The following is a 57,253-nucleotide window of genomic DNA, read 5'->3' on the forward strand; positions in this document are numbered from 1 at the left end:
CAGGTCGCAGAACGCGGGGATGTACGCGCCACCTGCGGCGGAGGGACCGAAGAGGAGGCACACCTGCGGCACGAAGCCGGACATGTGCACCTCGTTGTAGAAGATGCGGCCCGCGCCTCGGCGGCCGGGGAACATCTCCACCTGGTCGGTGATGCGGGCGCCGGCGGAGTCCACCAGGTAGAACAGCGGGCAGCGCAGGCCGCGGGCCGTCTCCTGGATGCGGAGGATCTTCTCCACGGTGCGGGCGCCCCAGCTTCCGGCCTTCACGGTGGAGTCGTTGGCCATGATGGCCACGGTGCGACCGGCCACCTTGCCCACGCCAATGATGACACCATCCGAGGGCAGGTCCGGGTCCAGGTTGTTGGCGAGCTTCGCGTCCTCCACGAAGGAGCCCTCATCCACGAGCATCCGGATGCGCTCGCGCGCGAAGAGCTTGCCCGCCTCCTGGTTCTTGGCGTGGTACTTCGGCGCGCCACCCTTCTCCACCTGGGCGATCTTCTCCAGCAGTTTCGAGTCTTGGGACATGGCCCGTGGCACATAGCAGAAAGGGCTACGGCTGGCTGCCTTCTCGCTGAGGGGCCGGCATGGCGTGATGGGCATCCGACGCACCGCGCAGAACATGTCCACCGGGGGATGCCGCTTCAGGCTCCCCTGCCTACCTTGGTGCTTAACGGGGGCGTGCTCGCGAGTGATGCGCACCCGGCAACCATTGGGCCCAGGAGGAACGCATGTTCGCAGCGAAGAAAGGCAAGTGGATGGCGAAGGGGATTGCCCGGAGCGACCTGTATCGCAAGTGGCTGGCCCACAAGCTCGTCAACGACCTCCCCCGCGCGGCCAGGAACCGCTGGGATGACTTCGAGCCGGATGACGTGCTGCGGCATGTCGGGTTGACCACCTACAAGCCGGTGCGCTCGAGCCTGGGCGGGCTGGGTGTGTTCCTGCTCGGCGTGGCGGCGGGCAGCGTGGCCGCGCTCCTGCTCGCGCCCCAGAAGGGCACCGAGCTGCGCACCACGGTGAAGGACAAGGCCACGGCCTACATGAACAAGCAGAACGTCAACCTGGGTCAGGAGCGGACCGCCAACGCGTGACGGCCGCTCGGGGCCTTCGGCTCACGAGCGTGAAACGCTTCCGGGGACGGGGACCCACCACGTGGGCCTTCCGTCCCCGCCGTCGTTTCGGCCGGGCCTAGCGGCCCTTGTAGACGGGGGCGCGCTTCTCGGCGAAGGCGCGCAGGCCCTCCAGCCGGTCCTCCGTCTTGAGGATCTCCTCGTACTTGCGCAGCTCCAGCGCCAGCGCGTCGTCCAGCTCCAGGCCCGTGCCCTCGTCGATGGCGTGCTTGGCCGTGGCCACGGCGATGGGCGCGTTCTCCACCACCGACTCCGCCAGTCCGTAGGCCACTGCCAGCAGGTGCCCTTCCGGCGCCAGCCGGTTCACCAGGCCCACGCTGAAGGCCTCCGCCGCGTTGATGCGCCGGGCGGTGAGGATGAGATCCTTCGCGCGGCCCGGACCCACCAGGCGCGTCAGCCGCTGCGTCCCGCCGCCGCCGGGGATGATGCCCAGCTTCACCTCGGTGAGGCCCAGCTCCGCGGCGGGGGCCGCCACGCGCAAGTCACACGCGAGCGCCAGCTCGGTGCCACCGCCGAAGGCCGCGCCGTTGATGGCGGCGATGAAGACACAGTCGCTCTTCTCCAGCGCGCGGAAGGTGCGGCGCAGGCCGTCCAGGAAGGCGCGGACCTCGTCCTCCGCCATGGTGGCGCGCTCCTTGAGGTCGGCGCCGGCGCAGAAGGCCTTGTCGCCCGCGCCGGTGATGACGACGGCGCGCACTTCGCGGCTGGAGGACACGCGCGTCACCATCTCGCCCAGCTCCTGGAGCATGGCGCGGCTGATGGCGTTGCGGCGGCTCTCGCCGTCGATGGTCCAGATCTCGATGGGACCCCGTGCGTCGACCTTGAACTCCGGCATGTTCGCTCCCCTTTCCCAACCTGGCAGCCGGGCTGCCCTGGGCTGGGGAGACTGCGGCCATAAGCCGGGTCTGGCAAGGCGGAAACGGTTAGCATGCGGGTCATGGCCATGCCTCTGCGCTCCATCTCGCACCGACTCTCCCGGTGGGCCCCCTGGCTGCCCGCCCTGGCCTTCATGGCACTCATGCTCCCGCTGGAGGCCCTGGCCCGCGGCGGTGGCGGCGAGCACTACTCCCGCCCCTCGTCCGGCAGCGGTGGCCGCGGCGGCGATGGTGACGGCGTCGGCATCTATTTCGTCTACCAGCTCCTCAGCCTGGTGTTCCGGTACCCGAAGGTCATGATTCCGCTGCTGTGCATTGGCGGCGTCGTGTACTGGCTATACCGGCGCAACCTGCACCCGGACGCCACCACGCGGCGCGCCTTCGAGCAGCAGGAGGCCTACCAGCGCACGCAGGTGTCCCAGCGGGACGTGCAGGGCTGGGTGAACGCGCTGCGGTTGAAGGACCGCGCGTTCGAGCTCGAGCCGATGCTCGACAAGACGAAGTGGCTGTTCCTGGAGCTGCAGAAGGCGTGGTTCCTGCGGGACATGTCGCCGGTGCGGCCCTTCTTGTCGGACGCCACGTTCCAGCGCTTCGGCGTGCAGTTGGAGCTCATGCGCGCGCAGGGCGTGCGTGACGCCATCACCGACTTCGAGGTGCTGGAGCTCCAGTTGATTGGTCTGGAGCAGAGCGAGTGGTTCGACAGCATCCACGTGCGCGTGCACGCGCGCATGCGGGACACGGACGTGCCCGCGTCCTTCAGCGACGCGCAGGCCACGGAGGCCGCGCGCAAGGTGCCCAGCGAGGCCTTCACGGAGGTGTGGACCTTCGTGCGCAAGCCGGGGGCGCAGACGCGCATTGGCGCGGACCTGTTCCAGGGCAAGTGCCCCAACTGCGGCGCGCCCTTCAAGGGCGGCGCGGCCAACACCTGCGAGTTCTGCGGCGCGGTGGTGAACTCCGGCAACTACGACTGGACGCTCTCCGAAATCACGCAGGGCATCGAGCACGCGCCGTACCACAAGACGGTGGACGGACTGATGCAGGCGCGCGAGGCCGACCCGGCGCTCAACCTGGAGATGCTGGAGGACCGCGCGTCGCTGCTGTTCTGGAAGTGGATTGACGCGCAGAGCCGCGGGGACACGAAGCCGCTGGCCAAGGTGGCCCGCGCGGACACCGTGCAGCGGCTGGAGGCGGAGGTGGACGGGCTGCGCCGCCAGGGCCGCCGCCGCGTGTTCCTGGAGTGCGCCGTGGGCTCCGCGGACGTGCGGACGTTCCAGGTGGACCCGCAGGGGTACGACGTGGCGCACGTGGAGATTCGCTGGAGCGCGCGCATGGGCGTGGGTCCCCTCAACGAGCGGCCCCCTTCCCTGCCCACGGTGCCGCAGCGCTTCATCTTCACGCTCACGCGCAAGCACGGCGCGACGACGAACACCGCCAACGGCATGTCCACGGACCGGTGCCCGCAGTGCAACGCGCCGCTGACGAACAGCGCGGCCACGGACTGCGAGTACTGCGGCACGGCGCTGGCGAGTGGTGAACGGGACTGGGTGCTCTCGGCGGCGCGCTCGTATGAGGCGTGGAACGCGGCCGAGGACTCGCGGTTCCGGGCCGTGCCTCCGCGCCGGGCGGCGGCGCCTCGGGCGCAGCGGAATGAGCACGCGCAGGGCTCGGAGGACGCGGTCATGGACGTCCAGGAGCGGCAGCGGCTGCTCTACATGATGGCCGCCATCGCCGCGGCCGACGGCGAGGTGACGGCCGCGGAGCGCAAGCTGCTCAAGCTGTGCTCGGAGCGCTGGGGCGTGTCCTGGGACAACGTGGAGATGGCGCTCCGCTCAGGGCCGCAGCTCTTCGAACGGCTGGTGCCGCGCGGCAGCCCCGAGGCCGAGGTGTTCCTTCGCAACATCGTGGAGATGGCGCTGGTGGACGGGCGCATCGACCGGAAGGAGCGGCGGATGCTGGAGAGCGCCGCCGCGCACCTGGGGCTTCAGGACCGGTTGGAGTCCATGCTCGGAGGGCAGTAGGCGCCCGTGAGCCTCCCGCGAGGAGGTGCGGCTCGGGTGCCCAGTCCGGAGCTCCGAGCCGCATCACGGCGGGAGGCGCACCACCAGGGTGGCGCGCCTGGGACGCGATTCACTTTGGCCCGGGTTGTCCCGGCGCCTCACGCGCTCTGCGTCGCCTCGGTGGGCCCGGCGTCTTCATAGGTCTCGATGACGCCGTGGACCCGGCCCGTCACGGCGCGCAGCGTCCCCGCCGCGGCGTTCGTCTGCTCCAGCCGGCCCAGGGTCTGCTTCATCATCGCGGACAGCTCATCCACCGCGCTGGAGATCTGCGCCACGCCCGCGGCCTGCCGGCTCACCGCCGCGGAGATTTGCTGCACCCCCTCCGAGCTGGTCCGGAGCATCGAGGACAGCCCCCGCAGGCTTTCGCCGGAGGCCCGAACCACCTCCAGGTCCTGCGCCATCCGGTCCGCGCCCTTCAGGCTGAGCACCACCACCTGCTGCAATGATTGATGGGCGGAGTCCAGGGCAGTGCCCACCTGCCCGGCCGCGCGCACGGACTGCTGCGCCAGTCGGCGCATCTCCGACGCCACCACCGCGAAGCCGCGGCCCTGCTCCCCCGCGCGCGCCGCCTCGATGGCCGCGTTCACCGCCACCAGGTTCGACTGGTCCGCCAGGTCCTTCACCGTCAGGGTGATGCTCGACAACTGCCGCGCCTGACCGTCGAGCCCGCGCAGCAGGCCCGCGATCTCCATCACCTGCTCGCGGATGCCTTCCAGCCCCGTCATGCTCCGCCCCAGCATGGACTCCGCCGTGCTGCCCACGTCGCCCGCCTGGAGCGTCGAGGCCAGGATGGCATCCGCCTGCCGCGCCGCCACCGAGGACGCCTGCTGCATCTCGTTCGCCGCCACCTGCGTCTGCGCGAGCGCCGCGGACTGCCGCGACAACACCTCCCGCTGCGCGTCCGTGCTCGCCACGAGCGTCCGCGTCGCGTCCGTCAGCGCCCGCGCCGAATCCACCAGCGGCTCCACCACCCGCGTGCGCACCTCGCCCTGCGACAGCTCCAGCCACGCCTGCCGCGCGGCCAGCTCCTTCGCGTCCTTCACCGCGCCCCGGCCGCCGATGACGAGGAACACGTTCTCGAACACCACCCAACCGATGTGCTCCAGCGCCCGCCAGAGGCTGGCCGTCTCCGTGCCGAAGATGGAGAAGGGCCAGTACAGGTTGCGCAGCACGTGGTCCACGGCCACCACGCCCGAGTAGAGGAACAGCACTCGCAAGTCCCGGTACATGGCCAGCAGCGCCAAGGAGCCGAAGATGTGGAAGTGCGTTTCAATGCGCCCATCCGTCAGGTGGATGAGCAGCCCGGACACCAGCGCCTGCGCCACCGCGATGGTGAGCCGCGTGGACTCCCGCCCCGGACGCGTCCAGGCCAGCGCGATGGGGAGGCTCGCGATCAGGAACCCCAGCCCCGCCGCCGCCCAGACATGCGGATGCACCGTGCTGGAGGTGCCCGCCCACGTCCGTGGCGCCACCACCAGGGCCACGACGAGCCCCGCCACCCACTGGAGCACCATCAACCCGGAGAACATCCGGTCCGTGCGGCGCCCCAGGGATGCCTGATGGGCATCGAAGAGCGCCTGGGAGCGTCGCGCGAGGACGACCGGATCAAGCGAGACGTTCATGAGGCACATCCAGACAGGGCAACGAGCAGGGTCAAAACGACCCCAACCCTATCCGGACACCCTCGCCAAACGTTAGCCCGGGTGGAATTTTTCAGTGATACCCGGACTCTAGAGAATCCGGGTACTGCAAGACCCTGGGTCTATCCCGCTCCCGTTCACGTCTGGGCGCGCCGAGAGGCCTTCTTCTCACGCTCGCCCAAGGCGGCCTGGAGGTACTTGCCCGCCAGCTTCCGGCCAATCAGCTCCTGGGCGATCTCACCGGCCTCCACGAGCCGGTCCAGGTTGATGCCGGTGTCCACGCCCATGCCATGCAGCATGAAGACGGCGTCCTCCGTGGCCAGGTTTCCGGCCGCGCCGGGCGCGTAGGGACAGCCGCCCAGGCCACCAATGCTCGCGTCGAAGGTCGTGACGCCCGCGGACAGGCCCACCAGCGCGTTGGCCAGGGCCGTGCCCCGCGTGTCGTGCAGGTGCAGCGCCAGCTTCTCCACGGGGATGTGCTTCAGCAGCGCCTCCAGCAGCACCTCCGTCTGCCGGGGAGTGCCAATGCCAATCGTGTCCCCCAGGCTGAGCTGGTAGATGCCCGCGTCCACGAGCTGGCGGCAGATGTCCACCACCCGCTCCACGGGGACGTCGCCCTCGTAGGGGCAGCCCCACACGGTGGACAGGTAGCCACGCACCTGCATGCCCGCCTGGAGCGCGGCGCCGGTGACTTCCCGTGCGCCCGCCAGGGCCTCGGCGATGGACTTGTTGATGTTCTTCTTCGAGTGGGCCTCGGACGCCGAGATGAAGATGGCGGCCTCCTGCAGGCCCGCCTCCTTGGCGCGCTCCAGCCCCTTGAGGTTGGGCACCAGCGCGGAGAACACGACGCCTTCACGCCGGCCCACCAGCCGAAGCAGCTCCTCCGCGTCCGCCAACTGGGGAATCCACTTCGGTGACACGAACGACGTCACCTCGATGCGCTTCTCCCCCGCGGCGACCAGCGCGTTGATGAGCCGTGCCTTGTCCCGGGTGGGCAGCGTGCGCAGCTCGTTCTGCAAGCCGTCCCGGGGGCCGACCTCGTAGACGTCGACCCGCTTGGGCAACTGGCCGAGCCAGCCCAGCCGCATCCTGGAGTGTTCGTTCATCTCAGCCATGGCGGCGCTCCGCTCCCACGATGAGGTCGGTCGACTGCGGGCCCAGCGGCTCACCCTCCAAGCCGCCCTTCACCCACATCACCGAAAACCCCGTGCTTTCCAACAGCCGAACCCATTCCGCAAGGGGATAGTAACGAAGGGAGTATGACGCGCGCAGGCAACGCCCGTCGGGTGTCGTCAGCGTGCGCAGCCCCGTGTCCCGGCCCGTCCGGGGGTCGAAGTGGCTCGACTCCTCCAACACGCTTCCGTCCGGCAGCGACTGGCGGAAGGCCGCCTGGGGCGACGCCTCCATCCGCTCGTACGGCACCGTTTGGAACACCCACCGTCCTCCTGGCCGCAGCACGCGCGCGACCTCGCGGAGGATGTGCACGTGCTCGGCGTCCGTGAAGGCGGCCAGCGTCGAGTACCACGCGTAGGCCCCGGCCAAGGACGCCTCGCGGAACGGCAGGGCCCGCAAATCCCCCTGCACCGCCGGAAAGCCGGGGCGACGCGTGGACAACGACAGCGCATCCAACTCCAGGCCGATGACGCGCCCCGCCAACGGGCCCGAGGTGTTGAGCCGCGCCGCGTGACGGCCATGGCCACACCCCAGGTCCACCACTGGCGCGGGCCCGGGCACTTCCGCGAAGGCGCGGGCCAGGAAGTCCACCTCGCGCGCGGTGACGGCCTCCGACAGGAACGGCAGCGTGCTGCGCAGGTAGAGCTCCCCGAAGAAGCTCATCGTGCCCGCAGACCCGCGCGCAGCCGGCGCACGGCCTCATCCAACACCGCCTCCGTCTTGCAGAAGGCGAAGCGGGCCAGCCCCTGTCCCAGGTGCCGGTGCTCCGGGCCGTAGAAGACACTGGGCGGAATCGCCGCCACGCCGACCTCCGACACGAGGTGGCGGCAGAAGGCCACGTCATCGGCGAAGCCCCGGCGAGCGATGTCCGCGAGGATGAAGTAGCTGCCCTCCGGCGTGAATGCCGTCAGCCCGGCCTCGCGCAGCCCGGTGAGCAGCCGCTCCCGCTTCGCCAGATAGAACGCGGCCAGCCCGTCGAAGTACGCGTCCGGCAGCCGCAGCGCCGCCGCCATCGCGGCCTGCAACGGCGCGGCGGTGGCGAAGGTGACGAACTGGTGGGCGCGCTGGACGGCGTCTCGCAGCGGCGGCGGCGCGATGACCCAGCCCACCTTCCACCCGGTGAGGCTGAACGTCTTGCCGCCGCTGCTCACCGTCACCGTGCGCTCGGCCAGGCCGGGCAGCGTCGCGGGCCGCAGGTGCCGCGCGGGCGCGAAGACGATGTGCTCGTACACCTCGTCGGACAGCACCTTCACGTCGTGCTCGGCGCACAGCTCCGCCAGGAAGGACAGCTCGTCCCGGGTGAACACCTTGCCCGTGGGATTGTGGGGCGTGTTGAGGATGAGCAGCCGGGTGCGCGGGCCAAAGGCGGCGCGGACCTCGTCCCGGTCGAACCACCACTGCGCGTGTCCGGCATCGGGTGGTCGCAGCGGCACGTAACGCGCGGTGGCGCCCACGAAGGTGATGTTGGCGTCGTAGGAATCGTAGAAGGGCTCGAACGCCACCACCTCGTCGCCCGGGTCCACCAGCCCCAGCAGCGTGTCGAGGATGGCCTCGGTGGCGCCGCTGGTCACCGTCACCATGGTGTCCGGGTCCACCGTCTGGCCGTAGAAGCGCGCCGAGTGCTCGGCGATGGCCACGCGCAGCTCCCGGGCCCCGGCCCCCATCGCGTACTGGTTGCCCCCGTCACGGATGGCGCGCTGCGCGGCCTCCTTGATGGCGTCCGGCCCGTCGAAGTCCGGGAACCCCTGGCCCAGGTTCACCGCGCCGTGCTTCGCGGCCAGGGCGCTGAACTCGGAGAAGACGGTGGTGGCGAACCGGGTGACGCGCTGCGCGGCTACGGGCCTGGACATGGACGTCGGCTCCTCGTCCCGGGAAGGCCCGGGCGCTCAGGGCCTGACGATAGCGTCCACCGGGACGGAACGCGCGTCCTTCACCACCTCGCGCTGCCGGGAGGCCCGCGACACGCCCATGGCCAGCCCCGCCACCACCATCACCAGCGGCACCGAGCACAGCAGGTCCGTGGCGTAGTGGAAGCGGCCCACCAACGTGGCGGCGATCAGCCCCAGGCCCGGCAGCAACACCACCCAGAACGTCCGGCGCGAGTACCGCCACGCATAATAGAACACCAGCAGCGTGGCGCCGGTGTGTCCGGACGGGAAGCAGTCCCGGGCGAACATCGGCGTGCGCATCACGGAGTCCAGCAGCGGCGCCACCGTGCCCCGCAGCGGCCCGTCGAACGCGTCCACCAGGAAGTAGCGCGGCCCTATCGCGGGCACCAACGCATAGGCCGCGTAGTTGAGGCAGAAGAGCAGGCCCAGCGCGGTGAGGTACTCCTCATACTCCGCGCCTCCTGGCCGGCGGTAGAGCACCAGCCCCAGCACCAGCGCCCAGATGAAGTGGCCGTAGTAGCAGACCAGCAACACGTCGTTGAGCCAGGTGGGGACGATGCGCGCCAGCACCACCGCGGCCTGCAAGCCGAAGAGCCGCTGGTCGGCCGCCACCAACTGCGCGTCCTTGAGCAGGGGGTTGAGGGCGTCCACGAGCGGCGACAGCCAACCGTGCGTCATCACCGCCGTGGGCAGCAGCCACCAGTCCGCGACGATGTCCGGCCAGCGGTGTCCCGGATACGACGCGGCCACGGTCCGCAGGACGAGCGGCCCCATGCCCATCAGCGTGAACAGCAGCGCGGCGCGCAAGGCCCCGGGTGCCCAGTGGCCGGGCCCCACGAGCACCAGCGCCGCCAGCGCGCACGACACCGCGATGATGAGGTCCACGGGCGTGAGCTGAACGCGAACCGCCGGGGACCGGCTCGAGGAGACCCCGCTCAGGGCTCTGTGGACAAACCAGGAACTCACGCTGACCTATGCTCCCCCGGCGGCGCGACCTCCGCGCCGGAATCGCCGCGCTACAAGCTCTGTACGACCGCTCTCTTCCCCGCCACTGTCCCGCCGCGGCCCTTCCACCTCTCCAACAATGCCAGCAGCGCGGGGAAGAAGACCGTGGTCCCGAGAAAGGTGCACATGACCCCGAGTAGCGCAATCTGACCGATGCTGCGCAGACCTTGATGGTTGGCCACCAGCAGCGCGCCGTAACCGGCCGCGTTGGACAGCGTCGCCACCACGGCCGCCAGCCCCGTGTGACGCACCACCTTGCCGAGCGAGCCGGGCCCTTCCTCCTCGTACCGGTGGAACAGGTGCACCGAGTTGTCCACGGCGATGGCGAGCAGGTTCGGCAGCACCACGGCGTTGATGAAGTTGAGCTGGACGTCGAAGAGATACATGCCGCCGGCCAGGCACGTCATGCCGAGGAACAGCGGACCGGTGACGAGCAGCGCGCGCTTGACGCTGCCCAGACTCACCAGGATGGCCAGGAACACCACCAGCGCCGCGGACCAGAGGATGAGCGGCCCGTCCGCGCGCACCAGCGCGAAGATGCGGGCGGCGATGCGGTTGCTGTCCAACACCGCCACGGGGATGCCACGCGCCTCCGCGCCCGCCATCACCTCGTCGATCTGCGAGGCCCAGCGCCGCAGGTCCTCGGTGTCCGTGTTCTCCACCGAGGGGAACATGAGCAGGAAGGTGCCCTTCCCGTCCGCGGCCTCGAAGCGGCGGCGGACCTCCAGGGGGACGGCCCCCAGTCCATACGGCTTCGCGTCCACCATGCGGCGGAACTCCTGGAGCCGCGGGTCGGCGACCAGCTCCGCGGGCATTGCGTCCAGGCCCTGGAGCACCTCGCGCAGGCCGGCCAGCTCCACCTCGCGCCGCTCCATCTCCTGGGGCAGCATGTCATTGAGGGACGCGGCGTCGAGGATGGCCGACTTCTCGCCGTGACGCTGCTTCACCTCGGCGATGACGGCCTCCACCTGCGCCGCCTGGGCCACGTCGTCCACCAGGAAGATGGCCGGGGTCAGCGGCTGGCCAATCTGTTCGATGACATGGTCATTCAGCAGTGAAGCCCGCGACTCGCCCTGGAGTTTGCGCATGTCCGTCTCGAAGCCCAGCCGAGACGACACGGCGACGGAGAACACGGCGAAGCCCACCACCGACAAGGCGATCGCCACGATGGCGCCCGTGGGCCACCGGCGCCACTCGCGCTCCGGCTTCCGCGCGGGAGCATCCGGCGCCGGGGCGCTCGCGTCGTCCCTGCGCGCGGGACGCAGCCGCTCCGCGATGGCCAGCAGCGAGGGGCCCAACGCGTACGCGGCCAGCACCGCCAGCAGCACGCCGAGCCCCGCCAGCAGGCCGAACTGCTTGAATGCCTGGAACTGCGCCAGCAGCAGCACGAAGAAGGCCGCCGCGTTCGTCACCGCGGAGGTCATCGCGCCGCCGAAGGTGCCGCGCACCGCCGTGATGATGGCCTGACGCGACGGCCGCGTGCGCCGCTCCTCCCAGTAGCGCATGCACAGATGCACGCCGTACTCGATGCCCAGGCCAATCAGGATGGCGACGAGGAACCCCGTCACCACGTTGAGGTGGCCAATGGCGACCTCCGCGAACGCGAACGTCAGCACCACGCCCACCACGACGGGGATGCCCACCACCGCCAACGCCGAGATGCGCCGCGTGGCCAGCAGGATGAGGCCCACGGCGATCAACGCCGACAGCGAGCCCGCGCGCGCCAGGTCGTCGCGCATCACCGTGTCCTCTTCGATGCGGCCCTGGAAGTTGCCCGTGGCCTGGAGCTTCACGGACGGATAGCGCTCCGCGGCCAGCTTCCGCCCGGTGTCCATGGCCATGTCCACGAAGCCGCGCGCGAAGTCGAGATCCCCCGCCGTCCCCGCGGGCTTGATCAGCAGGTAGACCTCCGTCCCATCCGCGCTGCCCAGCGTCTCGCGCATGGGCGCGGCGGGCGCATACTTCTTCGCGATGGTTTCGAAGTCCGGTGGCGCTTGAGGCGACGCGCCCAGGTCGAAGTAGAACGGATTCGCGAGCTGTCGCTCGTAACGCACGCGCGCCGTGATGTCCTGGCGCAACGCCGCGAGTTTCTCGATGGGCAATAACAGCAACGCGTTTTGGCGGAAGAAGCTCACGTCATAGCGATGCTCGACGTAGCGCACCTCCGGCAGGGCCTCCAGGCGTGCCTGCAGCTCCCCGGCGTACGACTCCAGCCGCGCCCGCGTGTCGCCCGACGCGACCAGGACCAGGTAGCCGTCGCCGCCCGCCTTCTCTGACACACGTGTCAGATCCTGCACTTCGCGGGAGGCCTTCGGGAGCAGCTCCACGAACGATCCGCGGAACTCCAACCGCGACGCCACCGCCATGCCGCCGAGTGTCAACAGCACGAAGCACAGCAGCACCTGCCAGGGGCGAGAGACGGCTGTCTCGATGAAGCGTTCGAACCACCGTTGTCGTTCAGAACGGGCCAACGTCGACTCCTCGGGTGCTGGCCGGGGAGCAAATTTCCGGCCACTCAGTGGCTCCCATGAACACAGGGCAAAACGGAGGGCTTGCGGGTGCAGCGGCACGACAGCAGGTGTGCAGCCCGATGCACACCGTGTTCGCCAGTATCGACTGGAGAACAACACGTGTGCGACGGCGGGGTGCCACCAAAGTCGCGGGGCTGTCAAGCCACGCTCGGATGCGAGCTGAACACGCGGGATGATCAGCGCGGCGCTTGCCTTGACAGTGCCGCGCTCCCTCTTTATTCACGGCCCGCGTCCCCCGTGGGAGGCCGCAGGACGCAGACTTCCCCAAGTCGAAATGCAGGCCCTGGAACGGGGCGGTCGCGACGAGGAGAGCCGCAGGCTCCCGGGCCGGTCCATGCCTCCAAGACGCAGCGTGAGAGAGAGACCGATCACCCATGAGCGACGTCTTCGACAAGTGCCGTAACTGGAAGGACTACCGAATCGCGAAGGCCACGGGACTCTACCCGTACTTCCGCGCCATCGAAGCGTCGCACGGCGCCACCGAGGTGGAGATCGAAGGCAAGCGCGTCATCATGGTCGGGTCCAACAACTACCTGGGCCTGTCCTCCGACGCGCGCGTGAAGGAAGCCGCCATCAAGGCGACGGAGAAGTTCGGCACCACCAGCTCCGGCTCGCGCCTGCTCAACGGCACGCTGGCGCTGCACGAGGAGCTCGAGGCGCGGCTGGCGAAGTTCCTCAACCGCGAGTCCGCCATCGTCATCTCCACCGGGTTCCAGACGAACCTGGCGCTGGCCTCCATCCTGGGCCGCCACGACATCGTCTTCAGCGACCGGCAGAACCACGCGTCGCTGGTGGACGGCATCCGCCTGTCCTTCGCCACCGAGCGCAAGTTCCGCCACAACGACATGGACCACCTGGAGCAGCTCCTGTCCCAGGCGGATCCGGACGCGGGGAAGATCATCGTCACCGACGGCGTCTTCTCCATGGAAGGCGACCTCTGCAACCTGCCCCGCATCGTGGAGCTGGCCAAGCACTACAACGCGCGGGTGATGACGGATGACGCGCACGCCATGGGCGTGCTGGGCACGCTGGGCCGGGGCACGTCCGAGTACTTCGATTTGGAGAAGGAGACGGACCTCGTCATGGGGACCTTCTCCAAGAGCTTCGCGTCGCTGGGCGGCGTGCTGGCCGGCCCCTTCGAGGTCATCAACTACATCCGCCACAAGGCCCGCTCGGTCATCTTCTCCGCGTCCATGACGCCGGGCTCCATCGCCGCGGCCCTCAAGGCGCTGGAGATCATCGAGGCCGAGCCGGAGCGCCGCGCGCGGCTGCTCGACATCGCGGAGAAGATGCACAACGGCTTCCGCGCCATGGGCTTCGACACGGGCGTGTCGGTGACGCCGGTGGTGCCGGTGCACATCGGCGACCAGGTGAAGTGCTTCCGCTTCTGGCGCGCGCTGCACGAGGCGGGCGTCTTCGCCAACCCGGTGATTCCGCCGGCGGTGGAGCCGGGCCACGCGCTCATCCGCACCTCGTACATGGCCACGCACACGGACGCGCAGTTGGACCGGGTGCTGGACACCTTCGAGACCATTGGCCGCAAGCTGGGCGTCATCCCGGAGACGCGCCCCACCGTCTACGAGCCGGTGCAGATCGCCCGGCCCGGCACGCGCATCCTGTCCAACCGCGCCAGCGACACGTGGTCCGCGGGGTCCGCGGGCCTGCTGGCGGACAAGGGCGGCATCACCCTGGACCAACTGTCGCGCATGTCGTCGCGCGAGGTGGCCGGGCGCTTCTTCGACGCGGTGGAGCAGCTCACGTGGCGCGCGGCGAACCTCCAGCCGGATGACCTGCGCAAGCTGAGCTCGGCGCCCTGGAAGCTGTGGGAGAAGCGCGGGGAGATTCCGGGAATCCTGCTGGAGAAGGGCGCCCACTTCTTCATGCGCAACGGCGCCCACTCCGACCGGAACTGACCCGCCCATGGCCCTCCACGCCGAGCCGCCCCACCCGTCCCCCTCGTCGCCGACCATGCCCTCGGACGTGCAGGTGACCCCCGTTCGGAGCGAGGCGGAGCGGATGCAGTTCATCCGCCTCCCCTTCTCCCTCTACAAGAGCGACCCGCACTGGGTTCCGCCGCTGGAGATGGAGCGCAGGGACTTCCTCGACCCGAAGAAGAACCCCTTCTTCGAGTACGGCGAGGTGGAGCTCTTCCTGGCCCGGCGTGGCACCGAGCTCGTGGGCCGCATCGCCGCCATCCGCAACCCGCGGCACATGGAGATTCACGGCACCCAGGAGGGCTTCTTCGGCCTCTTCGAGTGCGTGAATGACGCGGGCATCGCGCGGGCGCTGGTGGACACCGCCGCGGCGTGGCTGCGCCAGCGGGGCCTGGACACCCTGCTGGGGCCGGCCAACTTCTCGTCCAACCAGGACTGGGGCCTGCTCATCGACGGGTTCGACTCACCGCCCGCGGTGATGATGCCGCACAACCCGCCCTACTACCTGGCGCTCCTGGAGGCGTGTGGCATGACGAAGGCCAAAGACTTGTACGCCTTCGAGCTGTCCTCTTCCGCGCAGCCGCCGGAGAAGGTGGTGCGCATCTCCGAGAAGATTCGCCAGCGAGACGGCGTCGTCGTGCGTCCGGTCGACATGAAGAACCTGGACGCCGAGGTAAAGCGCATCCGGGACATCTACAACTCGGCGTGGGAGAAGAACTGGGGCTTCGTCCCGTTCACCGACGCGGAGTTCGACCACCTGGCCAAGGAGCTGAAGACGGTGGTCCGGCCGGAGCTGGCGCTCATGGCCGAGGTCCGGGGCGAGCCGGTGGCCTTCTCACTCACGGTGCCGGACGCCAACCAGGCCATCCGCGCGGCCAACGGGCGGCTCACCACGTTCGGCCTGCCCATTGGCCTGGTGAAGCTGGCGCTGGCCTCGCGCCGCATCAACCGGCTGCGCCTCATCATCCTCGGCATCAAGGAGGGCTACCGGCGCCGCGGCCTGGACGCCATCCTGTACCTGGACACCCTGCGCACCGCGAAGCAGCTCGGCTACGTGGGCGGGGAGATCTCCTGGACGCTCGAGGACAACCACCTCGTCAACCGCGCCATCGAGTCCATGGGCGCCCAGCGCTCCAAGACGTACCGCGTCTTCCAGCGCGCGCTCTGAATCCCGTCCCACTCCGGAGTCTGCCTTGCGCATCCTGCTCACCGGTGGCACCGGCTTCATTGGCCAGCGGCTCGCGCGCCGCATCGTGGAGCGTGGCGACACGCTCACCCTCATGGTGCGCGCCAGCTCGCGCCGGGGACCCCTGGAGTCGCTCGGGGCCCGCTTCGTGGTGGCGGACCTGACCACCGGCCACGGCCTGGCGGACGCCGTGCGTGACGTGGACTGCGTGCTGCACCTGGCGGGCGTCACCAAGTCCCGCGAGCCCGCGGGCTACATGGAGGGCAACGCGCACGGCACCCGCCGCCTGGTGGAGGCCATGGCCGCCCTGCCCCACCCGCCCCGGCTGGTGTACTGCTCCTCGCTGGCCGCCGCCGGGCCGTCCACGCCCGAGCGCCCGCGCCGGGAAGAGGACCCGCCGGCCCCCGTCTCCCTCTACGGCCGCAGCAAGCTGGGCGGCGAGTTGGCCGTGCGCGAGTTCGCCGGGAAGGTGCCCTCCGTCATCGTCCGTCCGCCCATCGTCTACGGCCCCGGGGACGTGGAGTTCCTCCCCTCGCTGCTGCCCATGGCGAAGCTGGGCGTGGCGCTGAAGAGCGGCTTTGGCCCGAAGCGGTACTCCCTCATCCACGTGGACGACCTGTGCACCGCGCTGCTCGCGGCGGCCGAGCGCGGCGCCACCGTGTCCCAGGACGACGTGGCACGCGGCGTCTACACCGTGTCCGACGGCGTGGAGCATTCGTGGGAGGACGTCTGCGCGGCCATGGCGGGCGCGCTGGGCAAGCGCCGTCCCGCGGTGGTGCCGGTGCCGCAGACGGTGAGCTACGTGGTGGGGCTGGGCTCGGAGGCGGTGGCCCGGCTGCGCGGCACGGTGCCCATCCTCAACCGCGACAAGGTGCGGGAGATGACGTGCCCCGCGTGGACGTGCTCCACGGAGCGCGCCAGCCGGGAGCTCGGGTTCCTTCCCACCATTCCCCTGGCCCAGGGGTTCGCGGGCACGCTGGCGGCGCTCAAGAACACGTAGGCCGGAGCACCCGTGAGGGCGCCCCGGCCTGGGGTGCGTCCGCCGTGTCGAGACGCCGCGCTACGGCGCCGCCGTCTGACCCGTCTTCTGCGCGGACGCCGCGTTCTCCTTCTCCAACTGCGTCCGCTTGCTCTTCAGGGTGGAGAGCAGGCCGTCGAAGCCCTTGTCGGAGAGCAGCTTGCGGAACTGGCCCTTGTAGGTGTCGACCAGGGACACCTCGTCGGTGACGACGTCGTAGATGCGCCACGGGCTGGTGGCCGAGGTGCGGTACAGGCGGTACTCGACGGGGACGGAATCCTTCTTCACCGTGACGGTGGTGCCCACGGTGGCCTCGTTCCCGTCGACGCCCTCCTCGCCGTACTTCACGTTCGCCTGGGCCTGCCCCAGGGCCTTCTGGGCGTAGGACGCGCGCAGCAGGCCCGTCATCGTCTCGGTGAACTCCTTGCGTTGTGCGGGCTTGAGCTCGGACCAGGACTTGTCACCCAGCGCACGCTTCGCCAGCTCCTCGAAGTCGACGAACTTCTCGACGACGGTGGCCAGTGACTGCGCGGTGGCGCCCGGGGCGTTGGCCGCCTTCTGGACATCCGCGTTCCCGGATTTCACGACGGTGAGAGGACCCGGCGCGGCGGCGAGCAAGGTGGCGGCAAGCAGGGAAGCAATCATTCAGTCGGCTCCGATTGAAAGGACGGTCAGGAAGACAGCGGTCAGCGCCGGGTTATTCACCCGAGGCGATGGGCGCCCCGGTTACACGAGAAAGAGCGGCCATTCCCACCCGGACGTCATGCCAGCTCTTGCCTTTGCCCCCTGAAGCCTGGGCATAGGCCGTGAATGCGTCCACCAGGTCCCGCGTGTCACCGGTCCCCAGGTCGAACGCGGTGAAGGCAGCCGTCACCCACCGGCGCGCGCTGCGCTGGGCCTCGCCAAAGGAGCGGGCGCGGCTCCAGGCGGCTACCAGCTCGCTGTGCACCTTGGCGACCTCCAGCCGGATGCCCGCGCGAATCTGCTTCTCCTGCGCGCGCAGCTTGTCCAGCTCGGCCCGCGCCTGTGCCAGCAGCGCGTCCTTCACCGGGATGTCGAACGTGCCCCGCATCACCAGGCCCACCCCGGCGGTCCGGTCGTTGAACGGATCGAACGCGAAGGGCGTGCGCTGCCGCGTGGCGCTGGTGGTGAAGCGCACGTCATAGAAGCCGGCGATGCCCAGGTCCGGGAAGTAGCTGCGCTCGCGGATGAAGACCTCCTGCTCGCGGGCGGCGATGCCCGCGGCGATGGCGGTCAGCTCCGGACGGTAGGCCTCGGCGCGGGCCAGGGACTGATCCAGGCTGGGCACCGGCACGTCCTCGTCCAGCTCCAGCTCCTCCTCCACCACCGTCACGGCGTCGTCGGGGCCCGCGTTGGCCAGCAAGCCAATGGCGGCGAGCGCCAACTGCCGGCCCTGCAGGGCCTCCGCCCGCTGCGCTTCGACAATCTGCCGGAAGAAGCGGACCTTGTGCGAGTCCACCGCGGACACCTGCCCCGAGTCCTCCTTGAGCAGCCGCTCGATGCGCGCCCCGGCGTCCTCCAGCCGCTTCGACACTTCCTCAATCTGCTGCAACCCGTTCTGGGCGAGCTGAAAGCCGAAGTACGCCTGCGCGGCCTGGAAGCCGACTTCATTCCGGACGCGCTCCCGCAGCGCCGCGCCCAGCACCGGCCCCTGCGCGCCGGCCTTCTCCAGCGCCGTCAGCTTGCCGAACGTGTAGATGGGCAGCACCGCGTTGCCCGTGGAGAACGCCGTCACGCCGACGCGGCCGAAGTTCAGGTCGCCCTTGAGCGTGGCCGGCGTCGTGGGAGGACCGCCGAGCCCGTCGTTGCGCGCCTCGGGCGTCGGGCCGCCCGCGCCCACGGTGATTTCGAACTTGGGGAACCAGGCCCAGCGCGCCTGGTCATGGAGCGCGTGGAACCTGCGCAGCTCCGCGCTCGCCTCCTCCACCCGTGAGTCGGATTCGCGGGCGCGCGCCACCAGTTGCGCCAGGGTGAGCGGCGCCGGACGCGCGGGCTTCGCCTCCGAGTCGGGCGCGTCCGTCACCGTGTCCTTCGCCTGCTCCGCCTCGGCGGCGGGCTCCTGGACGGGCGCGGGGGAGATGCCCGGCCCCCCACCCTGCGACCCTGGTGTCTCCTCGATGGTGCTGGGGGCGATGGCGGGCGGTCCCGGAGGGAGGTTCGGCCCGCCGGTGCCCACGCGCGGCGGACGCGTGCCGCTGGGTGCCCCCTGGCCCGGCGCGGCCGTGGGGGGGGCGTCGGAGCTGGGGGTGGTCAAATCCGGGGTGGCCGGCGCAGGCGAGGTGCCCGGCGTGGAGGGCGACGACGTGCTTCCGGTTCCCGGCGCGGGGCTGCTCCCCGTTCCCACCGAGCCAGGGGTGAGCTGCGCGCCGGCGACGCCCGCCGCGAGCACCAGCGCCACTGTCACGCCATGATCCAGGTGTCTGCGCATCAACCCGCCTTGTGGCGCTCCCCATATATGAGAACCCCGGGGCGGCGCAGCATGTCCGTTCGTCGCCGGGACGTCACCGGTGATGTTCGTCCCATATCCATCGCCTGGCACCGGGGCGCGTCTGGCCCCCCACGCCGTGGATGCCGCCGTGGCGTAGAACCCGTGACACTCGCGCGCGAAAAGGAGTTGGTGGGACGTGGCGCATGCAGCAGATTGCGCCCTGTTCCCGAGACAGAGGATCCCCACACATGCCCCATACCGATCGCGTCAAGCAGATCCTGTCGTGGTACCCGTCCGACAACCCCGGCACGCTGACCAACCTGGCCCGCCTGCTGAACACCGGCACGCTGGCCGGCACGGGCAAGCTCGTCATCCTCCCGGTGGACCAGGGCTTCGAGCACGGTCCGGCCCGCTCCTTCGGGCCGAACCCGGCTGGGTATGATCCGGACTACCACATCCAGTTGGCCATCGAGTCGGGCTGCAACGCCTACGCGGCGCCCCTGGGCTTCCTGGAGGCGGTGGCTGGCAAGTACGCGGGTGAGATTCCCCTCATCCTCAAGCTCAACAACTCCGACTCGCTGGCCAAGGTGCCCAACCCCATGTCCGCCGTGACGAGCTCCGTGAAGGACGCCGTCCGCCTGGGCTGCACCGCCGTCGGCTACACCATCTACCCGGGCTCTGGCGCGCGCAACGAGCAGTACGAGGACCTCCGCGACATCATCGCCGAGGCCAAGTCGTACGGCCTGCCCACCGTCCTCTGGGCCTACCCCCGCGGCAACCTCTCCAAGGAGGGTGAGACGGGCATCGACGTGGTGGCGTACGCGGCGCAGATCAGCGCGCAGCTCGGCGCCCACATCATCAAGGTGAAGCCGCCGCAGGATCACCTCGAGCAGGCCGAGGCCAAGAAGGCCTTCGAGAAGGCCGGCATCGCCACCAAGACGATGTCCGACCGCGTCCGCGAAGTGGTCCGCTCCGCCTTCAACGGCAAGCGCATCGTCATCTTCTCCGGCGGCGAGGCCAAGGGCACCGAGGCCCTGCTCGAGGAGATCAAGCAGATCAACGCTGGCGGCGGCTTCGGCTCCATCATGGGCCGCAACGCCTTCCAGCGTCCGCACGCCGAGTCCATCAAGCTGCTCAAGGACGTGATGGCCATCTTCGCCGGCAAGGCGTAGGCGCCAGGCGAACGCGGAGCCACAGTCCCGGGCCCGTCAGCCTCGCGCTGGCGGGCCTTTTTCGTGCGCGGCCTCGGAGCAATGCGCGACGCACGCGGCGCCGGAAAACAAAAAGGCCCGCCAGGTTTCCCTGGCGGGCCTCTTCATTTCAGAGTGGAGCTAATCGGGATCGAACCGATGACCTCTTGAATGCCATTCAAGCGCTCTCCCAGCTGAGCTATAGCCCCGTCTTTTGCTGCTGAGCCGCTTTGGGGAGCGGCCCGACCGGCGAAGTGGGTGCCTTCTACCGCTTCTTCGTTCCAGGCACCAGAACTCTTTGAGGCTTCGGTGCTTTTTTTTGTTCGTTCAACCGCGCGGCCACTTCCGCGCCTTCCATGAGGATGTCCGTGAGTTCGCGCGCGTGCGCCTCGGCCGCCTGCTCTGCTGCTTCAATGGCCTTGAGCGCCGCCTCGAATCCCGCGGGAAGCGTGAGCCGGCCCTTCTGCTGCTGGCGCCAGACGGCCTCGCCCAGCTCCCGGAACGCCTTCTCCTTCTGATCCTTCAGCACGGTGGTTCGCGCGTTCGCCCGAGCCAGGTCCGTGTTGCGCTCCACGGCCTCACGGAGCTGCGCCAGCCGAGCTTGCGCGGCCTCGAAAGCCTCGTTGATCTGCTTCACCACCTCGGACTGCTTCGAGTCGGCCGCCAAGTCAGTCACACTCCTTGAGGAATCAACGATTGCGTAGCGTGCGGTCTCGGAACCTGTCAACCCGGCCCCGGCCCCGTCCTTCTCAACCGCGCCGCGAAGAAGCCGCCCCCGGGAACCTTGGGAGGCAGCGCCTTGAGGTACGGCCCCTGCGCCGCCAGCGCGGCACGTTCCGCGCCGAGCACGTCTTCGACAGGCTCCAGCGTGAAGTCCGGGTGCTTCGCCAGGAAGGCCTCCACCACCGCCTCGTCCTCCTCGGGCATCACCGAGCAGGTCGCATAAACGATGAGTGCGCCCGGCTTCGCCTGGCGTGAAACCTCGTCGAGCAGCTCCGTCTGCGTGGCCTGGTAGCGAGCGACTTCCTGGGCCGTGAGCTTCCACTTCTGATCCGGCTCACGCGCCAGCGAGCCCGTCCCGCTGCACGGCGCGTCCACGAGCAACACGTCCGCGTCGGACAGGGGCAGCGGATGCGGAAACGCGACCTGTCTCAAGGAGAAGTGGCGCACGCGCTCGCGCGCCTCGGCCAGCCGGCGCCGGGAACGGTCGCCCGCGACCACCTTGCCCTTGGGGCCCACGAAGTCCGCCAGCGCCAGCGTCTTGCCGCCGGCCCCCGCGCAGATGTCCGCGACGGTGAAGCCCTCCATCGAACCCGCGGCGGGCCGGCACATCTCGGAGATGAGCTGGCTGCCCACGTCCTGGACCTGGAGTCTGCCGCTCTTCATCACCCGCGTTTCAAAAACGCGGTGGCTGGAGTCCGTCACCCGCACCGCGTCCGGCGCGGCGGCCACCGCCTCCGCGTTGACGCCCTCTTCCTTCAAAGCGGCGAGCACCGCGTCCCGGGTTCCCGGAGGCCGCGCGCGAAAGTGCAGCGACGGCTCCTCGTCGAGCGCCGCGAGCAATCCCTCCAACACGTCTTCCGGGTACACCTGCGCCAGGCGCAGCACGAGCCAGTTGGGGAACGAGTAGCGCGTCGCCAGCTTCTCCGCGTGGGACTCCGGCATCGGCGCTTCGGGCAGCGGCAGCTCCACCACGCGCTGGAGCAGGTCGTCCTTGATGGTGCGCGGGCGCACCGGGCCCGGCAGCCGGACCTCCGGGCCGATGCGCGTCCACCCCTCACCACAGAAGATGCGGCGCCAGAGGGCGTAGCGCACCAGCGCCTGGTCCTCCGTCAGCCCGACCTTCCCCATGGTGTGCCCCAGCAGCCGGGCCGCCAGGTCCAACAACCGCTGGTGCCGGGACAGCTCGCGCACCGCCATGGCGGTGAAGCGGCGCTCCTGCCCACCCAGGCCATTGGCCTCCCGCAGGGCGTTGGCGAGCGCGGCCTTCAAGGGCTCACCTCGGAGCACCGCGATGTGTGCCTCGAGCGCCGCCGTCGCGCCACGCCGAGAGGGACGACCCAGGCGCTCCGGGTCCAAGGGCGCTACCGGCCAGACGGAATCCACGTGCCTCAGCCCTGCCCTTTCAGTCCCACGACCACCGCCAGACAGCCCGCCGGGCTGCGAACCCGGGGCACCTGCCCGGCACCCAGGAAGAAGTATCCCGGGGCGGCGTACGACACGCCATCCACGTCGAGCGTGCCTTCGATCACACGCACCCCTTCACCCGCGGGCGACATGGGGAACGTCCAGTTGAAGTCCCCCCCAGGCGCCACGGACAGCCAGGCTTCACTGGGAGCTATCCTTGAAATCAACGGAGAGTGCGACCCCGCGACCTCCCCGGCCTGCGCATCCGGGCGCGCCGCTTGGAGGGTGGCCAGCCGTTCGCAGTCCTGACGCAGCGCGAGGAACCGCTCCACCAAGGAGACGATGTCCTCGATCTGAAAGGGCTTGAGCAGGATGGCGTCCGCCACCTGGGGCTGGATGGACTGGATGACCTCGTCCGGCGTGGCCGCGCTGACGATGGCCACCGCCTGCTGGCGCCGACGGGCGGCCTCCACGACGGTGCGGCCTCCCAGCTCACCGCCCGAAATCCTCAAGTCGGTGATGACCAGGACGAAACGCTCGGCCTCCAGGGCCGCGACCGCTTCCTCTCCGGTACTGACCGCATGGACCTCCGCGAGCTCGGAGATGAGCTCGCCCATGCCTTCCCGAAGGCTCGCGTCGTCCTCGACCAGCAACACCCTCATTTTAGGGGTACCTCCGCCGCCCCGACCTTAGGTGGAGCCTGTCCTCTATCAGGACCGGGCGCTTCCAGCGGAAGACCACCTCGCCGGTCCTGCCCTTCGGATTATGGCCCTCCCCGGACTCGAACCGGGACGCGGGGTCAGCCGCAGCGGATTTTGAGTCCGCCTCGTCTACCAATTTCGACAGAGGGCCCCCTGCTGTCGCGACGGCCGAACGTATACCGCGAGTTGATACCAAGTGCATCCGAAGATTGCGGTGCCGTACGCACATCGATAAGAGGGCCCCCCCATGTACAACCTTCTCATTTCCCTCGGTGTGGGAATTGCGGTCGCGCTCCTGGTGAAGGTGGCCGGCTTCTCCATCTGGGCCGGGCTCGTTCCCGGACTCCTGGCCCTCGTCGGCACCTACATCGTGCTTGCCCGTCGTGTGGCCAGCCGCATCCAGGCCCTGATGACGGTGGTCCAGAAGGACCTCCAGTCCCAGCCCACCAGCCAGAAGGACGCCCAGTCCCGGGTGGACCGGGCGGTGAAGACGCTGGAGCAGGGGCTCGTCTACGACAAGTGGCAGTTCCTCGTCGGCCCGGAGCTGCACTCCCAGATTGGCATGCTGAAGTACATGGTGAAGGACCATGACGGGGCCAAGGCCGCCTTCGACAAGGGCAGCAGCCGCAACTACATGGCCAAGGCCATGGAGGGCGCCCTCTTCTTCCAGCGCAAGGACTTCGACGCCATGAAGAAGGCGTTCGAGTCCGCCACCAAGAGCGGGAAGAAGGAGTCCATCGTCTGGGCGGCCTATGCCTGGTGCCTGCTCCAGAACAAGGACAAGGACGGCGCGCTGCGCGTGCTCGCCCGGGGCGTGGAGGAGAACCCCAAGGACGAGAAGCTCAAGGGGAGCCTCGCGGCGCTGCAGAACGACAAGCGCCTGAAGATGAAGCCGTACGAGCCCATGTGGTGGCAGTTCGGCCTGGAGGCTCCGCCGCCGGTCATGCCGCCCATGGGTGGCCGCCGCATGCAGTTCAACACCCGACGCTAGTGCCCCGTGGCGCGGCGCCCAGCGTCGGCCCGCGCACGGGAATAAGTACCGCTTCGCCGCTCAGCGCGCTGCAACGTCTTCCGACCCTGTACAACAGGGCGACGTAGACGGTGCGCAACCGCCCGGAAACACTCTGACCGCCCTCCCCCACCGAAGGGCATGCTGCTTGCTCCTGCCCCGTGCATACGGATGGCGGGGAAAGGCCCCGTCTCGCGGAGCCTGACAGGCTTGGCAGCCGGAGGTCTCGGGTGAAGGTTGTGGGCGTGGGGGTGTGCTTGCAGGACCGGGTGGCGGCGGATGCGCGTGGGGCGCAAGGGCGTTGGGAGCACACGGCAGGGCGTGGCACCCGAGACTTTCGGCCTGCCATTTCGCAGCAGCCGAGTGACGCGGAGTGGTGCATGGAACGGCGCGGCCGGACCTCCGAGCGGTCCCTTCTGCTCATCATCGAGGATGACGCGAATGTCCGCGAGAGCCTCGTGGACCTGCTCGCCGCCCGCTTCGACGTGCTCGCCGCGCCGGATTCGGATGCGGGGTTGGAGCTGGCGCGCGAACACCGCCCGGACCTCATCCTCCTGGACCGGTTCCTTCCTGGCGGCGACGGGCTCGCGGTGCTGGAGATGCTCCAGAGCGAGGCCCGCACGGAGGCCGTCCCCGTCATCTTCCTGACGGGCGACGCGGACGAGGCCACGTTGGAGCGCTGCCTGGAGATGGGCGCCGTGGACTTCATCCACAAACCCGCGAGCGCGCGGGAGCTGCTGGCGCGCATCGACCGGGCGCTGCGCCAGAGCGAACAGCAGCGCCGGCTCCAGATCCTGGCGCAGACGGACGGCCTCACGGGGCTGGCCAACTTCCGCGCCCTGACCATCCGGCTGGAAGAAGAGTTCCGCCGCGCCCAGCGCTACCAGTACCCGCTGAGTGTCGTCATCATCGACCTGGACCATCTCAAGGCCATCAATGACGGCATGGGGCATGACGTGGGCAATCGGGCCATCCTCGCCTTGGCGGCGCAGCTCAAGAACGAGCTGCGCGAGTCCGACTTCGCGGCGCGTTTTGGCGGAGACGAGTTCGTCGCCCTGCTGCCGCACCAGACGTCGATGGAAGCAGCCATCTTCGCCGAGCGCATCCGCACCGGGCTGCGCGCCGTCGGCGTGCAGAAGAGCGACGGCCGCCCTGCCCCCTTCGGCCTGAGTGTCAGTGTGGGCATCGCCGACCATACCTTCGAAGGGCCCAGGGAGGACACGGAGTCGCTGATGAAGGCGGCGGACGCGGCCCTCTACGAGGCGAAGCGCGAGGGACGGGATCGGGTGGTCGTATTTGGCCGTCCCACGAACGCCCCCTCCGCGCAGCGGCACTGAGACGGGGAACGGCGGGGCAGGCAACGGCGGGGCAGCAGCGAGGGCGCGGATGATGCTGGCGAACAGACTGGCGACAGGTTCGAGGGTAGCAGTCGTGGGAGGCGGCATTGCCGGAGCTGGGCTTGCCGCCTCCCTCCTTTTCAACGGGCGCGCGCGGGGCCTCTCACTGGACGTGCGCGTGTATTCGGGCGGGACGTCGGAGCGCACCGCCCCGCCGGCCGTCCTGACACCGGAGTGCCGCTCACGTCTGGCGGCGCTGGGCTGCCGAATTCCGCCAGAGTGGCGGGCGCACGAGCTGCGCGGTGTGGAGATCATCGCGGAGGGACGCCGCGAGCTGCTGGCCTCCGCGCCCGGGGGCCTGTGGGTGGTGGATGGCTGGCCCCAGGGACTGGGCGGACTCGAGCAGGTGCGCGACATCCTCGCCACCGCGGCCAGTTCCCAGGGGGCGCGCTTCCTCCCCCGGCACGTCGAGCGCGTGGAGCGACAGCCCCCCGCGCCAGACGCACCGGCCTCCGTGCGCGGCGCGGGCTCGCTGGTGGTGCGCGCCCAGGGCAGCGGTGACCGCTTCCACGCGGTGGCGCTGGCCTCGGGGGCCGGGCCGCTGATGGGTGACGCATTCTTCAAGGGCTTCAAGCCCGCGCCCACCGTGGCCGCGGTGCAGGCACGACTGCGCCACGCGGCGCCGCGCCTGGAGCTCGCTCCGGTGGCGCGGCTGTGGATCGCGCCGCTGCCGTCCGTGGACGCGCTGTTCCTGCTGCCGGGCGCCAGCTCCGTGTATGCGCTGGCCTTCGGCCCGGCGGTGACGCCCGCCGACCTGTGTCAGGTGCTGATGATGGCGGCGCGGGATGGGCTGGTGGAGGAAGGCTTCGAGCTGGCCGCCCTGGAGACCACGCGCCTGCCCTACGGACCCGGCCGGACGCTGGTGGCGCCCGGGCAGATCGCGGTGGGCCCGGCGGCGTTCGGGCATCCGCTCCAGATGGGTTTGTCGGAGACGCTGGCGTCGTGCAGCCGCGCCGCGGTGGCGCTGCTCGACGGCGGTCTGGATGTCGGGACGCTGGAGCGCCGCTATGTCCGCGAGGGACTGGGCGAGCTGTTGGAGGATGCCGCGGCGGGTGCCCGCACCATGACCTGGTTGCGCCGCGCCGGGCCCCGGGCTCCGGGTGCCTTCGTCAAGGCGCAGGGACGGAGGACGCTGGGCGGCACCTTCGGTGGCGGCGTACTGGGACTGAGCTCCCCCACGCCCATGGCGCTCCTGGGCGCCGCGCGGTGGGAGGGCCTGCGGGAGGTGTTGGGCTCGTGGCTGCGCACCACCATGGAGCCCGTCCCCACGGCCGTCCCGGAGCTGGAGCCGGACCTCTACTACGTGGTGGATGATGACCCGGACGCTCGAGACGCGCTGACCGCGCTGCTGGAGAGCACCGGCGCGAAGGTGGTGGCGTTCGCCGACGAGCTCGCCCTCTTCTGCGCCGTGGCACGGCGGCCGCCCACGGCCATCATCCTGGACGTGGTGCTGCACTGGGTGGACGGCCTGCGGCTGGCCGAGGGCCTGAAGCAACATCCCCTCACCCGGGGCACCCGCGTGCTGGTGATGAGCGGCCTCAACCGGCCCCATGTCCGGCAGCGCGCCCTGGACGCGGGGGCCGAGGCCTTCCTGCCCAAGCCCGTGGACCCGGACCGGCTGCTGCGCATCCTCACCGGACGCGTCCCGCTGACGCCCGAAGTGGCGCCCGCCCACGCGCCGGCGATGGCCGACGCACCGCGAGAGCTGTCCGCGGACCGTTACGCGTCCTGAGTGCCGGACGAGACGGCCACGGTGGCGACCGGGGCGTGGACCGCCTCGGCGCCGCCGGGCATCAGCGCCTTGAGGTTGGCGCGGATCGTCTCGCTGATGCGCTCCAGCGGCAGGTCGTTGTCGTCGTGGCCGAACGGGTCCTCGATCTCCACGCCGATCTCCTCGATGCCGAAGAAGATGTAGGCGACGATGAACGTGGCCAGCACCGTCAGCCAGCCGAAGCTGTCCACCAGCGCGAACGGCAGCGTGTAGCAATAGACAAGCAGCGCCCGTCGCAGGTGCATCATGTAGGCGAAGGGAATCGGCGTCTTGTGGATGCGCTCACAGCCGCCGATGTAGTCGATGAGCAGTTGGACGTTCTGGTCGAGCTGCATCTGCACGTATTCGGAGTAGTAGCCCCGCCGCCGGCCCTCATCGAGCACGGCGGACATCTTCTGCGCCACCGCGAGCGGCACGTGCTGGCTGCTCAGCACCGCGTTGGCCTCGTCGCGCGGCAGCTCGGTGGCCACGGGCCCCAGGTCCCGCTCTCCGCGGAGGTTGGCCGTGGAGGCGTAGGGGAACGTGCTGATCCACCGCAGCAGCGTGCTGTAGAGCGCCACGTCGTGGCGGATGAAGACGCCAGCGGCGCGGGCCAGGTTGCGCGTCTCGTTGACGATGCCGCCCCACAGCTTCCGCCCCTCCCAGAACCGGTCATAGGAGGCGTTGGTCCGGAAGACGAGCAGCAAGCTGAGAGAGATTCCCGCGAGCGTGTGCACTGTGGCCGGGATGTCCAACGGCCTCAGGTAGCGGTGTCCCGCGGTGACGCCCGCGGCCCACACGACGCAGACCAGGACCCGGGCCACGATCTCGCGGACCATCGAACCGCGAAGGTAATGGAAGTAGCTCCACCAACGGTGCGGATCGTAGTCAATCATATGGGCGTGGTGCGCCGTACGCTGCCGCGCCTGCGCCAGGCATGGCAAGCGCCTTCGCAAGGGGGACGCTCCGGAAGCGTCCATCCCCGACGAAGGCGCGGTGCGAACGCCTGCTCGCCTGTCAGCGGGCGATGTGGGCAGGCGACGTCGGCCCCCCGGACCGCAGCACCCGCCGCACCGTGAGCGCTCCCGCCATCAGAGCCACGCCTCGGAAGAAGATGCCGATTCCCACCAGCGTCCCCACCAGCCAGACGGCGGAGATAGGCCACTGCCGCATCACCATGATGCCCAGGAAGATGGACACCGCGCCGTAGAAGAAGTCCCAGCCCCACCGGGGATAGCGGTCCATCACCGAGGTGATGGCGTGGAAGAGCCCGCTGGCGAAGAAGTACCCGGCGAGCAGCAGCGTCATCGCGCCCAGCCCCGCGGCCGGATACACGAGGATGAAGAGGCCCACGACGACGGAGAGGATGCCGCCCAGCAAGTACAGCCAGAAGGGGCCACCGGACTTGCGCTCCCGAAAGGCGGAGATGATTTCCATCACCCCCGCGCCCGCCAGCAAGGCGCCGAACATGATAGCGGAGACCATGCTGGTGAAGAAGGCCGCCCCCAGCGCGACGATGCCCAGGAGCATGGTCAACAACCCCAGGATGAAGGGGCCACCCCATGCGGCCGAGTTCACCCTCGGCGTCACGTCAGGGTTCAGGATTTCCGGTTTGCGTTCATCGGTGAAGGCCATGACGACTGCTCCCGAATTGTGAGCACCATGGTGGCCGGGCAGACACGTCCGTCGAAGCCTCGGCACATCCACCACCGAACATGGGCTCCGGGACGGAGGGCGACAACGCTCGCCGGCCCTGCTTCGCCCCCCGCCTGCCCCACCCGCGAGGCCGGGCGGCTACTTCGCGCTGGCGGCGACATCCCGCGCGAGCGCTTCTTCGTACGGCGGTGACAGGAAGACGGCGCCGGGCTCCTTGCGGAACCACGTCAGTTGGCGCTTGGCGTAGCGGCGCGTCTCCTGCGCGGTGTCATGGATGGCCTCGGCCTCGGACATCCGGCCCTCCACGACGGCGCGCGCCTGCACGTAGCCCACGCTGCGCATGGGGGCAGCCTCGGCGTAGCCTTGCGCCAACAGCGCCCGCGTCTCCTCCACGAGCCCGCGCGCGAACAGCCCCTGCGTCCGGGCGTTGATGAGGCGGTACAGCGCGTCGCGCGGCGGTGCCAGGACGAACAGCCGGAAGGGATACCGGTCCGGCGCGAAGGCGTGGGCCCGCCGGAACTCCGACGCGGGGACGCCCGTCTGGGCATGAATCTCCAGCGCGCGGATGACGCGGACCAGGTCTTGAGGCGGCAGCTTCGTCGCGGTCTCCGGGTCCACCTCCGCGAGCTTCCGGTGGACGGCCTCTCGGCCTGACGCCGCCGCGAGCGCCTCCAGCTCCGCCCTCAGCGAGGGCAAGGCCCCGGGGGCCTCCAGCACGCCATGCAGCAACACGCGCAGGTACAGGCCCGTGCCTCCCACGACGAACACGGGCTTCCCGCGCGCGGCAATCGCCTCGATGACGGCGTCGGCGCGCCGCTGGTACTCGACGGCGGAGAACGACGCCATCGGGTCCACGGCGGACACCAGGTGGTGGGGCACCGCGGCCAGCTCCTCCTCGGAGGGCTTCGCCGTCCCGATGTCGAAGTGCCGGTACACCTGCTGCGAGTCCGCGCTGACAATCTCCCCGCCGGCACGACGCGCCAGTTCAATGGCCAGCGCCGTCTTCCCCGAGGCCGTGGGCCCGGCAATCACCGTCAGCGAGGGCCGAGGCGCGAGCTCCCCTTCCCCTTCACCCATGCCCCAGCGCTCCCTGGATGGCGGTGGCCACGGACGCATCCCGCGCGAAGACGAGCCGCACCGGCGCCACCTCCGACAGCAACCGCCCCGCGGCGGCGAGCAACCCACCCCGCCCGGCCGGCGTCGCCTCGGGTAGCAGTGCATTCAGCAACAACATCCGTCCCACCTCACCCGCCGGCTGAACCTCCCACCGGGAGGCGGCATCCCAGGCCAGCGTGCCCACGGCCGTCAACCGTGCCTCGACGGGCTGCCCCACATTCCAGGGCGTCCCCGCGGCTCGCCACCCACCACCCGCCTCCGGCCAGACGGCCACCAGCTCATCGGCCAGGACCTGGCCACCGGCCTGTCCCCAGAGCGCTCCGAGCGTGCTCTTCCCCGCGCCCGAATGCCCGGTGAACAGCGCGGCCCGGCCCTGGTGCGCGACGGCCACGCCGTGGACCAGCAGCCCGCCCCGTCGCGCCAGCGCCCGGGCGAGCATCACCTTCAACACCGTCTCGATGGGAAACCGGCCGCGCCCCACGACGTGGGCCTGGCGCCCGTCCGCGGACAGCGTCGCCTCGTAATCCTCCCCCGCGAGCCCCACGCCGCCGCCCTCCAGCCGCGACGTCCGGGGCAAGGTGCGAGTCGAAGGCTCGGGACGGAGCTCGGCGGGGGGCACGGCCCGCAGGCGCGCCACCTCCTCACCGGCAACGTCCCGGGAAACCACGAACCGGGAAAACAGCCGTCCGAGCGCGCCCGCCTCGGGGGCTTCCACTGCGACCGGCCAACCCGCGATGCGAAGGAAAAGCTCCGTCCGCGACAGCGAGCCTCCCGGAGGAAGGCTCAGGGAATGCACTCCGACTCGCCGGGAATCTGGCACTGGGAGATTTGCGCCAGTGCCACGAAGGGCTGCTCCCAGAGGATGGCCGGCGCCTCATAGGCGCGTCCCGTGACGGGCGGAGAAGTCTGGGCCGTGTCCGGCGTCATGGGGTGCTCGAGCGAAGGGGAAGGAACTGGCTTCAAGGGAACGGTACCGGGAACGCGCAGATACGGCCATCCTCGGAGCCCACATGCAGGCGGCCCACGGTGTGGTCGACGGTGGGAGTCCCGATTCGCTGCGCGCCGCCAATCGCGACCTGGCGGGAGTCGGTACCGTCATGCAGCTCGAGCTGGTGGACCCGCCCGTCGGAGCTGCCAACGTAGATGTGGGCCACCCCATTCCGGTTGAACGAGAACGTCCCAGACGGCGAGGCAATGGGCGTGCTCCAGCGCAACGACGGGAGCGAGTTGGCCGCCCCGGTGACGTCGTACAGCTCCACGCGGCCGGCGGACAGGCTGGCCACGAAGCCCCCGCCCTGGGGCCGCACGAAGCTGCTGAAGGCAGGCGTGCTCGGCGCGGGGCGCGTCGTCACAGGCAGGCTCCAGAGCAACTGCGCGGTCGCCACGTCGACACCGTGGACGCTGCCGTTGCTGTCCGTCACCAGAATCAGGTTGCTGTACGCGTTGCGCACCAGGCTCAGCTCGACGTCGCCCACGGGAAGCTGGGCAATCTGCTGCCCCGTCAGCGAGTTCAGCACGCGCAGCGTGTTCACCGAGCCCGAGTGCGAGCGCGTCGCCACGAAGAGCCGGTTGGTGGTGTAGTCCACCACCATGCCCCCGGCCACCATGCCCAGGTTGCCCGGGCGGTACGTCCACACGACGGCGCCCGTGGCGGCGTTCAGGGCCACCACCCGGTTCTGCGCGGCGCTCGAAAGCCGCGTGGCGAAGAACACCAGGTCGCGATTGGGGTGCGCGGACCGGTAGGCCGCGTTCGCGTAGTCGAAGAGCTGCGTGACGGGGAACGACTGGATGGTGCCAATGGGCTGGCCACCGTTGTCCCAGCGCCACAGCACCTGGCCGGTCTCCGCATGGAGCGCGCTGGCCACCCCGCCCTGGTCCCCCACGAGGATGTACTGGCCGGAGCGGCCATGCAGGGGGACGACCGGGAAGCGGCTGCCAATGAGGCCCGCCAGCGGACGCGGACGCCAACGCTCGGCGCCGTCCTGGGCCGGGTTCGTCACCTGGGTGAGGTTGGCCACCACGGAGTCGTTGAAGGCACTGAAGATGCCCGAGCCCAGCTCGGTGATGGGCTGCTGCGACGCATTCAACCCCACCGAGTAGCACCACAGCGGCGCCGCGCCCACGCGAGCCCGCGGCGTGGCCACCAGGGCCGCGGACGTGGGCTGGTTGCCCGTCGAATACCCGCGCGCGTCATCCATGTTGAAGACGCGGTAGAAGTACGTGGTGCCGTTGCTCACGGACGTATCGGTGAACGTGGTCGCGGCGCCGGCCTCATCCGCGTACACGACCTGCGCGTTCCCCAGCGTCATGCCCGCCGAGTAGCGCAGGCCCGGGATGGGCGAGGTGTTCGGCGCCTGGCCAACCGCGCGCACCACCACCGCGCCACGGTGCACCGCCGGGTTGTCCCACGTGAGCGTCACGCTGCCATCGCGCGCCACGCCGGTCAGCCGCGCCACTTCCGGCGGGAAGCCCACCAGCAACGTCAGCGGGGCCTCGACGCGAATGGCCGGGCCGCCGTAGTCGTCGATGAGGTGGAAGCGGTGGCGGAACGTCGTCGCGCCCGACAGCGACGGGCCCGCGCCGAAGTTCGAATACGTCACCGTGAAGGAGCGCTCGCCGTTGATGGGGATGCCGGTGGCGTTCGTGGACTCCCAGGTGAGGCCCGTGGTGTTGTTGGAGGCCAGGCGCCAGCCAGACGGCGTCGCCGAGGCGTTGGCGATGGTGAAGTAGTTCAGCGCCGGCCGCAGCAACGTGACCTCGTGCAGCGGCATCGGGCCCCGGTTCTGGATGGTGTAGACGATGGCCCGGCCCGTGGCGTTGGCGGCCACCGCGTTGACGTTCATGCGCACGCGGTGCAGCACCACCTGCCCCCGGTTCGAATCCACCACGCTCGACGCCACCGCCGCGCCGTTGCGCGTGGCATCCACCTGTCCCTGGAAGCGGTAGTCCGCGAACTGCGTGCCCGTCACCTGGTACCTCCACACGAAGTGCGCGGAGGCGCCCGGGTCCAGACGGGGCACGCTGGCCGGCGCCGGGCCCGACACGAGCGACACGGCCGCCGAGCCCGCGAACACGGGCGCCCGCGGCGTGACATTCAGGAAGGTGTCCGTCGCGGAGGGATTCGTCACGGTGAGCCGGACGCTCACCGTTTCGCCCGCGAACGCGTCCAGCGTGTCCACGTCCATGGCCACGGGCAGCGCGCCCACGTTGACCATCCGGGTATGGACCACCGGCGAAACGACGTTGCCCGAGCCATTGACGCCACGCACCTGGGCCACCAGCGTCCCGGCGGAGGTGGTCCTCGCGCGCGCGGAATACACGCCCGCGTTGCGGCTGGGGAGGTTCCACCGGAACGACGCCGGCTCGACGTCCATCACCTGGAACGAGACAGCGCCCGCGCCCGTGGAGGGCCCTTCGAGGGTGGTGTTGTTCTGCGACGTGCCCGTGCGGTTCTCCACCACCATGCGCGCGTCGATGTCACCGCCCACGCCCATGACGCTCGGCTGCACGGACACATCGGTGGCCAGGCCGGAGCGTGACCAGTTCGAGCCCGCCCCCGTCACGGACGTGGCGAAGTCGCCGCCCGCGCAGGTGTCGCGCGCCCGAGTGAAGGTCGGACCGAAGCGCTCGTTGTTCTGGTCGGTGTTCGAGACCGACGGCACCATCCGGAGCGTGAAGCGGGCTGTCTCGTTCTGCCCCAGGCCATAGGGGCCGCTGCCGTTGCAGGGCGCCAGGTTGTAGAAGATGACCCAACGCTCGGTGGCGATGTAGTCCACCCGCCACCCCGGCGGCGCGCTGGTGGACAGCAGCACGTAGCCGCTGGGCAGCTCGAAGTTCATCTCGTTGATGGTGCGGAAGTTCGTCGACCAGTTGAACGTGTTGTTGCGCACGTCCACGGTCAGCTCGGAGGCCTCGTCCATGACCACGCGGGGCCGGGAGTCACCGGGCTGCGCGACGGTGGTGATGACGGCGGTCGGGAACAGCGACTGCGCCCACCCGAGGGTGGGCGTCAACATCGCGACGGCGGCGGCGAGGCGGACGGAGGAGTGACGCATGGACAAGATCCTCACGGGTCCAGGGTGAAGGAAGCCGCCGTCAGGGGCTCCCCATCGAGGAAGAAGCGCGCTTCCCACGTCCCGCTCATGCCGGAGGTGGACACGGCCGTGCCGGCCACGGGCAGCGAGAAGCGGACCGTGTGGGACGCGTCCACGAGGGCGTCCACCTCGGTGGTCCGCCGCTCATACGGAAGCCCCGACGGCGGCACGAACTCCACGGACACCTTGCGCCGGCCCCGCACACCGCTGACCGTCAGGTCGACGTCCACCTGCTCCATGGACAACCCGCCCCGGCGACCCTCGTCCAACCCGATGAACGTGGCATCGCCCTGGGGAATCACGGGCGGAGGCGGCCGCTCTCCAATGTCCACGGGCGGCGGCAGCACGTCCGTGGGCTCCAGCGGATCCGCATCCTGCGTGGGCGGAGTGCGCACCGGGGCATAGGGCGCGACGCCCGCCTCCGTGCACGAGGCCAGCAACACCGCCGCCGTCAGGAACGCCAGGCGAACTCGCATCACCGTACCTCCTCCAGCGCGTCGATGAGGCCGAGCCGGCGCAGCTCCGTCAGGAACTTCAGCGTGTCCGGGAGCACCCGCTCCACCTCCCAGCCATGCCGCTGGGAGACGAACTCCACGAGCGCCCGCGCGGTGCGCGTCCCGTCGCAGAGCATCCAGACCTCCACGGCCGTCTCGTTGAGGCCACGCAGCGTGTTGCCTTCGGCGTCCAGGATGATGAAGTCCGCCCCGAAGCGCTGCCCCGAGACATCCTCGCGCCACCGTGGCGCGTGATCCGCGTGAAAATCCGTCATCGCCCACCTCGCCGGCCCAGCAGCGCCGCCAGCCGCCACTTCACGGCCACCCGAATTCGCCCCAACCACCGAGGGCCCTGATCCCACCCGGTCTCCAGGAGGGCACCGCCGCGGCGCACCTGCCGCACCCGCCCCAGCACCCGGGACGGCGGCAGCGGCGGATCCTCCGAGACCGTATTGTCACCTCGCAGCGCCACCGCGCCGGACTCCCACCGCGTCAGCCGGTGGAGCACCAGGGCGTGGTCGAACCGCGCCAGCAGCACGTCACCGGGACGTGGCGTGCCATCCAACGGCTCGACGCCGGCCTGATCACCCGAACGCAACGACGGCCACATGCTGTCCCCATGCACGGGGATCCAGCGCAGGGCCGAGGGCGCGACGGGGGAGGACAAATCGCGAGGCATCACGGGCCAGTCTAGCCGACCCGATCCGCTCCCGCGAGTTCCCTCCCACCGAATACCCCAGCGTTTATCAGGGGTTACGCGCCTGCCTCAATTTCTCAGACTTGGCAAGGAGCGCTCGGAATACTGTTCTCAACCCCACAGCGCCTACGCGGAAACACCCCGCTGAGCCCGCACTGTCTGGGCCACCGCGTCGAGCGCGACGGGGATGAGTTCCCCTCCGGCCATGGGCTTCAGCTTCGCCTGGCCGCTGGTGCGCTCCGCCTCCCCCAGCACCAGCGTGAAGTGGGCGCTGCTCTTGTCCGCGCGCTTCATCTGGCTCTTGAGGCTGCCGCCGCGGGTGTCGAACTCCACCCGCAGCCCGTCCCGGCGCAGGTGGCTGGCCAGGGTGAAGGCGGCGTCATGCGAGCCCGCGTCCGCCACCGCCACGAAGACATCCGGGCGGACGGCGAACTGCTGGCCGCTCTCCTTCAGCAGCAGCACCAGCCGATCCAGCCCGCAGGCGAAGCCGACCGCGGGCGTGTCGGGCCCGCCCAGGCTCTTCACCAGCTTGTCGTAGCGCCCGCCCCCGCCCACCGTGCTGGCGGTGCCCAGCGCGGGGTGCGAGGCGATGAACTCGAAGACGGTGCGCGTGTAGTAGTCCAAGCCGCGAACCATGCGCGGGTTCACCACATGCTGGATGTTCAGCGCCGTCAGCTTGCGCTGCACGTCGTCGAAGTGCGCGCGGCAGGGCTCGCACAAGGACTCCAGCACGTTGGGCCCGGCCGAGGCGATGGCCTGACACTTCGGGTTCTTGCAGTCCAGGACGCGCAGGGGGTTCTTCTCCATGCGCTTCTGGCAGTCCCCGCACAGCTCCTCGCGGCGCGACTGGAGGTACTCCACCAGCTTCGCGTGGTACGTGGGCCGGCAGGCCTCGTCTCCCAGCGAGTTGACGTTGAGGGTGATGTCCTTGAGGCCCAGCCGCTCCAGGAACTGGACCACCACATCCATCATCTCGACGTCCTGGGCGGCCTCCTTCGCGCCGTAGGCCTCCGCCCCGATTTGATAGAACTGGCGGTAGCGGCCCGTCTTCATCCGCTCGTAGCGGAACATGGGCCCCATGTAGAACCAGCGCGTCAGCGGCTCCTGGGTGTTGATGGAGTGCTCGATGTACGCGCGGGCCGCCGGCGCGGTGCCTTCCGGCCGCATGGACAGGCTGCGCTCGCCCTTGTCCATGAAGGTGTACATCTCCTTGCCGACGATGTCCGTCTCCTCGCCCACGCTGCGCACGAACAGCGCCGTGTCCTCCACCACGGGCGTGCGGATCTCACCGTAGCCAAAGCGGCCGAACACCTCGCGGGCCAGGCCCTCCACGTGCTGCCAGATCTCGATCTCCCCCGGGAGGAGATCGTTCATGCCCTTGACGCCGGCGACCTTCTGACTCACGTGATGACTCCAATGCGCTTGCCCAGCCGGACCACGGCCTCTTCCTGGAGGCTGTCGTCCCACGTCACGCGCTTGGGCTCGAACAGCAGGATGACGGTGGAGCCCATCTCGAAGCGGCCCAGCTCGCCGCCCTTCTCCACCTCGATGGCCGTCCCGTACGTGTGCACCTTGCCCGGCTGACCGGTGTGCGTTGTCACGTCGTCGTAGGCCGCCTTGATGCGCGACACACACGTGGCGCCCACCTTCACCACGGCGCACTTGCCCGCCACGGTGTCCAGGTACGTCACCAGCCGCTCGTTGACGCAGAACAGGGACTGCTTGTTCTTCACCGACGCGGGGTTCACCGGCCAGAACTCGCCGGGGATGTACGCGTAGCCGGTGATGGTGCCACCCAGCGGCGAGTGGATGCGGTGGTAGTCGCGCGGCGACAGGTAGATGGTCGTCCAGGCGCCGCCGTGGAACGGCTTCGCGGCCTCGGAGTCACCCAGCAGCTCGTCCACCGTGTACTCGATGCCCTTGGCCTGCAGGCACCGGCCGTTGTCCGAGTACCCCACCTGGGACACCCGGCCATCCACGGGCGAGACGACCACCTTCTCACCCGCATCCACGGGACGCAGCCCCGGCTTGAGGCTCCGGGTGAAGAACTGGGCGAAGGTCGGGAAGTGGTCGAAGGAGTGCTCGGCCTCCTCCATGTCCACGTTGTAGGCCTTGGCGAAGGCGCGCATCGCGGCCTGGTGCACCGGCGCGGGCACGGGCAGGCGGGTGGCCACTCCCACCACGGTGGAGAGCGCGGACTTCGGCAACACCTGCATCAACTTCATGAAAGTCTGGTCGTTCATATCGGCGAATCGTGGCTAGCGGCCGGCGTCGGTCGCGGGTGCCGGGCCTCCGTCAGCCTTGGACGGGACCATGTTCACGGCACTCTTGGGTAACAGCGTGAGCACCTTCCCCTCTTCGATGAGCAGGAACGTGTCTTGATGCTGGGGGTACTCCAGGCGGCAGGCGGTGCGGTCGGCGAGCTGCCAGGTCTCCCGCATCCCCCGCCCCTGCACGTCGATGGGCGCGCCCCGCTGGAAGCAGCCCCGGAAGCCCGCGATCAGCTCGGACGCCGCGGTTCCCGCCTGGGGACCATTGCCCGTGCCCGCGTCCTCGGGGCCCGCGTCGGGCGGCTGGGCCGGCGCGGGCGCTGCCGCCGGCTCGTCGTTCGTCGGAGCCACGTAGGACCCCGGCGGAAGCTCACGGGCGCTGGCGACGGCCTTCTCGCGCTCGAGGGCCGCCGCCTCCATCCGCTGGCGGCCTTCCTTGATGCGCTGGAGCAGCTCGCGGGCGCCCTCGGCGTCCAGGCTGTCCGCGGGGACGCGCTGGAGCTGCGCTTCAATCTCGCCCACGCCTGGATCCAGATAGGCCTCGTCCAGCTTCTGCGAATACAGCGCGCGGAAGCGACGGGCGGCCTCTTCGTACTCGGCGGAGGGCGCGGGCGGCGTGCGGCGGCACGCGGTGGGCGCCAGCGTGAGCAGGACGGCGGAAACGACGCCCACGAGGGGCCTGAGGGACGCTCGGAGGACCAGGGTGCGCACGGCACGGGTTTATGTCATTTCCCCGCGCCTGTCCGCCTTTTGTACCCCGGCGCCCCGCTCAAACGCCCAGGAACAGGCGCTTGCCGAAGTTCAGCGCCAGGTCCGCGTCGAAGATCTTCTGCGCCGACGTCTCGATGTCGTACTCGACGCGGATGTACTCCACCGTGCGCGCGTCCGTGTCGCAGATGACGAAGCACGCCCGGTTGTCGTAGTCGCGCGGCTGGCCCACGCTGCCCACGGAGATGATGTACTTGTAGCCCCGGCGGATGCCGAACTTCTGGGCCACCACGTCGTTCACCTCGCCATTGCCAATGGCGAAGGCGCGGCACAGGTGGCTGTGGCCAATGAAGGTCACCTCGGGCAGCTCCGCCACGTAGGGCGTCAGCTCCCGGGCCTGCTCCAGCGCGAAGATGTACTCGTACGCCTTCGGGTCGATGGGCGACCCATGGCAGAAGCCCACGTCGCCAATCCGGTACGTGTACGGGAGGCTGCGCAGCCAGGCCATGTTCTCGTCGGTGAGGACGTTGGCGGACCAGTCCAGCGCGTGCCGGGCGGCGTCGTAGTAGTACGAGTAGTCCATCCGCCCCGCCACCGCGGCGTCATGGTTGCCCAGCAAGGTGACCTCCGCCACCGAGCGCACCAGCTCACAGCACGGATTGGGGGACGCCCCGTAACCGACGATGTCTCCCAACGAGACGAACCGATCCACCTTCTGGTGTTCGGCGACGCGGAGCACCTCGGTCAGCGCCTCGATGTTGGAGTGGATGTCGGAGATGACGGCGATACGCATGGGGGGCCTCGGTCCGGTGGCTGGAGTTCAACCCGCCCAGCCGGCCTTCACCTGGGTCTGCTGCTGCTGCGAAATCATCTGACGGAGCCGGCCCAGGGTATCGCTGTCCAGGGACTCGAAACGCAACCCCATGCCCGCGGGATGCGTGCGCTCCTCCGTCTCCCTCAACCAGACCACCGTCGCCTTCGCGTGGATGTCGGGATGGCCCGTTGGCGTCAGCTTGACGACCGCGCGTGCGCCCCGGGCCAGGGGCGTGCTCGTCCGGAGGAACAACCCTCCCTCACTCAAATTCGAGATTCGCGCATAGAGCGTGACGTTGTCACCCTCGCACCAGCACCGAAGCTGTGTGGGAATCCGCCTGGACTTTCGGTTTTCGCTCAACCCGGAACCTTCTTCCGTCACCCGAATCCGCAGCCTAGGGACGGCCTGATTCCACAGTCAAGTTCAGGGGCGGCCTTCCGCACCGCCCCTGCCCGAGCGAGGACTCAGCCCTCCACCGGGCCCAGGTCCTCGAAGTGGGTCAGCTTGCGGAACTCCGCGAAGCGGGCGTGGATCTCCGGGCGGGTGACCTCGCGCAGGCGCTCCAGGCTGAACTTCTCCACCGTGAAGGAGGCCATGACGCTGCCCATGACCATGGCGCGGCGCAGCAGGGCCGAGTCCACCACGCCATTGGAGGTGGCCAGCGCGCCCATGAAGCCGCCAGCGAAGGTGTCACCGGCGCCGGTGGGGTCGAAGACCTCGGCCAGGGGGAAGGCCGGGCAGGCGAAGATGTGTTCGCCGTCGAAGAGGAGCGCGCCGTACTCGCCGCGCTTGATGACCACGCGCTGCGGGCCCATGGCGAGGATGGCGCGGGCGGCCTTCACCACGTTGTGCTCGCCGGCGAGCTGGCGGGCCTCACCGTCGTTGACGAAGAGCAGGTTCACCCGGGACAGCGTCTTGATCAGCGCCTGACGGCTGCCCTGGATCCAGAAGTTCATGGTGTCGGCGGCCACCAGCTTGGGGGCCTTGATCTGATCCAACACCTGCGACTGGAGCTCCGGGTGGATGTTGCCCAGGAAGACATAGGGCGTGTCGCGGTACGCCTCCGGCAGCTTGGGCGAGAAGGACTGGAAGACGTTGAGCTGGGTGTCCAGCGTCTGCGCCTCGTTCAGCTCGTAACCGTAGCGGCCCTTCCAGCGGAAGGTGCGGCCGGCCTCACGGGTGAGGCCCTCCAGGTCGATGCCGCGCCCGCGCAGGAAGTTCAGGTGCCCTTCGGGGAAGTCCTCCCCCACCACCGCGACCACGCGCGTGGGACTGAAGAACGAGGCCGACGTGGAGAAGTAGGTGGCCGAGCCCCCGAGGATGTCCTCCTTCTGGCCGAAGGGGGTTTCCACCGAGTCCAGTGCGACGGAGCCGACGACGAGCAGGGACATGCGAGCTTCCTGGGGGGATATGCCGTGAGAAAGGCACGGCGCTCCCCGGAACCCCGTGCCCATGCCGGGTACGTTGTTTCCCGTTTTCCGTCAAGCACCGAGCGGGGGGATCAGGGCAGTGGAATGCCTGTCAAGGTGAGGATGGCCTTCAGGTCGTCGTCGGTGAAGAAGAGTCCGCCACCGACGAAGAAATCGCGGCCAGCCACCAGGCGACGGGTCGCCAGGTCCCGCTGCTGCGCGTTGAGCATGTCGTCCATGCCCGCGATCAAATAGAGATGATCAATGGGCTGGGCGCGGATGGCGGCGCGCAGACGCGGGTAGCGCAGCTCATCGTCCGCGAAGTTGAAGGCGTCCAACTGGAACCGCAGCGCGTCGTTGAAGAAGTGCAGGTCGGTGCCCACGCCGCCCGTGGACTCGATGAGGCCCACGCGCAGCGTGGCGAAGTACCAGCGCTTGGCGAACTGCGCGCTGATCTTGAGGCTCTCGCGCGTCACCTTGCGCGTCTGCACCACCGGGTCCCCTTCGGACGGCGGGTTGTTCTGCACCACCTCCGTCGTCACGGTGCCGCGCGGGTCGTCCACCAGCTCCAGCAGGTAGAACTTGTCCGGCTTGGGGATGAGCCGCACGGAGAAGATGTTCTTCGAATTGCCCTGCGCGGCCAGGTACGTGCTCTGGATGCCGATTTCGGCCTGGAGGTCCGTCAGGCGCGAGGCGAAGCGGGACACATCCTGCACCGTCTCGCGCAGCTCGCGGCCCACCGTCTCGTCGGCCAGCAGCACGCCCGCGGCGCCCTCCCCTTCCTTCACCTTGCGGGTGATCTCCTCCAGGTTGCCCAGCGTTCCGTCCAGCTTCTTGAGCGTGTCCTTGATGCTGGACACCGTCTCCTTCACGTCGCCCTCGTTGCTGCCCACCATGTTCTTCACGCTCGCGAGCACCGTGCGCACGTCGCGGGTGATGAACTCGATGTTGTCGACGATGCGGGAGATCTCCGCCTGGTTCCCCTGGGTGATGCCGCGCACGTCCTGGGAGATGCCCTCCACGTTGCCGACGATGGTGTCCAGGCGGTCCGCGTTGCGGCGCACCGTGGCGTCCACCGAGTCCGACAGCCGCACCAGGTTCTCCACGATGCGCTGGAGCGAACCGGCGCCGCGCTCCCCGCCCAGCACCTCGCGCAGCGCCCCCGTCACTTCTTGAATGTCGGCGGTGATCTGCGACAGCGATTCGAAGACGGCCTCCATGCCCTGGGTGTCGATGACGCGGCGGATCTGCCCGCCGCTCTCCAGGTTGGGCGCGCCTTCCGTGCCAGGGTTGAGGTCCAGCAGGTAGTCGCCCAGCAGGGATTCCGAGCGCTTGGTGACGACCGCGTCCTCGCGCAGATCCACGTCCTTGCGGATCTTCAGCCACACCTTCGCCCGGGTGCCCTCCAGGGAGATGCCGTCAATCTCGCCCACGGGGATGCCGGCGATCTGCACCCGCCCGCGCACGGCGAGGCCGGAGGCATCCCGGAAATAGGCCCACACCCTCGTGGATTCGCTGTCGCTCAAACCACCTTTGCGAGCGAACAGCACGAAGGTGACGAGAAAAGCCCCCGCCGCGATGACCAGCAGGCCCACACGGAAGGGCGTGACGAGCTTCTTCACCTGTTGTGACTCCGAGCGCGACCGGCCGGGCGGGACTCTAGCGTTTTGCATCCCGAGTGCCACAAATTCGTGCGGCGCCCGGGGTTCGGCGGCCCCACTGCCACGTCAGTTCTTCCCGAACCACGTCTCCAGGAACACCTTCACCGCGGGGTGCTCGGACTCCCGGAGTTGCTCCGGCGTCCCGTTGGCCACGATGACGCCCTTGGAGAGGAAGGCGATCTGGTCCGCCACGTTGAAGGCGGACGAGATGTCGTGGCTGATGACCACGCTGGTGACGCCCAGCTCCCGCTGCGCGGCGAGGATCATCTCGTCCACGTAGTCGGTGGTGATGGGGTCCAGGCCCGTGGTGGGCTCGTCATAGAGGACCACCTTGGGGTCCATGACGATGGCCCGCGCCAGCCCCACCCGCTTGCGCATGCCGCCGGACAGGTCTGCGGGGAAACGGTCCTCGACGTCCTTCTTGAGGCCCATCAAATCCAGCCGCGCCCGGACCTTCTGGCGGATGACGTCCTCGGGCTCCCGCGTGTGCTCACGCAGGGGAAGGCCACGTTCTCGAAGACGGTCATCGAGTCGAACAGCGCCGCCGCCTGGAACACCATGCCGAACGTGTTGCGCACCTGCTGGAGCGCCTCCACGCCCATGGGGACGATGTCCTCCCCGTCGATGATGACCTTGCCGCTGTCCGGCTTGAGCAGGCCAATCATGTGCTTCATCAGCACCGTCTTCCCGGAGCCGGAGCCGCCCAGGATGACGCAGGTGCTGCCCGCGGGCACCGTGAGGTTGATGCCGGTGAGGACCTTGTGGTCGCCAAACGTCTTGTGCAGGTCCTCGACCTGAATCATCGGCCGGGAGGCCGCGGGGGACCTGGAGGCCGGGGACGCCATCAGAAGAAGAGGACGCCGATCATGAAGTCGAGGATGAAGATGGACAGCGCGCTGGCCACCATCGCCTCGGTGGTCGCCTGCCCTACCCCCTTGGCGCCGCCCGAGGCGTTGAACCCCTTGAAGCAGCAGATGAGCGCCACGGACAGCCCGAACACGGCGCCCTTGATGAGCCCCTGGAACACATCTTCGGGCGCCAGCCATTGCTGGGTGCGCGACAGGAACGTGCCGGGCGAGATGCCCAGGCCCCCACGGCCACCACGTACGCGCCGCCCATGCCCATGGTGTTGAAGAGCATGGTGAGGGCGGGGACCATGAAGAGGCCCGCGAGCACCCGGGGGACCAGCAGGTACTGCACCGGGTTGACGGCCATGGTCTCCAGGGCGTCCACCTGCTCGGTGACGCGCATGGTGCCCAGCTCGGTGCACATGGCGGAGCCGGCGCGCATGGTGACCATCAACGCGGAGAACACGGCCGCCAGCTCGCGCGTCAGGGTCAGCGCCACGGTGGGCCCCACCAGGCTCTCCGCGTCGAAGAGCTGGAAGGCCGTGGACGTCTGGAGGGCGAAGACCATGCCGGTGAACGCACCGGTGAGCGACACGATGAAGATGGACCCCACGCCTACGAAGTCCAGTTGGGCGAAGAGGTTGGCCAGCCGGAAGGGCCGACGCACGCTCCAACGGAACACATCCAACCCCATGGCGACGATGCCGCCCAGGGTGCTGACGACGTCGATGAGCCCCTGACCGAAGCTTGTGACAGCCTGGGTGAAGAGCCCGGGCTCGCGCGCCGGCTTGGTGGGGGTCTGCATGGTCATGCGTTCGGCGCTACTCTTATGGCGGCCTGGAGGCCGGCACAAGACCCAGGGAGGCAGGCGACGAAGACACTTCCTCCCGCGGAAGCGATGCCGTTATGTTCCGCGCCCCTTTACTCCCATGCCCGGCGGCGTCCCGCGCCGGGCCGAGAAACAGACGAACGAACATGGCAACTCATAAGGTCGGCGGCGAGGTGGATGCGCTGTGTACCCGCTGCAAGCTCACTCTCGCGCACACCATCCTGGCGATGGTCGGAACGAAGATTGCCCGGGTGCGCTGCAATACCTGCGGTGGTGACCACGCCTACCGTGGGGCTCCTGGCGTGACGGATCGCCCCTCGTCCTCCAGCACCACCCGCACGGCGCGCGCCTCCAGCGGCGGCAGCTCCCCGAGCAAGGCGGAGAAGATCATCATCTCCTTCGAGGAGCAGCTCGCCGGGAAGGACGTGGCCAGCGCGCCCCGCTACAGCCCCAAGGACACCTACCGGGTGGACCAGGTCATCCAGCATCCCACCTTCGGCACGGGGTTCGTGACGGCGGTGCGCGGTGACAAGGTGGACATCACGTTCCGGGGGACACCAAGACGCTGGTGCACGGCCGCGGCGGCGCTCCGACCGAGAAGCCCGTCTTCAGCCCGCCCGTCCGCCAGACGACCGGCCCCGCCGACAAGCCGCAGCCCGTCAGCGAGGATGCCGAGCAGCCGCCGATCCCGACGGACGAAGAGCTGTTCCCTTCGGGAGACTGATTCCGCCGCGAATCTCCAGGAGGGGCACCGACGATGAGACTGCGTGCACTGCCCCTCCTCCTGTGGTGGCTCGCCATGCCCATGGCGAGCACGGCGGCGACGCCCGAGGCCCGGGTGTCCTGGAAACCCGAGCGCATCGTGCTCGGCCGGGACGCCCAGGTGGCCATCGAGGTCCAGGTGCCCTCCGGTGCGGGCTCGCTCCACGCCGCGGCATCGTCGGGCACCTTCGTTTCAGACCGGGTGGAAGGCGGCTCCGTCCGCACCTTTCAGTGGCGGCCTCCCCCGGTGCGGTATCCCCAGGTGGCGGTGCTCCTCTTCTGGATGGACGGCGCCAGCCCGGGTGCGCCTCCCTGGGTGACGGTGGCGCGGCTTCCGTTGTTGGGGCAGACGGAGCTCGACGTGGTGACCGCCGCCGGGGCGAACGTCGACGTGGAGGTGGCGGAGCGCCGCTTCGGTCCGGTTCGCGCGAATGCCCAGGGAAAGGCGCGGGTTCCCGTCGAAGTGCCTCCGGGCGTCCGGCGCGCGCGGGTGCTCGCCACGCGGGACACGCTCCGCACGGACGCGACGGTTCCGCTGGATGCGCCTCCGGAGTCTCCGCTCGCGGTGACGCTGACGGCGCGGCCACTTCACGCGAAGGATGGCGGCTGGCTGCTGGTGGCGGGACCGGCTCCGCTGCGCGCGGACGACGTGACGCTGGCGCCCGAGGGCGCGACGGTGCGGATGGCGCCGCCACTTCCGGCCGCGAACACTTCGGGCGCGCGGACAGGGACGCAGCGGGCCCTCACGGAGGACGTGCTTCGGTACCGCGTCGTGCCGGTCCCCGGCGCCACGCAGGTGGACGTGCGTGTCGAGCGTCCTGGCAAGGCACGCGCGGCCAGCGCGGAGGCCCGCGTCGCTCGGGTGTCCGCGCCTGTCTCGGCACGGGATTCAGAGGGTGGCGACGCGTGGCAGGCGTCGTACTTCCTGCTCGCGGGGGGCGTGGTGGCGGGAGGCTCCGACGCGGGACCAACGGGCAGCGTGGGTGTCACGGTGGTCACGCCGTTGTGGCGCCAGCGGGTGGCCGCGGAGCTGGAGGTGGGGGCTCGGACCTCGAGCGACAACACCACCGTGAGTGGGGTCGGCGCGACGCGTTCCCAGGTGCTGGCCCTGCCCGTGCTGCTGTCGGTCCGCGCGGAGCTGTTCAGGCGAGCGGGATTCTCGCTGCATGGCCGAGCCGGTGGCGGCCCCATGCCCATCCACCACTACCGCTCCAGCGAGCTTCAGGCCGAAGTGAAGGAGAGCAAACTCCGGGGCATGGGGTTCCTCGCCCTTCAGGCCGACTACCGATTCGGCCGCTGGAGCGCACTGGCGGAGGCACGCGGGGCCTGGGCTCCGGTGCGTACTCCGTGGCTGGACACCCAGCTTGGTGGCTTCGCGGTGCTTCTCGGGGCGCGCTTCCAGCCGTGACGTGAGCGTGGGCCCGGCAACGCCGGCCGGGGCGCCGTACTCTCGGCATCCGCGCACCTGCAGCTCCGCGAAACAGCTCGCGAGCCAGAGCCTTTACCGCGCACCAGCAGCTCAGCGCCGCATAGCGCCTCACGAGCCCGCGCCATACCCGAGCGTCAGCAGGTCACCTCGCGCCGCCGCGCAACAGCTCGCGCCATACCCGAGCATCAGCAGCTCAACTCGCAGCCCCGCATAGCGCCTCACGAGCCCACGCGATGTCCGAGCGTCAGCAGGTCACCTCGCGCCGCCGCGTAGCAGCTCGCGAGTCCGAACCGTGCCAGCCCGACAGGAGCTCAGTTCGCGGCGTCGCGTAGCAGCTCGCGAGCCTAAGCGCTGTCCTCCCGTCAGCACCTCAACTCGCGGCGCCGCGCAGCAGCTCGCGAGCCCGCTCCATGTCCGCGGGCAGCGGCGACTCCACGGCGCGAGCCGGCACACCTTGAAGCGCGGGCCACTCCACGCGCGCGGCATGCAGCGGCGTACGCGCCAGCACCACGGAGTCCCCTGCCCCACCCAGGTCCTTCTCGGACAGGGGCTCCTCGCGCCCGTACTGATGGTCCACCATCAACGGATGACCCAGGGACAGGAGGTGGACGCGAATCTGGTGCGTACGTCCCGTCAGCGGCTCCGCCTCCACCAGCGACGCGCGCTCGAACGTCTCCACCGGCCGGACGCGGGTGCGCGAAGCCTTGGCCTCCGCCTCCCCAGGCCGCGCCACGCGCATGCGCCCCTTGCGCCCAGCCACCAACGGCGCATCCACGAGCTGCGGCGCCTCCACCCGGCCGTCCACCAGCGCCACGTAGCGCTTGCGCACCTTGCCCGTCTCGAACGCCCCGGAGAGCGCCCGGTGGACCTGAGCATCCAACGCGAAGACGAGCGCCCCCGAGGTGTCCCGGTCCAACCGGTGCACCACGAAGACCTTCTGGCCGCGCTGCGTCTCCAGCAACTCCCGGAGCGAGGGCCCACCCTCGCGTCCGGGAATGACGAGCATGCCGGGTGGCTTGTCCACCACGAGCACGCCCCCGCCCTCGAAGAGGATGCGGACGTCGGTCACTCGTACTCCGACGCCGGCACCACGGTGATGGGGCCCAGGCCCTTGAGCTGCTTCTTCACCACGTCGGCCTTGCCCAGCACCACCACCGCCGGCGGCTGCGCGAAGCAGTACTGCTTCGCCGCCGCGAGCACTTCCTTCGGCGTCACCGCGCGCAGCCGGTCCCGGAACTTCTCCACCCAGTCATCGCCCAACCCGTGCAGACGGGCCTCGGCGATGCTCCCGGCGATGGACTCGTTCGTCTCCGTGCGCAGCGGATAGAGGCCCGCGAGGTACGACTGGGCGTCCGCCAGCTCGCGCGGCTTGAGCCCCTTCTCGCGAACGCCAGCGATCTCCGCCAGCGCTACGTCGATGATCTCCCGCGTGGACTCCGTCTTGGTGAACGTGGACAGCGCGAACACGCCGCCCGCGTTCATCGAGTCGAACCACGAGCTGACGCCGTACGTGAGGCCGCGGTTGACGCGAATCTCGTTCATCAACCGCGACGTGAAGCCGCCGCCCAGCGCGATGTTCATCGCCGTGGCCGGGAAGTAGTCCGCGTGCCCCATGCGCATCCCAGGGCCGCCCAGGCGCACCTGGGACTGCGTCTGGTCCGGCTTGTCCACGATGAGCACCCGGCCGCCCTGGGCAATGCCCTTCGGCGCGGGGATGTCCATCGGCGCGTCCGGGCCGCCCGTCCAACCCGAGAACGCCTCTTCCGCGGCGGCCACCACGCGGTTCGGGGGCATGGCGCCCACGACCACCAGCATGGCCACCTTGGGCCCGATGCGCGCCTCGTGGAAGCCGACCACGTCATCCCGGGTGAACGTGCGCACGGACTTCGACGAGCCGCCCACGTCGTGCCCGTAGGGATGGTCTCCCCAGAGCGCGCGGACCATGGCCCGGTCGGCGATGATGGACGGGTCGTCCAAATCATTGGCGAAGTGCGCCAGCTCGCGCTCGCGGGCGTCGGCCACCTCGGACTCGGGGAACGTCGGCTCGCGCACCAACTGCCCCATCACGCCGAGCATCTGCACGAAGTGCTCGGCCGGCGTGGTCAGGGACAGGGACAGCGTGTCCTCGCTCACGCCCACGCTCAGGCTGGCGCCGACGAACTCGACGGCCTCGTCGATGGCCTGCGCGTTCAACCGGCGCGTCCCCCGGCGCAGCAGGCGGGCGGTGAAGTCCGCCAGGCCGTGCTTGCCTTCGGGGTCGGTGGCGCTGCCCGCGCGAATCACCAACCGCACGGACACCAGGGGCAGCGGGCCACGCTCGGCGGCGATGACCTTCAAGCCGCTGGACGTGGTGCTCTCATGCAGCGTGGGAAGCGTCAGCGCGCTCGCATTGGCGCGAGCCTCCCCACGCTTCGGCGGGGCCTCGCGGGACGACTTGGACTTGCGCGAGGGAGCGGCCTTGGGGGCCGTCGCGGCTTTGAGCGCGGACGTCACGCGACGGACGGCGGCTTTCGAGGACGAACTCTTACGAGATGCCATGAGGAGAGGGCTTTCCTTTTTCCGGTCCGGGCTCAGGCTTCGGTGGACGTGGGGACCAGGGTCACCACGGAGCGGGCCTCGGGCGCGAAGTACTTCGCGGCCACGGCCTTCACCCGGTCATTCGTGATGGACGCGTAAGCGGCGGGGAGCGTGAGCACGCGGCGCCAGTCACCGAGCAGCGCCTCGTAGTGCCCCAGGGCATGGGCCCGGCCGTTGTTGGTCGCCAGCTCCCGCATGTGGTCCGAGCGCAGGTTGTTCTGGGCCTTCTGCAGCTCCCGGTCGGTGATGCCCTCGCGCGCGATCTTCTCCAGCTCGGCGTACAGGGCGGCCTCCACCTTCTTCGGGTCGGAGTCCGGCTTCAGCGCCAGGTAGAAGAGGATGGTGCCCGGGTCGATGCGCCAGCTCCAGTCGAGCATCAGCGACACCGCCAGCTTCTGCTCGTACACCAGGGAGCGGACCAGCCGGCTCCCCTCGCCCTTCGTCAGGACGTACTGGATGACGTCGAGCACGAAGGTGTCCTCGTCCCGGGCCGAGGGGCCGCGGTAGCCCAGCATCAACGCGGGCGACTGCGCGGGGTGACGGACCTCGGCGCGGCGCTCGCCCTTCTGGTCCGGCTCCGAGTTGAGCACCGACGCCGGCGCGGGGCCGCGAGGGATGTTCCCGTAGTACTTGCGCACCAGCGCCAGCGTCTTCTTCGGGTCGATGTCCCCGACGATGTAGAGCACCGCGTTGTTGGGCGCGTAGTAGGTGCGAAAGTACTCCTGGCAGTCCTCGCGGCGGATGGCCTCGATGTCCGCCATCCAGCCGATGACGGGCCAGCGGTACGGATGCGCCTTGTAGACGAGCGTGCCCAGCTCCTCGTCCATGATGCCGGTGATGTCGTTGTCCACGCGGACGCGGCGCTCTTCCTTCACCACCTCGCGCTCGCTGGTGAGCGTCTCCTGGGAGATGCGCAGCGAGCGCATCCGGTCCGACTCCAGGTCGAGCACCGTCTCCAGCGCGTCGGCGGAGAAGTCGTCGTAGTACACCGTCAAGTCATTGGACGTGTACGCGTTGGAGCGGCCGCCGCTGGACTCCAGCGTCTTGTCGAACATCTTGGGGCCGTACTTCTTCGCCCCGTTGAACATCATGTGTTCGAACAGGTGGCTGATGCCGGTGATGCCGGGCCGCTCATTGCGGCTGCCCACCTGGAACACGGTGTAGAGGCTGACAACGGGGGCCTGGTGATTGGCCAGGAGCCGCACCTGGAGGCCGTTGGGAAGGGTTGCCTCGTGGACGTCGAACAGGGACTCGAGGGCGGGGTCCGCCACGCGAGTGGGTGCTTTGCTCGGGGAAGCCTTGGGCATAGGTCCCCGAACCTAACCAGAGCGTGGCTATAGATCCACGACACCCGCACGCAAGGCCATCACCACGGCTTCCACATGCGAGTTGACGCCCATCTTCCGGTAGATATGCGACAGGTGCGTGCGCACCGTCCGGCGCTCCAGCGTCATCACGTGGCCCACCTCGGCGTTGGACAGGCCCTTGGCGACGTAGCGGAGGACCTCGAACTCCAGGGGCGTGAGCGCCCAGGGGTTCTCCGGCTTCTTGGCCTCCTCGGCGGACTTCGCTTGGACGGACTGGAAGTAGTTCCAGAAGCGCCGGGCGATGATGGGCTCCAGCACGGTGCCCCCTTCCATCACCTCCTGGATGCCGGAGCGGATCTTCTCCGGCCCCACCCGCTTCACCAGGTAGCCGGACGCGCCGGCCTGGATGGCCTCGTACACCTTCGTTTCGTCGTCGAAGGACGTGAGGATGAGGATCTCCACCTCCGGGGCCCGGCGCTTCACCCGCTGGGTCACCTGGATGCCGTTGATGCCGGGCAGCTCCAGGTCGAGCAGGACGAGCTGCGGGCGGAGCTCGACGATGTCCTCCACCGCGGCCTCCCCTTCCTGCGAGCTGCCGATGACGACCAGCTCGGGAAAGGTGGCCAGGACCTTCAGCAGGTTCTTGAGGAGCTGGGGTTGATCCTCGACGACGAAGATGCGGGTCGGTTCCACGGGCTCACCGCCTCGGAGACGTGAACGTGTCCACCAGGACCTTCTGGTGCTGGCCCCGCTTCAAGCGCAGGTCCAGCTCCATGGGTTCTCCAGTGGCGACGGACACCAGCTTGATGTGCCGGGTACCCGCCTTGATGGGGTATCGAGTGAGGGGCGTACGGCGATGCACCCGCGCGCCGTCGATGTAGACATGGGCCGGCACGTTGGTGGTGATGGTGACGAAGGCGCGCTGCGACTTCGGCGGAAGCTTTGGCTCGGGGGCGTCGTCCTCCACCGGCGCACGAGGCGCGGGCGCCGCCGCCGGGGAGGATGGACGCGTCGAGGGCGGCGGGAGGATGGGCACGGCCGGGGGAGGTCCCACGGGCGCCTCGGCCACGGGGGCTTCAGGAACTTCCGGCGCGGGCGCTTCGGCGTCGTCGCTTCGGAACTTCCACGCGGCCGCCAGGAAGGTGATGAGCCCCACCCCCGCGATGAGGGCGGCGATGGCCACCTTCCGTCCGTACCGGTGCTCCGCGATGAACAGCCTGCGCTCCGCGCTGTTCAACCGCCGCTGGACCTCGGACGGACGCGGCAGCGACGGATCGGACGGCGGCATCGCGATGTCGTCGCACTCACGGGCCGCGGCGGGCAGCATCGCGGCGGGGAGGCTGTCGGGAAGCGTCTTCGGACCCCGGGCCTCCGCCTGGGGTCGCCGGGGCCGCATCGGGCGCTTGCCCGGCGCGGAGACGGACACCGACGCCTCGTCATCCTCGGTGGGCTCGGGCGTGGAGAAGTCCTCGACCATCTTCAATCGAGGGTTGCGGCCAATGCGCGTGTGCCCGCTCCCCCCTCCCTGCGCCCCCTGCTGGCGCCGAGGCTTCGGAGGCGCCGCGCCCGGTGGCGCTTCCCAGCCCTGCTCCAGCGGCCCCGCGGGGCTTGGCGCCGTCTCCTCCGCTTCCATGGGAACCGGCTCCCCGGACTTCACGGGTGCCTTCACGCGCGTCGCCAGGGAGGCCACGTCCGGCTCGTAATCCTGCGGCCGGTACGCCTCGAACATCGGCTCCGAGGCCTCCTGCGTCTCCGCGCTGGCCTCGTCCTCCGTCAGCGCGCGGCTGTACGGCGCGCGCTGGACCACGGACTTCTCCAGCTCCTCGGCGCGCAGGTCATCCATCTCCGCGCCGGAGATGGGCTCCAGGCTGAAGGACTCCTTGAATGGCGGCGCGCCCCCGCTGACGATGCTCATCTCGTTGGGGAACAGCTCGCTCACGAAGCGGCGCACATCGTCCGGGGTGGGCATGCCCCCGTTGGCGGAGAGGTGGTTGCGCAGCGACGACGCGAACTCTCCGCTGGAGCGGAAGCGGCGCTGGGGCGTGGGCTCGAGCGCGCGGAGGATGATGGGGTCCAGCCGCGCGTTGATGCGGCGGTCCACCCGGCTGGGCGGCGGAAGCGACTCGCTGCGCCGCGTGGACACGCCACCGCTGCTCGACACCACCGGTTCGCGCTGGGTGAGCAGCTCGTAGGCGATGGCGCCCAGCGAGTACACGTCCGACTGTTCGGAGTGAGGCTCGCCGCGGGAGACCTCCGGGGCGCGGTAGGTGCCGCGGCCCCGGTGACCGAAGGACTTGCGCAACTGCGGCACGGCCATCAGAGCGCGCAGCGCGCCGAAGTCACAGACAGCGGGGAGCCCATCGCGCGACAGCAGCACGTTGCCCGGGGTGATGGCGCCGTGCACCACACCCGCCTCGTGGGCCAGGTGGATGGCCTCCAGGAGCTGGATGACGATGTAGAGCCCCACCATGGGTGGCAGCACCACGTCCTTGGAGTGCAGCCGCTGGAGCGCCGTGCCCAACGTGAAGCCGTCCAGGTCCTCGCGCACGACGGCCAGGCGCTGACGGATGACGCCCAGGTCCAGCACGTGGAGGATGCCCGGATGGCGCACGGGCTGGAGCAGTCGGGCCGTGTCCGCGAGGTCGTGGGCATAGGCCGGGTCCGACGTCCGGGGATGGAACAGCTTCACCACCACGGGCACCCCGGGCACCTCGATGCCCTGGTACAGCTCGGCCAGCTCCCCTCCTTCGAGTTTCCCCGTCAGCCGGTAGGTGGCGCTCATCGCTTCTTTCGCGCCGGACGACGCCGCGAGACGGCGGAAAAGACGAAACCGCACCAGACGCACGACTCACCGCGGCGTCCGCGAGGCAACTCCAGGGTGCATCCGGGGCATCGGGGCCGGGCCCGCACGGGGGGCGCGGGCTCGGACGCCCGCTGCGAGCCCCTGCGCGCCGCGGGCTCCAGGGCCGCGACCTTCAGGCGCAACCGGGCCTCCAGGAGGCGAACCCGGTCTTCGAGCGCGGCAATCCGAGCGGACAGGCGTGCTTGAAGCGACTCGGATGCCTCCGAGGGCTGTCGTCGGTTGGGCGAGCGCATCGCAGACCCCGAAGCGTGCCATGCCAGCTCCGAAGCCCGCAAGGAGAGAGCCGAACCCTCCGCTCGCGTGTTATGTGTCTGAGTCCCTTGGCACCGTCACTTTCCCCGTTCCGTCCCATCCCGGGTGGGCCCGCGCCGGACCCGCTTCACGGGAGCTTCCGTTCTCCACTCAACCGAGCGCGCGCCGAAGACGCCGCGCGGCGGGCCGAAGGACTGTTGTCCGACGAGGAGCTCACCCGGCTGCTCACGTCACCGCGTGAGCGCCGCGAGGTGGTGCAGCGATCGCGGGAGATCTTCGTCAACCGCAACCTGCGCATGTCCAGCGTCGACCTGTTGGGCTTCGACATGGACTACACGCTGGCCATCTACCACATGCGCCGGCTGGAGCAGCTCTCGTTCGACATGACGCTGGCGAAGCTGGTGAGCGAGTACGGCTACCCGCCGGTGGTGGGCGGCCTGCTCTACGACCATCACTTCGTGATGCGTGGGCTCGCGGTGGACCGGGTGAACGGGAACATCTTGAAGATGGACCGGTTCGGTCACGTGGGCCGCGCGTACCACGGGTTGCGTCCGCTCAAGCGCGAGGTCTGGCGGGAGCTGTATCGCAACAAGCGGGTCCGCCTGCGCAACCCGCAGTTCGCGTGGAACGACACGCTGTTCTCCCTGCCGGAAACCTGCCTCTACGCGGGCATCATCGAGCTGATGGAGTCGCTGGGCCACCCGGTGGACTACGGCAAGCTGTACGACGACATCCGCGAAGCCATCGACACGGTGCACCGGGACAATTCGCTCAAGCGCGAGGTGCGCAAGGACCTGGCGCGCTACGTGTTCCTGGACCCGGAGCTGGGGCCAGCGCTGCACAAGCTGCGCTCGGGCGGCAAGAAGCTGTTCCTGCTGACGAACTCGGCGTGGGACTACACGGACGCGTTGATGAAGTACCTGCTGGACGGCCAGCTCGCGGAGTACCCGAGCTGGCGGAACTACTTCGACGTGGTGGTGACGGCCGCGGGCAAGCCGGGCTTCTTCACGGACGCGCGCCCGTTCCTGGAGCTGGACGCGTCCACGGAAGAAGGCCGAGTGGTGGGCGAAGCCACGTCGCTGGAGCGCGGCAAGGTGTACTCCGGCGGCAACCTGGCGCGCTTCGAGGAGCTCACGGGCTACCGGGGCGAGAACATCCTGTACGTGGGCGACCACATCTACGGCGACATCCTGAAGTCGAAGAAGTCGTCGCTGTGGCGCACGTGCATGGTGGTGCAGGAGATTGAAGATGAAATCACCTACACCGCGACGCGCCAGGAGGACATTGGGACGTTGTCGCAGGTGGAGGTGCTGCGCGAGCGCCTGGACGACGAGGTCAACCACCACAAGACGCTGCTCAACATCCTGGAGCGGCGGCTGGAGCGGGAACAACTGACGGCGGACGAGCGCCTGGGCGTGGACGAGCTGCGCAAGCAGACGAAGCTGGAGTTGGACCGGATGCGCCGCGCGCTGAAGGAAGCCAACGAGGTGGCGGACACGCTCGAGGTGGACGTGGAGGAGGGCTTCAATCCGTACTGGGGGTTGCTCTTCAAGGAGGGCAACGAGAACAGCCGGTTCGGCTACCAGGTGGAGCAGTACGCCTGCCTGTACACGAGCCGCGTGTCGAACTTCCTGCACCACTCCCCCATGCAGTACTACCGCTCGCCCCGGGACAAGATGGCCCACGAGCAGGCCGGCGCCCTGTCCGCGCGCCTGTCCCCCATGGGCGGAGAAGGCCCCGCCAAGGGCGCCGGGAACGAGTAGCCGCTCAGGACGTGTCAAACCCTCCCCTAGACTGGGAACCTGTCAGGTAGCCCTCCCGAGAAGTCGGGTGCTAACCTGAGGACGTCACAGGTTTCCTTCGAGGAGAGGTGTGGGCATGGGTTGGGGGAAGCGACGGAAGCCAGCGACCTACGAGGACCTCGAGCAGCTACCGGTCGGCTGGGTTGGAGAAATCGTCGACGACGCGCTGTATGCCGCGCCGCGGCCCGCCTACGGACACCTGCGCGCCGCCGTCCGGCTGACGAGCCTCCTCACCCATGCCTTCGAATTCTCACGCGAGGGGCCTGGAAGCTGGTGGTTCCTCGCGGAGCCCGAGCTCCATCTGGCGCGCGATGTGGTGGTGCCCGACGTCGCCGGGTGGCGTCACGAACGGCTACCAGAGCCCCCAGACCCCGAACTGCCCTGGTTCAGCACCGCGCCGGACTGGCTCTGCGAAGTGCTGTCCCCCTCCACGCGAAGCCTGGACCGGCTGCGCAAGCTGCCGCTGTACTTCCGCGAGGGCGTGGGGAACGTGTGGCTCATCGACCCCGTGCAGCAGTCGCTGGAGGTCTACCGGCGAGGCGCCACGAGCTGGGTCCGCAGCCAGCTCTTCACAGGGAACGTCACCGTGAACGCGGAGCCCTTCGAAGCCACGTCACTGCACCTGGGAATGCTGTGGACGCCCCGCCCGGGAAGCCCGCCGGTACACCGGTGAGCCATCCCCTCACGGCTCGCCGGAGGGCCCCACGCGGCCCCAGACGACGTCGGTGAAGCGCGAGCCGGGCTCATCCTCGAGCCCGAGCTTGCGCAAATCATCCGTGTACTTCGCGCCCTTCACCACCACCCACCGGCGCGCCACGCGGCGTGCCGCCTCCAGCGTCTCCAGCGTCAACGGCGCGTGCTCCGCGAAGCGGCGCAGCATGTCGAACGCGGGCTGCGACTTGCGCGGCTTGGCGAACATCGGGTCGAAGAACACGACGTCGAATGAACGAGGCGCCAACGTCTTCAGGTACTCGCGCGCATCCGCGTGCAGCACCTCCACGGGTCCGGAGTCCTCGCCCAGCGCGTAGCGCCGCAGCCCCTCCCCCGCCACCGCCGCCAGCGCCTGACTCCGCTCCAGCCCCACCACGCGCCCCGAAGGCCCCACGGCCAGCGAGGCCACCATTGCGTCCTGCGCCAGCCCCAGCGTGCAGTCCAACACCGCGTCGCCCGCACGAAGCTCCGCCACCCGAACGAAGGCATCCGCCTCGCCCTCGCGCAGCCGCATCCGGCGCAGGTGCGCCATGCCCGCGTGAAAGCCAAACGAGCCCTCCGCGTCCCACAGCGTGACGCCGTCCCCGCCCACCACGAGCAGCGCGGACGCCTTCGTCCCCAGCCACGGCGCCACGCTCTCCTTCGCGCGCCGAGGAAGAAACGGCACGCCCCACCGCGCCCCCACCGCGCGCGCCTCGCGCACCAACGCCGCGTCCACCTTCGTGCTCGTCGTCACCGCCAGCGGTACCAGGGCCACCTCCGCCTTTGGCATCCACCACGCCCGCCGCGCAGGGGCAACCGATTCCTCCGCCCACGACGCCGTGCGGCAATTCACGGATGTCCCATCGCGTCAATCGTGGAGAGCCGCGTCATCCTCCGTCGGAGACCCGACACGATAAGGACGAGTTAACGAACTTCATAGGAATCCGCGCCTTGGTGCCTCAGAATCAGACTTCCTTCGGACGATGGAGAATCTCCCCAATCCGCGCCCGGAGTGGATCGCTTGGAGAGGACAACGATGCGCAACAGAGCAACAGGAATGGCCGTTGCCGTACTGGTCGCAACCCTCATGGTGGGCGACGCGTTCGCCGCCACTTTTGGAGTCACGCCTTCGGGTTCGTCTGCAGTTTTCTTCGTCGACACCACCGCCTGGGCGGACGTCCATTACGTCCGCAACAACCAGGGCCAGCTCAACTACCGGATGGGCATCGTCAACGGCCGGAACCAATACACGGTGACGGGCCTGTCCGCGGGCGAGACCATCGACTACGCATTCACGTACTGGGACGTGTCCTGCAACTGTGCGCGCGAGACGGCGTGGACGCGTTACACGCACGGCACGCAGCCGCCGCCCCCTCCGCCGGACGCGGGCACCGACGCCGGCACGCCGCCGCCCCCTCCTCCACCGGACGCGGGCACCACGGGCCCCATCGTCCCGCTCTACAACAACACCACGGCGCTGGAGCCCGCCACGGTGCAGGACACGGCTTCGGCCATCATCACCCGCGTGGGTGACCGCGTTCGCGACCGCCACGCGCGCGAGGACATGTTCCAGGCGTATGACCACTACCTGCCCCTCTATTTCCAGGCGCGCACGCACTACATCGAAATCGTCGACGAGGTCGCCAAGGGCGGCAACCGCATCACGGTGAACCTGCACACCATCGCCCCCTACGAGCGCCCGGACTTCCGCGCCTTCTTCCGCGGCCTCGGCACCGTGGCGGAGTACTTCCACAACGCCCAGTTCACCGCGGTGAACGACCGCCACTTCACCTCCAGCGTCAACTTCAACGCCAAGGAAGGCCGCGCCATCCGCGTGGGTGACCGCATGGAGCTCGAAGTGGGCGTCTTCCTTCGTCAACCGGTGGAAGGCCGTTTCAACTACTACGCCACCAC

At 69.5% G+C, this 57,253-nt stretch carries 49 protein-coding genes, 2 tRNA genes and 2 pseudogenes (2 of these 53 cut by a window edge); 14 read left to right on the plus strand and 39 right to left on the minus strand.

Annotated features, from left to right (window positions below; genetic code table 11):
• Positions 1-525 carry the 5' end (the start) of an acyl-CoA carboxylase subunit beta gene (locus tag A176_RS15300; protein WP_002640035.1) on the minus strand. It extends 1,005 nt beyond the left edge of the window, so the window shows 525 of its 1,530 coding nt (coding positions 1-525); its start codon is at positions 523-525; its stop codon lies beyond the left edge, outside the window.
• Positions 526-728: 203 nt separating this feature from the next.
• Here A176_RS15300 and A176_RS15305 point away from each other — a divergent pair, with 203 nt between their 5' ends.
• Entirely contained in the window at positions 729-1,088 is a 360-nt protein-coding gene (locus tag A176_RS15305) for a YtxH domain-containing protein (RefSeq protein WP_002640036.1), read from the plus strand.
• A 97-nt stretch (positions 1,089-1,185) separates the two neighbouring features.
• On the opposite strand, the gene A176_RS15310 is transcribed toward A176_RS15305, so the two are convergent.
• Positions 1,186-1,962 (minus strand): enoyl-CoA hydratase-related protein, encoded by a 777-nt coding sequence (locus tag A176_RS15310; RefSeq protein ID WP_002640037.1) that lies wholly within the window; start codon positions 1,960-1,962, stop codon positions 1,186-1,188.
• A 102-nt stretch (positions 1,963-2,064) separates the two neighbouring features.
• On the opposite strand from A176_RS15310, the gene A176_RS15315 reads away from it, so the two are divergent.
• A complete protein-coding gene (locus A176_RS15315) occupies positions 2,065-4,020 on the plus strand; it encodes a TIM44-like domain-containing protein (protein WP_044890935.1) in 1,956 nt (651 codons plus the stop codon).
• 137 nt (positions 4,021-4,157) lie between these two features.
• Here the strand turns inward: A176_RS15315 and A176_RS40875 are convergent, their stop codons facing one another.
• The 6 genes from A176_RS40875 to A176_RS15345 all read right to left on the minus strand — a co-directional run bounded on the left by A176_RS40875 (position 4,158) and on the right by A176_RS15345 (position 12,237).
• On the minus strand, positions 4,158-5,681 hold the full coding sequence (locus tag A176_RS40875) for a methyl-accepting chemotaxis protein (RefSeq protein WP_002640039.1): 1,524 nt from the start codon (positions 5,679-5,681) through the stop codon (positions 4,158-4,160).
• A gap of 155 nt (positions 5,682-5,836) precedes the next feature.
• The gene (locus A176_RS15325) at positions 5,837-6,814 is read right to left on the minus strand and encodes a hydroxymethylglutaryl-CoA lyase (RefSeq protein WP_002640040.1); all 978 of its coding nucleotides are present in this window, start codon (positions 6,812-6,814) and stop codon (positions 5,837-5,839) included.
• Complete coding sequence (locus A176_RS15330; RefSeq protein ID WP_002640041.1) at positions 6,807-7,535, minus strand: class I SAM-dependent methyltransferase; 729 nt, start codon at positions 7,533-7,535, stop codon at positions 6,807-6,809. The genes A176_RS15325 and A176_RS15330 overlap by 8 nt, the downstream gene beginning before the upstream one ends.
• Positions 7,532-8,722 (minus strand): aminotransferase class I/II-fold pyridoxal phosphate-dependent enzyme, encoded by a 1,191-nt coding sequence (locus tag A176_RS15335; RefSeq protein WP_002640042.1) that lies wholly within the window; start codon positions 8,720-8,722, stop codon positions 7,532-7,534. The genes A176_RS15330 and A176_RS15335 overlap by 4 nt, the downstream gene beginning before the upstream one ends.
• A 36-nt stretch (positions 8,723-8,758) precedes the next feature.
• Complete coding sequence (locus tag A176_RS15340; RefSeq protein WP_002640043.1) at positions 8,759-9,646, minus strand: phosphatase PAP2 family protein; 888 nt, start codon at positions 9,644-9,646, stop codon at positions 8,759-8,761.
• Between the two features lie 131 nt (positions 9,647-9,777).
• Entirely contained in the window at positions 9,778-12,237 is a 2,460-nt protein-coding gene (locus tag A176_RS15345) for an efflux RND transporter permease subunit (protein WP_002640044.1), read from the minus strand.
• Positions 12,238-12,671: 434 nt separating this feature from the next.
• Here A176_RS15345 and A176_RS15350 point away from each other — a divergent pair, with 434 nt between their 5' ends.
• Genes A176_RS15350 through A176_RS15360 form a run of 3 tightly spaced genes read left to right on the plus strand, consistent with a single transcriptional unit; the run spans position 12,672 to position 16,417 of the window.
• Complete coding sequence (locus A176_RS15350; protein WP_002640045.1) at positions 12,672-14,210, plus strand: aminotransferase class I/II-fold pyridoxal phosphate-dependent enzyme; 1,539 nt, start codon at positions 12,672-12,674, stop codon at positions 14,208-14,210.
• Between the two features lie 7 nt (positions 14,211-14,217).
• Complete coding sequence (locus A176_RS15355) at positions 14,218-15,399, plus strand: hypothetical protein (RefSeq protein WP_002640046.1); 1,182 nt, start codon at positions 14,218-14,220, stop codon at positions 15,397-15,399.
• A gap of 25 nt (positions 15,400-15,424) precedes the next feature.
• The gene (locus A176_RS15360; protein ID WP_002640047.1) at positions 15,425-16,417 is read left to right on the plus strand and encodes an NAD-dependent epimerase/dehydratase family protein; all 993 of its coding nucleotides are present in this window, start codon (positions 15,425-15,427) and stop codon (positions 16,415-16,417) included.
• A gap of 60 nt (positions 16,418-16,477) precedes the next feature.
• On the opposite strand, the gene A176_RS15365 is transcribed toward A176_RS15360, so the two are convergent.
• Together A176_RS15365 and A176_RS15370 are read right to left on the minus strand one after the other, a co-directional pair.
• Complete coding sequence (locus A176_RS15365; RefSeq protein WP_002640048.1) at positions 16,478-17,080, minus strand: MlaC/ttg2D family ABC transporter substrate-binding protein; 603 nt, start codon at positions 17,078-17,080, stop codon at positions 16,478-16,480.
• Between the two features lie 52 nt (positions 17,081-17,132).
• Positions 17,133-18,884, minus strand: coding sequence for a TolC family protein (locus tag A176_RS15370; protein ID WP_044890920.1), 1,752 nt, complete (start codon positions 18,882-18,884; stop codon positions 17,133-17,135).
• A 248-nt stretch (positions 18,885-19,132) separates the two neighbouring features.
• Here A176_RS15370 and A176_RS15375 point away from each other — a divergent pair, with 248 nt between their 5' ends.
• Entirely contained in the window at positions 19,133-20,056 is a 924-nt protein-coding gene (locus A176_RS15375) for a class I fructose-bisphosphate aldolase (protein ID WP_002640050.1), read from the plus strand.
• 154 nt (positions 20,057-20,210) lie between these two features.
• Here the strand turns inward: A176_RS15375 and A176_RS15380 are convergent.
• From A176_RS15380 to A176_RS15400, 5 genes are all read right to left on the minus strand, one after another.
• Positions 20,211-20,283: transfer RNA gene (locus A176_RS15380), tRNA-Ala, on the minus strand.
• Between the two features lie 56 nt (positions 20,284-20,339).
• Positions 20,340-20,741: a hypothetical protein gene (locus A176_RS15385; RefSeq protein ID WP_002640051.1), complete on the minus strand. Its 402-nt coding sequence runs from the start codon at positions 20,739-20,741 to the stop codon at positions 20,340-20,342.
• A gap of 56 nt (positions 20,742-20,797) precedes the next feature.
• Positions 20,798-22,084, minus strand: a complete 1,287-nt coding sequence (locus A176_RS15390; protein WP_044890932.1) for a methyltransferase domain-containing protein — start codon at positions 22,082-22,084, stop codon at positions 20,798-20,800.
• Positions 22,085-22,185: 101 nt separating this feature from the next.
• Positions 22,186-22,863 (minus strand): response regulator, encoded by a 678-nt coding sequence (locus A176_RS15395; protein ID WP_002640053.1) that lies wholly within the window; start codon positions 22,861-22,863, stop codon positions 22,186-22,188.
• Positions 22,864-22,967: 104 nt separating this feature from the next.
• A tRNA-Leu gene (locus A176_RS15400) sits at positions 22,968-23,053 on the minus strand.
• A gap of 96 nt (positions 23,054-23,149) precedes the next feature.
• Between A176_RS15400 and A176_RS15405 the strand changes: the two genes are divergently transcribed.
• The 3 genes from A176_RS15405 to A176_RS15415 all read left to right on the plus strand — a co-directional run bounded on the left by A176_RS15405 (position 23,150) and on the right by A176_RS15415 (position 27,040).
• A complete protein-coding gene (locus tag A176_RS15405) occupies positions 23,150-23,893 on the plus strand; it encodes a tetratricopeptide repeat protein (protein WP_002640054.1) in 744 nt (247 codons plus the stop codon).
• Positions 23,894-24,291: 398 nt separating this feature from the next.
• Positions 24,292-25,248: a diguanylate cyclase gene (locus tag A176_RS15410; protein WP_002640056.1), complete on the plus strand. Its 957-nt coding sequence runs from the start codon at positions 24,292-24,294 to the stop codon at positions 25,246-25,248.
• Positions 25,249-25,297: 49 nt separating this feature from the next.
• Positions 25,298-27,040, plus strand: a complete 1,743-nt coding sequence (locus A176_RS15415; RefSeq protein WP_044890918.1) for a response regulator — start codon at positions 25,298-25,300, stop codon at positions 27,038-27,040.
• On the opposite strand, the gene A176_RS15420 is transcribed toward A176_RS15415, so the two are convergent.
• From A176_RS15420 to A176_RS15500, 18 genes and pseudogenes are all read right to left on the minus strand, one after another.
• Complete coding sequence (locus A176_RS15420) at positions 27,028-27,954, minus strand: bestrophin family protein (protein ID WP_002640058.1); 927 nt, start codon at positions 27,952-27,954, stop codon at positions 27,028-27,030. The two genes, A176_RS15415 and A176_RS15420, sit on opposite strands and share 13 nt — an antisense overlap.
• A 121-nt stretch (positions 27,955-28,075) precedes the next feature.
• The gene (locus A176_RS15425; RefSeq protein WP_002640059.1) at positions 28,076-28,693 is read right to left on the minus strand and encodes an HdeD family acid-resistance protein; all 618 of its coding nucleotides are present in this window, start codon (positions 28,691-28,693) and stop codon (positions 28,076-28,078) included.
• 159 nt (positions 28,694-28,852) lie between these two features.
• A complete protein-coding gene (miaA, locus tag A176_RS15430) occupies positions 28,853-29,791 on the minus strand; it encodes a tRNA (adenosine(37)-N6)-dimethylallyltransferase MiaA (RefSeq protein ID WP_002640060.1) in 939 nt (312 codons plus the stop codon).
• On the minus strand, positions 29,784-30,626 hold the full coding sequence (locus tag A176_RS15435) for a hypothetical protein (protein ID WP_002640061.1): 843 nt from the start codon (positions 30,624-30,626) through the stop codon (positions 29,784-29,786). Before A176_RS15435 ends, miaA begins: the two co-directional genes overlap by 8 nt.
• Positions 30,614-30,757, minus strand: coding sequence for a hypothetical protein (locus tag A176_RS39340; protein WP_002640062.1), 144 nt, complete (start codon positions 30,755-30,757; stop codon positions 30,614-30,616). Before A176_RS39340 ends, A176_RS15435 begins: the two co-directional genes overlap by 13 nt.
• 32 nt (positions 30,758-30,789) lie before the next feature.
• A complete protein-coding gene (locus A176_RS15440; protein ID WP_002640063.1) occupies positions 30,790-33,885 on the minus strand; it encodes an outer membrane protein assembly factor BamB family protein in 3,096 nt (1,031 codons plus the stop codon).
• A gap of 11 nt (positions 33,886-33,896) precedes the next feature.
• Positions 33,897-34,400 carry a hypothetical protein gene (locus tag A176_RS15445; protein WP_002640064.1) on the minus strand — a complete coding sequence of 168 codons (504 nt, stop codon included), beginning with the start codon at positions 34,398-34,400 and terminating at the stop codon, positions 33,897-33,899.
• Complete coding sequence (locus A176_RS15450; RefSeq protein WP_002640065.1) at positions 34,400-34,693, minus strand: PqqD family protein; 294 nt, start codon at positions 34,691-34,693, stop codon at positions 34,400-34,402. The genes A176_RS15445 and A176_RS15450 overlap by 1 nt, the downstream gene beginning before the upstream one ends.
• Positions 34,690-35,097 (minus strand): S24 family peptidase, encoded by a 408-nt coding sequence (locus A176_RS15455; protein WP_082282749.1) that lies wholly within the window; start codon positions 35,095-35,097, stop codon positions 34,690-34,692. The genes A176_RS15450 and A176_RS15455 overlap by 4 nt, the downstream gene beginning before the upstream one ends.
• A gap of 144 nt (positions 35,098-35,241) precedes the next feature.
• Positions 35,242-36,519 (minus strand): histidine--tRNA ligase, encoded by a 1,278-nt coding sequence (gene hisS / locus A176_RS15460; protein WP_002640067.1) that lies wholly within the window; start codon positions 36,517-36,519, stop codon positions 35,242-35,244.
• Positions 36,516-37,358, minus strand: coding sequence for an archaetidylserine decarboxylase (gene asd / locus A176_RS15465; RefSeq protein WP_002640068.1), 843 nt, complete (start codon positions 37,356-37,358; stop codon positions 36,516-36,518). Before asd ends, hisS begins: the two co-directional genes overlap by 4 nt.
• Before the next feature lie 15 nt (positions 37,359-37,373).
• Positions 37,374-38,096, minus strand: a complete 723-nt coding sequence (locus A176_RS15470) for a hypothetical protein (RefSeq protein WP_044890916.1) — start codon at positions 38,094-38,096, stop codon at positions 37,374-37,376.
• Positions 38,097-38,154: 58 nt separating this feature from the next.
• Positions 38,155-38,886 carry a metallophosphoesterase family protein gene (locus tag A176_RS15475; protein WP_002640070.1) on the minus strand — a complete coding sequence of 244 codons (732 nt, stop codon included), beginning with the start codon at positions 38,884-38,886 and terminating at the stop codon, positions 38,155-38,157.
• Positions 38,887-38,913: 27 nt separating this feature from the next.
• Positions 38,914-39,288: a TIGR02266 family protein gene (locus A176_RS15480; protein ID WP_044890915.1), complete on the minus strand. Its 375-nt coding sequence runs from the start codon at positions 39,286-39,288 to the stop codon at positions 38,914-38,916.
• A gap of 83 nt (positions 39,289-39,371) precedes the next feature.
• Positions 39,372-40,298 (minus strand): PfkB family carbohydrate kinase, encoded by a 927-nt coding sequence (locus A176_RS15485; RefSeq protein WP_002640072.1) that lies wholly within the window; start codon positions 40,296-40,298, stop codon positions 39,372-39,374.
• A gap of 110 nt (positions 40,299-40,408) precedes the next feature.
• Complete coding sequence (locus A176_RS15490) at positions 40,409-41,938, minus strand: MlaD family protein (protein WP_002640073.1); 1,530 nt, start codon at positions 41,936-41,938, stop codon at positions 40,409-40,411.
• A gap of 105 nt (positions 41,939-42,043) precedes the next feature.
• Positions 42,044-42,780 (minus strand): annotated as a pseudogene (locus A176_RS15495) (ABC transporter ATP-binding protein).
• Positions 42,781-42,821: 41 nt separating this feature from the next.
• Positions 42,822-43,636: pseudogene (locus A176_RS15500) on the minus strand (MlaE family ABC transporter permease).
• Between the two features lie 164 nt (positions 43,637-43,800).
• Here A176_RS15500 and A176_RS15505 point away from each other — a divergent pair.
• Both A176_RS15505 and A176_RS15510 read left to right on the plus strand, forming a co-directional pair.
• Positions 43,801-44,415, plus strand: coding sequence for a hypothetical protein (locus tag A176_RS15505; protein ID WP_226994330.1), 615 nt, complete (start codon positions 43,801-43,803; stop codon positions 44,413-44,415).
• On the plus strand, positions 44,412-45,824 hold the full coding sequence (locus A176_RS15510) for a hypothetical protein (protein WP_002640077.1): 1,413 nt from the start codon (positions 44,412-44,414) through the stop codon (positions 45,822-45,824). The genes A176_RS15505 and A176_RS15510 overlap by 4 nt, the downstream gene beginning before the upstream one ends.
• A 391-nt stretch (positions 45,825-46,215) precedes the next feature.
• On the opposite strand, the gene A176_RS15515 is transcribed toward A176_RS15510, so the two are convergent.
• From A176_RS15515 to A176_RS15535, 5 genes are read right to left on the minus strand one after another with little or no spacing between them, the layout of a single operon-like run.
• Positions 46,216-46,914 (minus strand): RluA family pseudouridine synthase, encoded by a 699-nt coding sequence (locus tag A176_RS15515; protein WP_002640079.1) that lies wholly within the window; start codon positions 46,912-46,914, stop codon positions 46,216-46,218.
• On the minus strand, positions 46,911-48,383 hold the full coding sequence (locus A176_RS15520) for a M16 family metallopeptidase (RefSeq protein WP_021781570.1): 1,473 nt from the start codon (positions 48,381-48,383) through the stop codon (positions 46,911-46,913). Before A176_RS15520 ends, A176_RS15515 begins: the two co-directional genes overlap by 4 nt.
• Positions 48,384-48,415: 32 nt before the next feature.
• The gene (locus tag A176_RS15525) at positions 48,416-49,729 is read right to left on the minus strand and encodes a M16 family metallopeptidase (protein WP_044890913.1); all 1,314 of its coding nucleotides are present in this window, start codon (positions 49,727-49,729) and stop codon (positions 48,416-48,418) included.
• A 27-nt stretch (positions 49,730-49,756) separates the two neighbouring features.
• Positions 49,757-50,422 carry a response regulator gene (locus tag A176_RS15530; protein ID WP_002640082.1) on the minus strand — a complete coding sequence of 222 codons (666 nt, stop codon included), beginning with the start codon at positions 50,420-50,422 and terminating at the stop codon, positions 49,757-49,759.
• Between the two features lie 4 nt (positions 50,423-50,426).
• A complete protein-coding gene (locus tag A176_RS15535; RefSeq protein WP_226994331.1) occupies positions 50,427-52,511 on the minus strand; it encodes a serine/threonine-protein kinase in 2,085 nt (694 codons plus the stop codon).
• A 386-nt stretch (positions 52,512-52,897) separates the two neighbouring features.
• On the opposite strand from A176_RS15535, the gene A176_RS15540 reads away from it, so the two are divergent.
• Positions 52,898-54,607: an HAD-IG family 5'-nucleotidase gene (locus A176_RS15540; protein WP_044890911.1), complete on the plus strand. Its 1,710-nt coding sequence runs from the start codon at positions 52,898-52,900 to the stop codon at positions 54,605-54,607.
• A 115-nt stretch (positions 54,608-54,722) separates the two neighbouring features.
• The gene (locus tag A176_RS15545) at positions 54,723-55,319 is read left to right on the plus strand and encodes a Uma2 family endonuclease (RefSeq protein ID WP_002640086.1); all 597 of its coding nucleotides are present in this window, start codon (positions 54,723-54,725) and stop codon (positions 55,317-55,319) included.
• Positions 55,320-55,328: 9 nt separating this feature from the next.
• Here A176_RS15545 and A176_RS15550 read toward each other — a convergent pair whose 3' ends face one another.
• Positions 55,329-56,192: a class I SAM-dependent methyltransferase gene (locus tag A176_RS15550; RefSeq protein ID WP_082282751.1), complete on the minus strand. Its 864-nt coding sequence runs from the start codon at positions 56,190-56,192 to the stop codon at positions 55,329-55,331.
• Positions 56,193-56,375: 183 nt separating this feature from the next.
• On the opposite strand from A176_RS15550, the gene A176_RS15555 reads away from it, so the two are divergent.
• Positions 56,376-57,253, plus strand: the 5' end (the start) of a protein-coding gene (locus tag A176_RS15555; RefSeq protein ID WP_002640088.1) for a di-heme oxidoreductase family protein. 1,366 nt of this gene lie beyond the right edge of the window; only the first 878 of its 2,244 coding nucleotides appear in the window; its start codon is at positions 56,376-56,378; the stop codon falls past the right edge of the window.

The sequence above is a fragment of the Myxococcus hansupus genome, from assembly GCF_000280925.3.
Classification (GTDB): Bacteria; Myxococcota; Myxococcia; order Myxococcales; family Myxococcaceae; genus Myxococcus; species Myxococcus hansupus.

What these genes read in the sequence shown, in the direction of transcription:
- A176_RS15305 (WP_002640036.1), top strand. Translation starts at nt 729, where the DNA reads ATGTTCGCAGCGAAGAAAGGCAAGTGGATGGCGAAGGGGATTGCCCGG.
- A176_RS15310 (WP_002640037.1), bottom strand. Translation starts at nt 1,962, where the DNA reads ATGCCGGAGTTCAAGGTCGACGCACGGGGTCCCATCGAGATCTGGACC.
- A176_RS15315 (WP_044890935.1), top strand. Translation starts at nt 2,065, where the DNA reads ATGGCCATGCCTCTGCGCTCCATCTCGCACCGACTCTCCCGGTGGGCC.
- A176_RS40875 (WP_002640039.1), bottom strand. Translation starts at nt 5,681, where the DNA reads ATGAACGTCTCGCTTGATCCGGTCGTCCTCGCGCGACGCTCCCAGGCG.
- A176_RS15325 (WP_002640040.1), bottom strand. Translation starts at nt 6,814, where the DNA reads ATGGCTGAGATGAACGAACACTCCAGGATGCGGCTGGGCTGGCTCGGC.
- A176_RS15330 (WP_002640041.1), bottom strand. Translation starts at nt 7,535, where the DNA reads ATGAGCTTCTTCGGGGAGCTCTACCTGCGCAGCACGCTGCCGTTCCTG.
- A176_RS15335 (WP_002640042.1), bottom strand. Translation starts at nt 8,722, where the DNA reads ATGTCCAGGCCCGTAGCCGCGCAGCGCGTCACCCGGTTCGCCACCACC.
- A176_RS15350 (WP_002640045.1), top strand. Translation starts at nt 12,672, where the DNA reads ATGAGCGACGTCTTCGACAAGTGCCGTAACTGGAAGGACTACCGAATC.
- A176_RS15355 (WP_002640046.1), top strand. Translation starts at nt 14,218, where the DNA reads ATGGCCCTCCACGCCGAGCCGCCCCACCCGTCCCCCTCGTCGCCGACC.
- A176_RS15365 (WP_002640048.1), bottom strand. Translation starts at nt 17,080, where the DNA reads ATGATTGCTTCCCTGCTTGCCGCCACCTTGCTCGCCGCCGCGCCGGGT.
- A176_RS15370 (WP_044890920.1), bottom strand. Translation starts at nt 18,884, where the DNA reads ATGCGCAGACACCTGGATCATGGCGTGACAGTGGCGCTGGTGCTCGCG.
- A176_RS15375 (WP_002640050.1), top strand. Translation starts at nt 19,133, where the DNA reads ATGCCCCATACCGATCGCGTCAAGCAGATCCTGTCGTGGTACCCGTCC.
- A176_RS15395 (WP_002640053.1), bottom strand. Translation starts at nt 22,863, where the DNA reads ATGAGGGTGTTGCTGGTCGAGGACGACGCGAGCCTTCGGGAAGGCATG.
- A176_RS15405 (WP_002640054.1), top strand. Translation starts at nt 23,150, where the DNA reads ATGTACAACCTTCTCATTTCCCTCGGTGTGGGAATTGCGGTCGCGCTC.
- A176_RS15410 (WP_002640056.1), top strand. Translation starts at nt 24,292, where the DNA reads ATGGAACGGCGCGGCCGGACCTCCGAGCGGTCCCTTCTGCTCATCATC.
- A176_RS15415 (WP_044890918.1), top strand. Translation starts at nt 25,298, where the DNA reads ATGATGCTGGCGAACAGACTGGCGACAGGTTCGAGGGTAGCAGTCGTG.
- A176_RS15420 (WP_002640058.1), bottom strand. Translation starts at nt 27,954, where the DNA reads ATGATTGACTACGATCCGCACCGTTGGTGGAGCTACTTCCATTACCTT.
- A176_RS15425 (WP_002640059.1), bottom strand. Translation starts at nt 28,693, where the DNA reads ATGGCCTTCACCGATGAACGCAAACCGGAAATCCTGAACCCTGACGTG.
- miaA (WP_002640060.1), bottom strand. Translation starts at nt 29,791, where the DNA reads ATGGGTGAAGGGGAAGGGGAGCTCGCGCCTCGGCCCTCGCTGACGGTG.
- A176_RS39340 (WP_002640062.1), bottom strand. Translation starts at nt 30,757, where the DNA reads ATGACGCCGGACACGGCCCAGACTTCTCCGCCCGTCACGGGACGCGCC.
- A176_RS15440 (WP_002640063.1), bottom strand. Translation starts at nt 33,885, where the DNA reads ATGCGTCACTCCTCCGTCCGCCTCGCCGCCGCCGTCGCGATGTTGACG.
- A176_RS15445 (WP_002640064.1), bottom strand. Translation starts at nt 34,400, where the DNA reads ATGCGAGTTCGCCTGGCGTTCCTGACGGCGGCGGTGTTGCTGGCCTCG.
- A176_RS15450 (WP_002640065.1), bottom strand. Translation starts at nt 34,693, where the DNA reads ATGACGGATTTTCACGCGGATCACGCGCCACGGTGGCGCGAGGATGTC.
- A176_RS15455 (WP_082282749.1), bottom strand. Translation starts at nt 35,097, where the DNA reads ATGCCTCGCGATTTGTCCTCCCCCGTCGCGCCCTCGGCCCTGCGCTGG.
- asd (WP_002640068.1), bottom strand. Translation starts at nt 37,358, where the DNA reads ATGAACGACCAGACTTTCATGAAGTTGATGCAGGTGTTGCCGAAGTCC.
- A176_RS15475 (WP_002640070.1), bottom strand. Translation starts at nt 38,886, where the DNA reads ATGCGTATCGCCGTCATCTCCGACATCCACTCCAACATCGAGGCGCTG.
- A176_RS15485 (WP_002640072.1), bottom strand. Translation starts at nt 40,298, where the DNA reads ATGTCCCTGCTCGTCGTCGGCTCCGTCGCACTGGACTCGGTGGAAACC.
- A176_RS15505 (WP_226994330.1), top strand. Translation starts at nt 43,801, where the DNA reads ATGGCAACTCATAAGGTCGGCGGCGAGGTGGATGCGCTGTGTACCCGC.
- A176_RS15510 (WP_002640077.1), top strand. Translation starts at nt 44,412, where the DNA reads ATGAGACTGCGTGCACTGCCCCTCCTCCTGTGGTGGCTCGCCATGCCC.
- A176_RS15520 (WP_021781570.1), bottom strand. Translation starts at nt 48,383, where the DNA reads ATGGCATCTCGTAAGAGTTCGTCCTCGAAAGCCGCCGTCCGTCGCGTG.
- A176_RS15525 (WP_044890913.1), bottom strand. Translation starts at nt 49,729, where the DNA reads ATGCCCAAGGCTTCCCCGAGCAAAGCACCCACTCGCGTGGCGGACCCC.
- A176_RS15535 (WP_226994331.1), bottom strand. Translation starts at nt 52,511, where the DNA reads ATGAGCGCCACCTACCGGCTGACGGGGAAACTCGAAGGAGGGGAGCTG.
- A176_RS15540 (WP_044890911.1), top strand. Translation starts at nt 52,898, where the DNA reads ATGTGTCTGAGTCCCTTGGCACCGTCACTTTCCCCGTTCCGTCCCATC.
- A176_RS15545 (WP_002640086.1), top strand. Translation starts at nt 54,723, where the DNA reads ATGGGTTGGGGGAAGCGACGGAAGCCAGCGACCTACGAGGACCTCGAG.